The sequence below is a fragment of the Ruegeria sp. F5 genome (assembly GCF_056533845.1).
The window spans coordinates 110,605-165,735 of record NZ_JBQFOU010000006.1 but is presented as its reverse complement, the minus strand read 5'-3'; the positions used below and the strand labels follow the sequence as shown (position 1 = coordinate 165,735).

Below are 55,131 nucleotides of genomic sequence, written 5' to 3'. Positions count from 1 at the left end.
GCTTTCCTGAATTACATGCTGGTCAACGTGATGCGCCCGCAAGGCTCGCAGGACCCGGCCACCGCGCGGTTCCCCGAGGCGGTGCATCTGCCGACCTTCCAGTCGATGTTCTCGACCGCCGAAAACGTGGTGTTCCGGGGCGCGCCTGCGAATATCTCGTTCTTCGTGGCGATCCTGGCCTGTTTCGTGGTCTGGGCGCTGATCTGGCGCACCCGTCTGGGCTATGAAATCCGCGCCTATGGCCATTCGGAAACCGGCGCCGTGTATGCGGGCATCTCACCGGTGCGGATCACCATCATCGCCATGCTGATCTCGGGCGCTCTGGCCGGTCTGATGGCGATCAACAACGTGATGGGTGAGGCAGAGCGGCTGGTCCTGAACTCGACCGAAGGCGCGGGCTTTATCGGGATTGCCGTGGCACTGATGGGCCGGTCGCATCCCTTCGGCGTATTTCTGGCCGCGCTGCTGTTCGGGTTCCTGTATCAGGGCGGTGCCGAACTGGCGCTCTGGACCTCGATCCCGCGCGAGCTGATCGTGGTCATTCAGGCGCTGGTGATCCTGTTCACCGGGGCGCTGGACAATATGGTGCGCATGCCGCTTGAGAAGCTGTTTCTGAGCCTGCGGAAAGGGGCGGAGTGATGGAGTTTTTCTTAACACTCATCCAGATCCTCGATTCGACCATCCGTCTGGCCACGCCGCTGCTGCTGGCCTGTCTGGCGGGGCTCTATTCCGAACGCGCGGGCATTTTCGACATCGGGCTTGAAGGCAAGATGCTGATGTCGGCCTTCTTCTCTGCCGCCGTTGCCGCCGTGACCGGCTCGGTCTGGCTGGGGCTGCTGGCAGGTATCGCGGCCTCGCTGGTTCTGTCCGCGTTGCACGGCTTTGCCTCGATCACGTTCCGGGGCAATCAGTTGATCTCGGGCGTGGCGATCAACTTCCTTGCGTCTGGCCTGACGGTGCTGATTGCCCAAAGCTGGTTCCAGCAGGGCGGCCGCACCCCATCGCTGTTTGGCGGCGGACGCTTTGAATCCGCCGAGTTTCCCTATGCCATCGGTCCCGAAGATGCCGAACTGAGCGGCCGCTCGGTCTCGGACCTGATGTCCGATGCGAATCCGGTGGAGTTGGTTTATTCCGAGCTGCTGTCCGGGCACTCGATCCTCGTTTATGTCGCCTTTCTGATGGTGCCTTTGACATGGTGGATCCTGTTCCGCACCCGGTTCGGTCTGCGCCTGCGGGCGGTGGGCGAAAACCCGGCAGCGGTGGACACCGCCGGTGTGTCCGTGGTCGGCCTGCGCTATGCCGCCGTTGCCATTTGCGGCATTCTGTGCGGTATCGCAGGGGCCTATCTGGCGACGGCCCTGCAAGCCGGGTTCGTCAAGGAAATGACCGCTGGCCGTGGCTTTATCGCGCTGGCAGCGCTGATCTTCGCGAAATGGCGGCCCTGGCATGCCATGTGGGCCTGTCTGCTGTTCGGGCTGCTGCAGGCGGTCGCGCTGCGGTTCCAGAACATCGATCTGGGCGGCGTTATCATTCCGGTGCAGGTCATGGACGCCCTGCCCTACATCCTGACCGTGGTGATTCTGGCCGGTTTCGTCGGCAAGGCCATCCCCCCGCGCGCAGGCGGCGAGCCTTACGTCAAGGAACGGTGATAGGTCCAGTTCCGAACCAAAACTCAGTCCTGTTCGCTGCAGAGCGGCATGCAGTGTTGATTTTGCATGTCGCAACCGTTCTAAAGGGGTATGCGCGTGTACCCTTTGCCATTCGGGTTCAAAAAGCATCTGGGTGAGGCGGGTTGCGCATCACCCGGACTGTGGTGCTACGTGCAAGCCGTTCGTAACAATTTTGGAATCAGCCTGGCCGCGCACCCCGCCGGTCCGGGGCTTGCTTAAGAGACACCATGCAGATTTACCTTCCGATTGCCGAAGTCTCTGTCAACGCCTTCCTGCTGCTGGGGCTTGGCGGTATGGTGGGTATTCTGTCGGGCATGTTCGGGGTTGGCGGCGGCTTTCTGATGACGCCGCTTCTGTTCTTCATCGGCATCCCCCCCGCCGTGGCCGTCGCGACCGAGGCCAACCAGATCGTGGCCTCGTCCTTTTCAGGTGTGCTGGCGCATTTCCGACGAAAAACCGTGGATTTCAGGATGGGGACGGTCCTGCTAACCGGGGGGTTGATCGGGGCCGCGCTGGGGGTGGTTGTGTTCAACTACCTCAAAAGCCTGGGCCAGGTCGATCTGCTGGTGACGCTGTGCTACGTCATCTTCCTTGGGGTCATCGGCAGCCTGATGTTCGTCGAAAGCCTGCGCGCGCTGCGCAAGGCCAAGAAAGGCGGCGGCGCGCCCGCAAAACGGCGGCAGCGGGGCTGGGTGCACGCGATGCCGTTCAAGATGCGGTTTCGCACATCGGGCCTGTATATCTCGGTCATCCCGCCGGTTCTGGTCGGGCTTTGCGTCGGGGTCCTGTCGGCCATCATGGGTGTGGGCGGCGGGTTCATCATGGTGCCTGCGATGATCTATCTGCTGGGCATGCCGACCAAGGTGGTTGTCGGCACCTCGCTGTTTCAGATTATCTTCGTGACCGCCTTCACGACCATGCTGCACGCGACAACGAACTACACTGTCGACGTGGTTCTGGCGGTTCTGCTGCTGATCGGCGGCGTCGTCGGGGCCCAGATCGGCACGGTGATCGGCGCCCGCATGCCCGCAGAACAGCTGCGTGTCTTGCTGGCGGCGCTGGTTCTTGTGGTCTGCGGAAAACTGGCGCTGGACCTGCTGCTGCAACCGTCCGAGCTGTTTTCCCTTGGCGCTGAGGGGGGGCACTGATGGCTCTGCGCGCGCTCATCGCCCTTCTGTGCCTTCTGGGCCAACCCGCCTTCGCCGTGGACGAACAGGTCGTTTTGGGCCTGAGCCAGGACCGCGTGGCCATCACGGCGAATTTCGACGGCTCGGAAATCCTGATCTTCGGTGCCATCAAACGCGAGGCCCCGATCCCCTCCGGACCACCGCTTGAGGTTATCGTGGCTGTCGCCGGGCCGTCCGAGCCGGTGATGGTGCGCCGCAAAGAGCGCAAACTGGGGATATGGGTGAACGTGGACAGCGTTCTGGTCGACTCGGCCCCAAGTTTTTATGCCGTTGCAACCAGCGGCCCGTTCAACCAGATCCTGACCGATACCGAGGACCTGCGCTATCGGATTTCCATTGAACGCGCCATCCGCTCGGTCGGGGCGGCCATGCATATTCGCGGCGCTCAGGACTTCGCCGAGGCGGTGGTGCGCATACGGGAAAGCGAACACTTGTATTCGATCCGGGAAAACACCGTTGCGGTCGATGAACAAACCCTGTTCCGCACCTCAATCGACATGCCGGCCGACCTGACCGAAGGCGACTACAAGGCGCGCATCTTCCTGACCCGGGGCGGCGAGGTTGTGTCGCAATACGAAACCACCATCGATGTCCGCAAGGTCGGGCTGGAGCGTTTCCTGTACAACATGTCCCGCCAGCAACCGGTCTGGTACGGGCTGATGTCGCTGGTCATCGCCATCGCCTCGGGTTGGGGGGCCTCGACCGCGTTCCGCTTGCTGCGCGAGAAGTAGCGCCTAGCCTCTGCCGATATAGGGCATGGTGGTCGCCATCACCGTCAGGAACTGAACATTCGCCTCGGGCGGCAGGTTGGCCATATGCAGGACCGAGCGCGCCGCGTCTTCGACCGCCATAGTGGGATCCGGCGTTCTGCCCTCGGCAATGGCTGTATCCACCAGGTCCTGAACCATCGGCGTGCGGGCGTTGCCGATGTCGATCTGACCGCAGGCGATATTCAGCTCGCGCCCGTCCAGCGACAGGCTGCGGGTCAGCCCGGTGATCGCGTGTTTGGTGGCCGAATAATGCACCGAATTGGGGCGCGGCACATGGGCGGCGATGGAGCCGTTGTTGATGATGCGCCCACCCTGAGGGCTCTGGTCGCGCATGATCCGAAATGCCTCACGCGCGCTCAGGAACATGCCGTTCAGGTTGACGTTGACGCTTTGATACCAATCGTCCAGTGCAATCTCGTCGATCTTGCCGCCGGGCGCGAAGATACCGGCATTGTTGAACAGCACGTCCAGCCTGTCGGCACGGTTGGAAAAGGACCGGAACGCCCGCGCAACCGCAACCGGGTCGGTCACATCCGCGACCAGAGGGATTGCGTTCGCATGCGCCTGCGCCATTTCGGACAGCTTGTCTTCGCTGCGCGCCAGCAGACCAACGGTCCAGCCTTCGGCCAGAAACAGCTCGGCCGTGGCGCGCCCGATACCGGAACTTGCGCCGGTTACGATGATGGTTTTCATGTCTCTTCCGCCTCCAATGTCAGTGACGCCGCAGGGACCGCGCGCAGGTCATCCACACGCAGCGGATGCGTGGGTTTCGCCAACCGGTTGCGCACCACCCAGATCAGGCGTTCCTGCGCGCGGGTGATGGCAACGTAGGCCAGCCGCTTCCACAAGGGCTGCCCGGCCTCGGTCCGCCCCATGCGGGCGGCGGCGTAAATGTCGGGGGCAAAGACCTGCACCGTGTCCCATTGCGACCCCTGCGCCTTGTGGATGGTTACCGCTGCACCGTGCAGAAAGGTGGCCCCCATGCGGGCCGCGTAGGGGATGAACGGCTCTTCCTCATCCGGTTTTTCGATCTTTACGATCGAGGCGGCGCTGACCTGCGGGTCTTCGGCCCCCATCACATGGAGTCGCGAGAATCCGGGCTTCCGGCCCGGCCCCAGATAGATGACCTGAGCACCCTTGATCAGCCCGCGCGCCTCAAGATCAAGGCGCTTTTTGCGGTGTTTCAACGGCAGTTCGATGCCGTCACAGATCAGCGGCTCACCTTCCAGCAATTCCGTATCCGGCGCGCCGTGCACCTGCCGGAACGCCTGTATCAGCCGGATGCGGGTCGCGTTGCGCCAGACCAGAACCGGGCTGCGCGCCATCAGATCGACCTCGACCCGTTGGCCCCAGACCACACGGTCGTCGCGGCGGGCGGTGTCTTCGATCAGACGCTCGAAATCCTCAAACCCCATGGCCGGGTCGGCCAGCGCATGCGCGAGGTCGAGGATGGGGTTGTCCGCGTCCTGCCGGTGCACCCGGTGCAGGGTCAGCTTGCGCGGCTCGGGCAGCCCGTCGAACACCATCGACCCGGACTGGTTGACGGGGGCCAGCTGTGCCGGATCGCCGAACAGCAGCAGGGTGGGAAAGATTTCCTGCAGGTCCTCGAACTGCCGGTCGTCCAGCATCGAGGCCTCATCGACAAAGCCGATATCCAGCGGCTCATCCCGGCGTTTCCAGCCGGTGATGAAGTCCGAGCCGCGCAGGCCAGCAGCGGCCAGAGCCCCCGGAATGGATTTGTTGTTCGCATAAAAGGCGGCAGCACGATCCAGCGCTTCGTCGGTCAGGCCTTCGATCTCGGGCCGGTCGTCATTGCCCGCCAGCCATTCGGCGATGCGTTCATATTCCGGGTCGTAAACCGGCGTATAAAGGATGCGGTGAATGGTCGTCGCGGGCACCCCGCGCAGCCGCAACACGCTGGCGGCCTTGTTGGTCGGGGCCAGAATCGCAAGGCTGCGCTTGTCCCTCGACTTCCGGCTTTCAAAATCACCCGAAACGATCTGCACGCCCGTTTCGGCCAGCGCCTTGTAAAGCTCGGCCAGCAACAGCGTCTTGCCCGAACCGGCCTTGCCGATCACCGCCATTGTGCCCGATGTTCCGCCCCCCGGCAGTTTCAGCAGGGCGTCGTCTTCCAGGTCAACACCGGCCGCGCGCAGCATCTCGGCAATGCTGTCGAAAGCCGCGGCCTGATCGTCAGAGAAAGTCACATTCGGCAAGGACATGGCGCGACCCTACAGGGCCGCGCCAGCCTTCACCAGATGCGGATTTGCGAAATCCAGCCGTTCAAGCAGACAGCGCAAACCGGTGTTGCCGACCGGTGCCAAACGCGGTGTTGAACCACAGACGCGACAGCTCGCGCGGGATGCCCGCACGCTCCGCCACGCGGTTGCAATCGTCCGCAGAATAGGGCCACAGGCCCACCGAAATCTGATCGCGACCGCTGCCTTCGGTGCCCAGAACCTGAGGCGAGGAACCGATCAGGCGGTAGATGCGGATCATGCGCGCGTCGAACACCCCGGCGATGTTGGTCAGGCCGAACCCCTCCATCATCTCACCACCACTCAGCATGATGGCCCCGGCGGTGTGCGGGCTGGCGGTGCGGGACAGGCAGAAGCGCGTCACCTCCCAGATCAGGGGGCTGTGGATCGGTCTGCCGCCGGTCAGATGGCCAAAGACCTCATTCACCATAACCCGTCCGGTCGTCGGCAGAACCCGCATCGAGCCGCCATGGCTGCCATCGGCTTCTTCCCAAATGACGTAAAGCGGATTCAGGTCGTCGTACTGATCCCGCTCTTCCCCCTTGTCATTGACGTGAACATCCCATCCCAGACGGGTTTTGAACTGATCCGCCCGGTCCCTGAACATCCCCTCGGCCAATACCGGAAATTTGTGCAGCTCATCAGCATAGAGATAGCGCAACATGTCTTGTTCCCCTTGTCGTCCTGTGAAGGAACGAAGGGGGTACAAGCACGTGGTTAATTTCCCGTTCGAGGGGCGAGCGCCCGTTAAACGACTATTAATCCGCGGCTGAGGGCCGTTGCGATGGCATGAGTGGTATTCTGCGCGCCCAGCTTCGAGCGCGCGCTTTCGATATAGACCCGCAATGTGTGTTCAGAGATCGACAGGGAATGAGCCACCTGCGCCCGGCTGTAGCCCAGCGCCAGCAGCGTCATCGCGTCAATTTCACGGGGCGACAGGCTGCGCGGGGCGTCGGGTTGCCTGTCCACCTCGAACTCCAGCGCTTTGCGGTTGATGTAATGCGCCACCAGAATCAGCTCGCGCCCATAGGTGGCGATGAAATCGGCCCAGACCGGATCGCTGCAGGAATGATTGACCGTGAACAGGGCAAACTGGCAATTGGGGCCGCGGATCGGGATCGAATATCCCTGATTGCCAACCCCATGGCTGCGCGCATCCTGCAAAAACGCCTTGGCCACCTTTCCCGACCAGTCCAGAGTTTTCCAGTCAACCGGATGAAACCGCTGGAAACAGCCCAGGATAACGGGGTCAATTCTGTGGTAATTCTTGTCCCGATACCGTTCCTCCCAGGCATCGGAATAGGTGGTGCAGCCGTATTGGTCCCCGGCGCCATCCACCCAGTGATATGTCAGATGTTCGACCTTCAGCCGGTTCCGTAGCCGAACGGCGACGCCGGTGAGTTCATCAAGCGTGCTGGTGTTTTCCAAATCCTGCAGGATTTGACTCAAATCGAGTTCTGTTCCCATGCGCGGGCGTCTGTGCCTCATCCTTCATGGACGCGATCTCGGCCGCAGCGATCAACTTGGTGTCATCAAGCTGTTCCGCAAGCGCACTTAACCCATTCGCGACGGCGAAAGCGTTAAGGTCCGACAAAACGTCCAGTATCCAATCATTTTGCGCCATCAGGGTCTCACTGAATTAGTTAACGAAGGGTTAACACAACCATAACATGTGCCATGTTTATTGGCATATTCGCTGGTTTCTACTCCCCAAAAACAGCGGGGCTGAAAATTGTAAGACCTTGAAAACGGGGCGCGGTGAAAATCAAACGCAAAACACCCGCAAACCGGCAGCGCAGTTTGCGGGTGTCAGGGTCAACAACCGATGCGTGTATCTCAGCCTGCGTCCAGAACTTCCTCAAGCGTGCGCAGGCCGGTGCGGGGCGATTGCACCAGAACCGACATGTTGCCCGGCTTGTGCTCGTTGCGCAGCATCTTCATATGCGCCTCGGGCAGGTCGTTCCATGTAAAGACTTCGGACATGCACGGATCCAGGCGACGCTCGACCATCAGCTTGTTCGCGGCCGAGGCCTGTTTCAGATGCGCGAAATGCGATCCCTGCAGGCGTTTCTGATGCATCCACATGTAGCGGACGTCAAAGGTGCAGTTGAACCCCGAGGTTCCGGCGCAGATCACCACCATGCCGCCCTTTTTCACCACGAAGGTCGAGACCGGAAAAGTGCTTTCGCCGGGGTGCTCGAACACCATGTCGACATTGTTGCCCTTGCCGGTGATGTCCCAGATCGCCTTGCCGAACTTGCGGGCCTCTTTGAACCACTCGGCATATTCCGGGGTATTCACCGTGGGCAATTGCCCCCAGCAATTGAAATCCTTGCGGTTCAGAACGCCCTTGGCGCCCAGACCCAAGACAAAGTCACGCTTGCTTTCATCCGAGATCACGCCGATCGCATTGGCACCCGCCGTGTTGATCAACTGGATCGCGTATGAACCCAGCCCGCCCGACGCGCCCCAGACCAGAACGTTCTGGCCGGGCTTCAGGTCATGCGGCTCGTGCCCGAACAGCATGCGATATGCTGTGGCGAGGGTCAGGGTGTAGCACGCGGCCTCTTCCCAGGTCAGGTGCTTGGGGCGCGGCATCAATTGTTGCGCCTGCACGCGGGTGAACTGGCTGAACGAGCCATCCGGCGTCTCGTACCCCCAGATGCGCTGGCTGGTCGAATACATCGGATCGCCGCCGTTGCATTCCTCATCATCGCCATCGTCCTGGTTGCAGTGGATGACAACCTCATCCCCGACCTTCCAGCGTTTCACCTTGTCGCCCACCGCCCAGACAATGCCCGAGGCATCCGAACCGGCAATGTGATACGGGGCCTTGTGGCCGTCAAACGGGCTGATCGGCTGGCCCAGCGCAGCCCAGACGCCGTTATAGTTGACGCCCGCCGCCATCACCAGAACCAGCACCTCGTTGCTGTCCAGCGCCGGAACATCGACAACCTCCTGCTGCATGGCCGTGACCGGCTCGCCGTGGCGTTCCTTGCGGATGGCCCACGCATACATCTGTTTGGGCACAAATCCCATCGGAGGGATTTCACCCATTTCATAGAGGTCTTTCTCGGGTGCCTCGTACGACGCGATACCGCTTTCGGTGTCCAAAGCCATGCTGGCCTCCTTTTTCTTTCATTACTTTTGCCGCGACGCAGAATCGCGTGCTTCATTTGATGGGATATTGGCCGCCACGCAACAATGCAACCGTTTTCCACGCGAATTTGTAATTTTATGACCCAGCAGGTGCAGAATTTTCTTTTGCAGGTGCGGCGTCAGCCAAATTCAGACGGTCCGGGACCGAAGCAGCGTAATATTCCAGCAGGTCCGTGCGCTGTCCCGACAGCGACAGAACATCCCCCTGCCGGCGCAGAATCCGGCGTTCAACCAGAATGTCGAGCGCGGCCGAGACCGCATCGGTATAGGTCGCCGGTTGCGTGTTGTCCTGCTCCAGCATGGCTTCGATCCGCGTCTGTGCCTCGGTTACCGATAGGGTCTGTTTGTCCTGCAGCAACGCGCAGGCCGCGGGTACGGGAACCAAGGGGATGGCCCGCCCGATGCGCCGCATCAGTTCCCTTGCAAGATCCGTCATCACATCTTCGCCATTGCCGCCCCGAAACTCGCGCAGCGAGATCGGCATTCCATAACGGACCGAGGCCACCCCGAACCGCTTGTACCGGCCAATCAGCCGACGCCAGAACTGTTTCAGGATCCAGCCGGTGATCACCCCGATCCGGGCCCGGAACCGCCGTTCTGATCCCAGCGCCGCGCGGGTCAGAATGGTATCTTCCAGCACCCGGTCGTAGTTCAGCGCAACCGGCACAAACACCACATCCCGTCCGTCAGGCGAGGTTCCGTCCATGATGTATTTGAGCAATCCAAGCTTGGGGCGGCCCAGCGCCCCGGTCAGGCTCAGACCACCTTCGGGAAACATGGCTTGCGTCACACCGGCCTCGGTCGCGTGGCGCACATAGCTGGCCAGCACCTGACGATAAAGTTCATTGCCGGACTTGCGGCGGATAAAATAAGCGCCCATGGCCCGGATCAGGCGGCTTAGCGGCCAGACCCGCGCCCATTCCCCCACCGCATAGGACAAGGCCGACTGCTGCGCCGCCAGATAGGTCACCAGCACATAGTCCATATTGCTGCGGTGGTTCATGACAAAGACAACCGTGGCGTCCGGGTCGATGTCTTTCACCGCCGCCTCGTCTTCATAGCTCAGGCGCACGTCATAGAACGTATTGCTCAGCAGACGCGCCAGACGGATGGCAAAACTGAAATAGGCAAAGGCCGAGAATGACGGCACAATCTCGCGCGCATAGCGGCGCGCCTTTTCCGAGGCGACGCTTTCGGGGATGCCCTCTTCACGCGCATGCTGCTGCACTGCCTGCCCCACCTGCGGATCGTAGATCAGCCGCTGGATCATGTCGTGACGGCGCGCAAGCTTGAACGGCTGGATCGGACGTTGCAGGCGTGTGTTCAGGCGCGAGACCGCGCGTTCCAGGCGGCGGCGAAAGAACCAGCGCACCGAGGGAAACAGAAAATGCGACGCGAAGGTGACCGCGGCAAAGATCACGATCAGCACAAAAAGCCAAAGCGGAAGTTCCACGGTCTGCGTCATGACTGCACACTGCCATCAATCGCCAGCGCTCACAATCTGAACAATCCCGGAATGCCGCAACGCAGCGAATTGACATGTCCCGAAAATTGCGCTTTAGAACGTCTGAACGTAATTTTGTTGCTCAACGTGAATCGAGGCCCGCTTATGACGCAGACGCAGAAAGACCGCCCCTGGCTGATCCGGACCTATGCCGGACATTCCACCGCCCAGGCCTCGAACGCGCTGTACCGGGGCAATCTGGCCAAGGGTCAGACCGGGCTGTCGGTGGCTTTCGATCTGCCGACCCAGACCGGGTATGACAGCGATCACACGCTGGCGCGCGGCGAGGTCGGCAAAGTGGGCGTGCCGATCTGCCATCTGGGCGACATGCGGGTTCTGTTCGACCAGATTCCGCTGGAACAGATGAACACCTCGATGACGATCAACGCAACCGCGCCGTGGCTTTTGGCGCTGTATATCGCGGTGGCCGAGGAACAGGGCGCGGATGTGTCTAAACTGCAAGGCACGGTGCAGAACGACCTGATCAAGGAATACCTGAGCCGCGGGACTTATGTGTGCCCGCCCAAACCCTCGCTCAAGATGATCGCGGATGTGGCCGAGTATTGCTATTCCAACGTGCCGAAATGGAACCCGATGAACGTGTGTTCCTATCACCTGCAAGAGGCGGGTGCTACGCCGGAACAGGAACTTGCCTATGCGCTGGCCACCGCAATCGCGGTGCTGGACGAATTGCGCCCCCGTGTGCCTGCCGAGGACTTCCCGGCGCTGTGCGGGCGGATTTCCTTCTTCGTGAATGCCGGCATCCGCTTTGTCACCGAAATGTGCAAAATGCGCGCTTTCGTCGATCTTTGGGATGAGATCCTGCAACAGCGCTACGGCGTCGAGAACCCCAAGTTCCGCCGATTCCGCTATGGCGTACAGGTGAATTCGCTGGGCCTGACCGAGCAGCAGCCGGAAAACAACGTCTACCGCATCCTGATCGAGATGCTGGCCGTCACCCTTTCCAAGAAGGCCCGCGCGCGCGCCGTGCAATTGCCCGCATGGAACGAAGCCCTGGGCCTGCCCCGCCCATGGGATCAGCAATGGTCGATGCGGATGCAGCAGATTCTGGCCTATGAGACCGACCTGCTGGAATATGACGACCTGTTCGATGGCAACCCCGCCGTGGATGCCAAGGTTGAGGAATTGAAAGAGGGCGCGCGGGCCGAACTGGCCAATCTGGACTCGATGGGCGGCGCGGTCGCTTCGATCGAGTACATGAAATCCCGTCTGGTGGATTCAAATGCCGAGCGCCTGAACCGGATCGAGCGCAACGAAACCGTCGTTGTCGGCGTGAACAAATGGATCGACGGCGAACCCTCGCCGCTGCAGACCGAAGATGGCGGCATCATGGTTGTCGATCCGGCGGTCGAGCAGGAACAGATCAACCGCCTGAACGACTGGCGCAGCGAACGCGACGACACAGCGGTTAAGGCGGCTCTGGCGGCGTTGCGCGAGGCGGCGCAGACCGGGGCCAATGTGATGGAGCCGTCCATTGCCGCTGCCAAGGCCGGGGTCACCACCGGCGAATGGGCCGAGGAGATGCGCAAGGTCTACGGCACCTATCGCGGCCCAACGGGCGTTTCGGGGTCGGTGTCGAACAAGACCGAAGGTCTGGACGACCTGCGCGCCGCCGTGGATGCCGCCAGCGACCGGCTGGGCCGCCGCCTGAAATTCCTGGTCGGCAAACCGGGGCTGGACGGACATTCGAACGGGGCCGAACAGATCGCATTCCGCGCCCGCGATTGCGGCATGGATATCAGCTATGAGGGTATCCGCCTGACGCCCGAGGAAATCGTGACCTCAGCCATCGAGGACGACGCCCATGTGATCGGCCTGTCGATCCTGTCCGGCAGCCATCTGCCCCTGGTTCAGGACGTCATGACCCGTATGAAAGACGCAGGTCTGGCGCATATTCCGGTGATTGTCGGCGGTATCATTCCCGATGAAGACGCGGAAAAGTTGAAATCCATGGGGGTGGCGAAAATCTACACGCCCAAGAATTTCGAGTTGAATTCCATCATGGGTGACATCGTGACCCTGGTGGATCCGCAATCGATAGCGGCGGAATAACGACCACTTTATCCCAAACTTCCCAATACCTATTTCCGATCAAACGGGAATGGAATATACCGGCATTTGCAATTCATACGGATACGTATGTTTGCCGTGATTCAATACAGGTACGGAGAAGAATGATGGGGATCAATCTTGAAAGCATGTCGCGAAAAGAGCTGCTGAACTTACGCGATAATGTCGAAAAGGCGCTTGTGAACGCCGAGAAACGCGAGCGTCAGGAAGCGCTGAAAGCCGCGGAAAAGGCAGCCGCCGAATTCGGATTCTCGCTGTCCGAATTGTCGGGCGATGCACCGCGCGGCGCTAAGGGGCCGAAAGCAAAGGCAAAATACCGCAACCCGGCCGCGCCGGATCAGACCTGGACCGGTCGGGGCCGCAAACCGCAATGGGTTCATGACGCATTGAAATCGGGTGCGGATATTTCCGAGTTGGAAATCTAAAACAGGGCGTGTTTCGGAATGACAATTCATATCGGCGCTGAAAAAGGTGAAATTGCGGAAACCGTTCTTTTGCCCGGTGATCCGTATCGGGCGAAATGGGCGGCGGAAACATTTCTGCAAGATGTTAAACAAGTCAATAACGTCCGCGGAATGCTCGGGTTCACCGGAAATTGGAAGGGAAACCCTGTTACCATTCAGGGCAGTGGCATGGGGATGCCGTCCCTTTCGATCTACGTAAATGAACTGATCCGCGATTACGGGGCCAAAACGCTGATCCGGATCGGCTCGTGCGGCGGCATGCAGGAAAGTGTCAATGTGCGCGACGTCATTCTTGCGATGACCTCAACCACGCTCAGCACCCCGTCGCGCGGCATCATGAAGGAGTTGAACTTCGCCCCCTGCGCCGATTGGGACCTGTTGCAGGCCGCCGCCGCAGCAGCGCAGGCCAAGGGCACACCGACCCATGTTGGCGGCATCTATTCGTCTGACGTGTTCTATGACGAACGCCCCGATCTGAATGAACAGATGGTCCGGCATGGCATTCTGGGCGTCGAAATGGAGGCCGCCGAGCTTTATATCCTCGCCGCGCGCCACAAGTGCCGGGCTTTGGCGGTTTTGACGGTCTCAGATCATCTGCTGACCGGCGAGGCGCTGCCCTCATCCGACCGCGAAAGCAGTTTTGGCGATATGGTCGAAATCGCACTGCAGACCGCCTTTCCCGAGGCGACCTGACACTCGTCGGGCAGGGCTTGCCCCTGCCCGCTCACTCTCGCTCAACAGAGTTCCGCAAACATTGCGTCGGGCTGTCCGCCCCCTCATGCTCTGCCCCGCAAAAGGTGCAGACCCACAGACCCTCTTTGCGGTGTTGCCGCCAGCGGCAATCGCGGCTGAGAGATGAGGATCGCGCGCGCCAGATAAAATAGGCGAACACTCCGGCGGCAAGAAGAAGAAGCAGAACGGGCATTTCATTTCAATGCCCATTCCAACCGGTGTTGGCAAGTTCGATATATTTCGGCTCAGGCCGCGTTTGCGTATTCAAACAGGTCCGGCTGGTCCGCCGTTTTGACCGGAACGGGCTGTGGAGTGTAATAGGCCCAGGCCTGCTCGAGCAGTTCCAGTGCCTCTTCTGCCTGCGATTTTTGTTTTGGCTGTGTTTGTCCTCATCGGAGTGATCCTGACTTGATCTCATCACTCCTCCCTGCGCTCGGATTAGGGCGTGCTTACGGGCAGCGCCTCGCATAATTTTGCAATCTGGGCATGCGCTTGCCGCAATCCGGCAAGCGCAGGGCGCGCATCAGATGGCGCGTTCGACCATCATCTTCTTGATCTCGGCAATCGCCTTGGCCGGGTTCAGACCCTTGGGGCAGGTCTTGGCGCAGTTCATGATGGTGTGGCAGCGATACAGCTTGAACGGGTCTTCCAGTTCATCCAGACGCTCGCCCGTGGCCTCATCCCTGCTGTCGATGATCCAACGATAGGCATGCAGCAGCGCGGCGGGGCCAAGATAGCGGTCACCGTTCCACCAGTAGCTGGGGCACGAAGTCGAACAGCTTGCGCACATCACGCATTCATACAGGCCATCCAGCTTGCGGCGGTCCTCGATGGATTGCTTCCATTCTTTCGCCGGACGGTTGGTCTTGGTTTCCAGCCACGGCATGATGCTGGCATGTTGGGCATAGAAATGGGTCAGGTCGGGGATCAAATCTTTGACCACCGGCATATGCGGCAGCGGATAGATTTTCACGTCGCCCTTGATCTCATCCATGCCGTAGATACAGGCCAGCGTGTTGATCCCGTCGATATTCATCGCACAGGAGCCGCAGATGCCCTCGCGGCAGGACCGGCGGAAGGTCAGGGTCGGATCGACCTCGTTCTTGATCTTGATCAGCGCGTCCAGAACCATTGGGCCGCAGGTGTCCATATCGACAAAATATGTATCCACGCGCGGGTTCTGCCCATCGTCGGGGTTCCAGCGGTAAATCTGAAATTTGCGCACATTGGTTGCGCCTTCGGGCTTGGGCCAGGTCTTACCGGTGGTGATCCGGGAATTCTTGGGCAGGGTCAGTTGAACCATCTCAATTCTCCATTCAGCCTGTCCGGGCGCGTTTTGACGCGCCGCGATTGTAGTGCCCCCAATGGGCAATGTTCACATCAAAATCGGATGAGAGCCAGTCCGCGATTGCCTGCGGCGTGTCCTCATCGATGTCAAAGCGCAGGAACCGGGGGTTGCCGTCGAAATAGGCTTCGACCTCGGCGTGGTGCACGTCGTACATGTGCGCCCAGCCCCGTTTCACTTCATCCGCCGTCTGGCCGTTGGCCTTGCAGCAGCGTTCGAGATAGCCGCCATTGGCGTGATGCGCGCGGGACGCGATCCAGTCGTCGCGGTTGCGTGTGTTCAGCAGGAAATAGGCATCCGGATAGGCCTCGAGCAATTCGCGAAAGAACCGCGCGCCATCGACCATGAAGCGGCCGTTGACAAAGGCCAGATCGGCAAAGGCACGGGTCGCGCCGAACCCGTCCAGCGGTTTGCGGCCCATGGCGATATTCGTCATCATCCGCTGCGCCAGGTTATCGCCCTTGTCATCCACCCAATGCACCGACGGGATGCCGTTGGCCTGAAACAGCTTGTGGAACGAGGTCGTCGCACAGCGATTCAGACCGATCAGCAGGATCTTCGGATCGCTTCCGGTGGGTTGCAGAACCTGAACCGTCATGAGGCGCACCCGGCAGGGCGCTGCGCGCAAAGGCCGCACGCTGTACCCGCTTGGTTATGACGCCTGCGCCCCACTGCGTCGCCCCTTAGAACGTCCGCGCCTTGGGCGCGATTTTCTTGAGGCTGATGCCGCCCTGATCCTCGGTGGTCAGCGGATCGACAATCACCGGGCGATAGCTGAGCTCGACCTTGTTGCCATCGACCCGGGACACGGTATGGACACGCCAGTTCTCATCATCCCGCTCGGTGAAATCCTCATGCGCATGGGCACCACGGGATTCCTTGCGCGCCTCGGCCCCGACGATGGTGGCCAACGCGCTTGGCATCAGGTTGGTCAGTTCCAGCGATTCCATCAGGTCGCTGTTCCAGACCAGCGAGCGGTCCGAAACCTTCAGATCGTCCATCTTGGCGGCAATCTCGGTCATCTTCTCGACCCCTTCCGCCATGGTTTTGGCGGTGCGGAACACGGCTGCGTCCTGCTGCATGGTCTTCTGCATCTCAAGCCGCAGATCGGCGGTCGGAACCGCCCCACTGGCATTGCGCACCGCGTCGAACCGATCAAAGGCCATGTCGACCGAGGCCTGATTCAGTTCCGGGTTCGGCGCGGCGGCATCAACCACCTTGCCAGCCCGGATCGCCGCCGCGCGGCCAAAGACCACAAGGTCGATCAGCGAGTTCGACCCCAGACGGTTCGCCCCATGGACCGAGGCACAACCGGCCTCACCCACAGCCATCAGGCCGGGGACCACGGCGGTCGGATCATCGGCGGTCGGGTTCAGAACCTCGCCCCAATAGTTGGTCGGGATACCGCCCATATTGTAGTGCACGGTCGGCAGAACCGGGATCGGTTCCTTGGTGACATCCACACCGGCAAACACACGGGCGGATTCCGAGATGCCCGGCAGGCGCTCGGCCAAGGCCTCGGCGGGCAGGTGGCTGAGGTTCAGGTGGATGTGATCGCCGTCGTCGCCGTGCCCACGGCCTTCGCGGATTTCCATGGTCATGGAACGCGAGACATAGTCGCGCGGCGCAAGGTCCTTGTACTGGGGCGCATAACGCTCCATGAACCGTTCGCCTTCTGCGTTGGTCAAGTATCCGCCCTCACCCCGCGCGCCTTCGGTGATCAGGCAGCCCGAGCCGTAGATGCCGGTCGGGTGGAACTGCACGAACTCCATATCCTGCAGCGCCAGTCCCGCGCGGGCCACCATGCCGCCGCCGTCGCCGGTGCAGGTATGGGCTGAGGTCGCGCTGAAATAGGCCCGGCCATAACCGCCGGTCGCCAGCACCACCATCTTGGCGTTGAAGACATGCATCGTGCCGTCGTCCAGCTTCCAGCAGACAACGCCCTGACACTGCCCGTCCTCGGACATGATCAGGTCGATGGCGAAATATTCGATATAGAACTCAGCATTGTTCTTCAGCGACTGACCATAAAGCGTGTGCAGGATCGCGTGGCCGGTCCGGTCGGCGGCGGCACAGGTACGCTGCACGGCGGGGCCTTCGCCAAACTCGGTGGTGTGGCCACCGAAGGGGCGCTGATAAATCTTGCCCTCTTCGGTCCGGCTGAACGGCACGCCATAGTGCTCCAGCTCGTAGACCGCCTTGGGGGCTTCACGCGCCAGATATTCCATCGCGTCGGTGTCACCCAGCCAGTCCGAGCCCTTGACGGTGTCATACATATGCCACTGCCAGTGATCAGGCCCCATGTTCGACAGCGACGCCGCGATGCCGCCTTGTGCGGCAACCGTGTGCGAGCGGGTCGGGAACACCTTGGTCACGCAGGCCGTGCGCAGGCCCTGTTCGGCCATGCCCAGCGTCGCCCGCAGACCGGCCCCACCGGCGCCGACCACGACCACGTCATATTCGTGTGTTTCGTATTCGTATGCAGCCATTTCTTTCAGCTCCGGGATTTAAAGGGCAATACGCGCGATGGCGAAGATGCCAGCGGCAGCCGCGCCGTAGGACAGGCAGGTGGTCAGGATGATCAGCACCTTCTCCATGGTGCCGTGCACATAATCCTCGAGCATCACCTGCGCGCCTTCGGCAAAATGTTTGAACCCGACCGCCAGCGTCAGCGCCGCGACAATCGCCGGGAAGGGGCGCGAGTAATAATCCAGCACCACGTCATAGGGCTGACCCAGAACCGGGCCGAATGTGAAGATGAACAGCGGGACAAGGATCAGCAAAGCCACCGAGCTGACCTTCATCCGCCAGAAATGAGCCGTACCCGCCTTGGCCGATCCCAGGCCCATCGCGCGTTTGCGGTCCGTCAGATAACGCATGTCAGGCCTCCTTTACGCGACGATCAGCAGGGTGAGCAGGGTCAGCACGACCGAGCCGATGACAACCGCCCAGCCCAGCTTGGTTGCTGTGGGCAGGTCCAGCCCCAAAGCGTTGTCCCAGATCAGATGACGGACGCCCGCCAGCGCGTGATACCAGATGCCCCAGACCGACAGCGCCATGACCAGATCGCCCAGAACCGAGGTGATCACCCCATTTGCAACCGCAAAGGCCTCGGGCGAGGTCGCCGCAGCGAGGAACCACCAGACGATCAGCAGCCCGGCGATGATCAGGGCGTTTCCGGTGATGCGCGTCAGGATAGATGTGACCGACGTCAGCTGTGGACGATAGATCGACAGATGCGGCGATAACGGGCGGTTGCCCCGATTGACATCGGCCATGGCGGCTCCTTTTCGGTTGGCTTCCGATGGTTTTACCGTTTTTTCCACGTCTGTCACGTGCTGCAGCTGCAAAAAGGGTTAATTTTGCCTCAAAATGGCGGAATGTCGCGCTATGTGATCACACAAAATAATCTCGTGATCACAAAACCTATTCCACCCTTTCAATGTTAGCGATTTCAACGGCGAAGCGTTGTGATCACGAATCTGCACGGCCTCATTTCAGGGCCGCGGTTTGCTGCGTCACTTCGCGCAGAAGCTTTTTTCGAATTCGCTCGGGGTAATCGTCGAATCCGGCGGCTGAAACGACAAACGCACCTTCGCCGACGATCACGTTTTCAAAGAAATAGGCGGTCAGGTCGGGCTCGCTTTCTTCGATGGCGATGGCGTTCACCGTCACGCCCCGGCTGCGCAGAAGGCTGTGAACCTGTGTTGGCTCGACCCCCTCGTTCGATATTCCGTCGCCCGAGATGTCGATCAGCAGGCGCTTGCAATCCGACACGGTGTCGAAACTGGCAATCGTGGCTTCAAGCGCTTCGCCGATCGCGGTCGAGAAATTGCGCCAGACCCTTGGGTCGGCGGCCACCTGATCCGCGAAGCTGTCCAGCGCATCGAAACTGTCGATCCGGGTCCAGGGGATCGTGATCCGCTGGCGTGACGCGCCGGTCCACTGGACCAGCATCAACCGCGCCTGCCCCCTCACCAGCGCCTCGGAAACCACCGGATCGCGCAACCCGGTGGCAAGCCCGTCCATCTGAATGCGGTACTCGTTGCTGTCGACCGAGCCCGACACATCCACCGCCAGCGCCAGTGCAAGGTCGCAGGCCCAGACGGGCGGGGCCAGAAACAAACAAACAGCAAGGGACCGAAGCAAAACCATGGGCGCAGGTTAGCACGGATGGCGCGCCCTGCCTTCCTCAGAATGTCGTGACAAGAGCGGCGAAGGTCAGAGCGGCATCAACGCCCAATAATCCAGATCCAGCAACACGTCGGGCAGGTATTTGCCATCGGCATTGCGCAGTTCAAACGGCGCTCCGCCCTTGGTCGCTACCAGCCGCAGGCGCAGCGCGCCCACGCCCGGCACATCTGTTTCGGCCTTGTCCAGAACCTCGGACCACGCCTTGATCGTATTGCCCGCAAAACACGGGTTGGCATGCGCGCCACCGTTCAGGCCCACGATCATCTGCGCATTGGCCAGACCGTTGAACGACAAGGCCCGCGCCATCGAGATCACGTGACCGCCATAGATCAACCGTCCCTCGGGGCGGAAGGTCAGGTCGAAATGCACCTTGGCGGTGTTCTGCCACAGGCGGGTGGCCAGCATATGCTCGGCCTCTTCCACGGTCACGCCATCCACATGGTCGATGGTTTCTCCGACTGCGTAATCGCTCCAGCGATGCGGCTCGCCGGACCGGGCAAAGTCGTAGGTCGTGAAATCGAGGCCCTGCGGAATGACAAGATCACTGGGGTCCAAGACCTTTTTCAACTCGGGCACCAACGTCTCGGGCGCAGGCACATCGAGGTTCGATTTGCGCACCATCACCCAGCGGACATATTCGATGACCACCTCGTCATGCTGGTTCAGCCCGCGTGTCCGCACCCAGACAACACCGGTCTTGCCATTTGAATTCTGCTTGAGGCCGATCACCTCGGAATCCGACCGCAGCGTGTCGCCTGGATAGACCGGCTTCAACCAGCGCCCCTCGGCATAGCCCAGATTGGCAACCGCATTCAGCGAGATATCGGGGACCGTTTTGCCAAATACCACATGGAACGCCGCCAGATCGTCGATGGGGCTTTGCGGCAGGCCAGAGGTCCGCGCGAACTCATCCGAGGAATAGAGTGCATGGCGCGCGGGGTAGAGCGCATTATAGAGCGCCCGTTCCCCATCGGTCACGGTGCGCGGCACCGCATGATGCAGCACCTGCCCGACAGAATAATCCTCGAAAAAGTTACCCGGATTGGTTTTTGCCATTATTGCTGTCCCAGTTTCATTTCGGGGGAATAGTCGGCTTCGACCTCTTTGGTGACAGCCTGCGCACAGCGCATCACGTTGTTGGCCGCGTCAAAGGCGTAGTCCGGGTCGCCATGAAGCTCCCATCCCTTTGCCAGCGCATCGGACACTTTGTGGCAGAAGGCCGAGGTGTCTTCCTCGGTCAGCAGACGGTAGAGTTTTGCCATGTGATTAACCCCTTACGATCCGAACGGAGACGGGCCGACCAGCCCGTGGATATAGCCGATGATGCCCAGCAGCACGATCGAGGCGACAAAGAACATCGCATCCTTGCCATAGGTGCCGGGCTCGCCGGGGGTCCAGTCGGGTTCGGATTTGTTGATTGTAACTATCTCGACGATAGCCCAGGCCAGCAGGCCGCCGAACAAGATCAACGACGCAGGATCATAGTTGACCAGCAGATGCGCAAACGCCCAGAGCGAAAACCCGAGCAACATCGGGTGTCGAAGCCCAGAAAACAGACGGCCTTTGGTGCCGGCCGGACTCATCATCCAGATCCCGATCAGGACCAGCAGATTGTTCACGTGCTTCAATCCGGGCGGAGTAACGATTGTGTCGAAAGAATCGGCAGTCCGATAACCGAAGACCATCAGCAATATCGCCGCCACCAGCGCCAGCGCGACAGCACCCTTGCCCGCATCGCCCATCGCCGCGCGGCGCTCGGGCATCACGCGTTTGAACAGATGCGCGGCCCACCAAAGCGCCACGCCAAGGATCAGAAGAACAAAGCCCATGCTGGCTTACCCCGCTTGCAAAGCTGAAATCGCCTCTGCTTTTGCCAGAATTTCGCGGGCGGTTGCAACGTGCAGGTTTTCCACGATCTTGCCATCGACAACGGCGACGCCCTGCCCCTGTGCCTCGGTCTCTTCGAAGGCGGTGATCTGACGACGGGCCAGATCGATCTCGACCTCCGAGGGGGCAAAGGCCGTGTTGGCGACATCCACCTGCGCCGGGTGGATCAGTGTCTTGCCGTCAAAGCCCATGTCGCGCCCCTGCTCACATTCGGCGGCCAGACCTTCGGCATCCTTGAAAGCGTTGTAGACCCCATCCACGATGATCAGCCCCTCGGCCTTGGCGGCCAGCAGGCACAGGCCCAGCGAGGTCATCAGCGGCAGGCGATCCGGGCGAAAGCGGGTTTGCAATTCCTTGGCCAGATCATTGGTTCCCATGACAAAGCCGGCCATCAGCGGATGCGCCGCGATCTGGGGCGCGTTCAGCATCCCGCGCGGGGTCTCCATCATCGCCCAGATCGGCAGATCACCGGTGATCGCGGCCAGTGCTTCCACATCCGCCGCCGAATTCACCTTGGGCAGCAGCACGGCATCGGCATCCATCCCGCGCACCGCTTCGGCATCCGCACGGCCCCATTCGGTGTCCAGCCCGTTGATGCGCACGATCTTGACCCGCGCTCCGTAGCCTCCGGCAGCCAGCGCCGACTTCAGCGTTTCCCGCGCATTGGCCTTTTCATCGACGGCGACGGCGTCTTCCAGATCGAAGATGATCGCATCAACCGGCAGGCTGCGGGCCTTGTCCAGCGCGCGATCTCGCGAGCCAGGGATGTAAAGAACAGAGCGATAGGGGCGTTGACGCGAGTCCACTGGCCTCTCCCATTGAAATAATGTTGCGCGAAATGGGGCATTTTTTGGCGGAAAGTTCAAGGGCAAAATCGCCGCAGCGCAGCATTTCCGGCAATTGACGCAACGTGCGCTGCCTTAACGCGATTTCGGCCTGCGGATTGCACCCTGACTGGCAGATGGAATCGAATAGGGGTGAGCGATGAAGAACACGCTTCTGAACATGACGATCGGGCTGGGTATCATGGTGCTGGCGGCGCAACTGGTCAGCGCACAGAACTGCGCGCCACGGGCAGATGTGGTGCAGCGGCTGGCCGAGACCTATGGCGAAACGCGCCTCAGCATCGGCATCGCGCGGCAGGGCGCGGTGATGGAGGTCTATGCCTCGGACAAAACCGGCAGCTGGACCATCACCGTGACTTTGCCTGAAGGTGTGACCTGCCTGATCGCCTCGGGCCAGTCGTTTGAGGCCTTGGCCGACGCTCTGCCGCCCAACGCCTAGGTCAGCGCATCCCAGATCAGTTTGCTGCCCGTCAGGGTCAGCAGCACGTAGGCGATGCCAAAGAACAGGCGTTCGGACAGCATGAAGTGTGCCCGAACGCCAAGCCATGCCCCCAGGATGGCGAACGGGGTCAACAGCAGATCGGCCAGCGCCGTGTGCCATGTGAACAGGCCCAGATAGGCGAAGGGCACGAATTTCACCGCGTTGATCACCCAGAAGACCAGCACTGTGCTGGCCTGGTATTCCGTCTTCGACAGGCGCTGCGACAGCAGATAGACGGCGGCAGGTGGCCCGCCCGCATGGCTGACGAAGCTGGTAAACCCGGCGATCAGCCCTGCAAACAGCCCCGCCGAGGGCGGCAGACGATTGGCGAACCCGCGAATCCAACCCTTGGACTGAGCGACGTGCCAGATCACGAATCCAACCGAAATGCCTCCGATCAGCAAACGCAGCAGATCGTCATCGGTCGCGCGATACAGCCACGCGCCCAACGCCACACCGGGCACTGCACCCAGGATCAAAAGGCGTGCATCCGGCCAGCTCCAGCGTTTCCAGTAAGGCCGCAGCGTTGCCACGTCGATCACCATCAGGATCGGCAACATCAGCGCCAGCGCCTGTCCGGGCGTCAGGATCAGCGCCAGAATCGACGAGGACGCAAAGGCGACACCGGACCCGAAACCGCCCTTGGATATCCCCGCAAAAATCACCGCCGGGATCGCCACGGCAAAAAACATCAGGTTCAGTTCGAACATCGGGCGTCCCGTCAATCGGCGTGTGTCACAGGCGGTTTAGCGCAATCAGCGCGGGTCGCGCAAACGGTATGCGGTTGTATGCCACGCCGCAGCAGGCTTGCGCGGCGCCCGATTTACGACTAGCAAAACCGCGATTTCAAAACCCATCGGAGATATTCCAAATGGCCAGACCCAAGATCGCGCTGATCGGCGCAGGTCAGATCGGCGGCACGCTCGCCCACCTCGCAGCAATGAAAGAACTTGGTGACGTTGTCCTGTTCGACATCGCCGAAGGCACCCCGGAAGGCAAGGCGCTGGACATTGCGGAATCCGGTCCGTCAGAGGGCTTTGACGCCAAGCTGAAGGGCACCCAGTCCTATGAGGATATCGCCGGGGCCGATGTCTGCATCGTGACCGCCGGTGTGCCGCGCAAACCGGGCATGAGCCGCGACGACCTGCTGGGCATCAACCTGAAGGTCATGAAATCGGTCGGCGAAGGCATCGCCGCCAACGCACCCGACGCCTTTGTCATCTGCATTACCAACCCGCTGGACGCGATGGTCTGGGCCCTGCGCGAATTCTCGGGTCTGCCGCACAACAAGGTCTGCGGCATGGCGGGCGTTCTGGACTCGGGCCGTTTTGCGCATTTCCTGTCGGAAGAGTTCAACGTCTCGATGCGCGATGTCACCGCCTTTGTTCTGGGCGGCCATGGCGACACGATGGTACCGTCGGTGCGCTATTCGACCGTTGCAGGCATCCCGCTGCCAGATCTGGTCGAGATGGGCTGGACCACGCAGGAGAAACTGGACGCCATCGTTCAGCGCACCCGCGACGGCGGTGCCGAGATCGTCGGTCTGCTGAAAACCGGTTCTGCCTTTTATGCGCCTGCCACTTCGGCGATCGAAATGGCCGAGGCTTATCTGAAAGACCAGAAGCGCGTTCTGCCCTGCGCCGCCTATTGCGATGGAGAGCTGGGGGTTGAGGGCATGTATGTCGGTGTCCCCACTGTCATCGGCGCTGGCGGTGTCGAGCGGGTCGTCAACATCAAGCTGAACGAAGAAGAGCAGGCCGGTTTCGACAACTCGGTCAACGCTGTCAAAGGCCTGATCGAGGCGTGCAAGGGCATCGACAGCTCGCTGGGCTGAGGCACTCAGTCATGGATTTTCAAACCGGCCCAAACCTGGGCCGGTTTTCTTTTGCGGCCACCGGATCGGGTCACAAATGTTGGCGCAAACGTCGCAAACGCCTTTATTGAATGTGTTTTCCGGCAGGGCCAGCCAGAGCACGAATCATTTCAAGCACTGCATTTTCTTTTGTGATCACACCCAAAAAACCTGTGATCACAAATATGGAAAATCTTCGCGAAAAACCTCTTCCCTGTCAAAAAACCCTTTAAACTTGATCCTTAGACACGCCTATAACGGATCAATCGTAGTCAGACGGGACATATTTCGATGAACATTCACGAATATCAGGCCAAAGCGCTTCTTCGCAGCTATGGCGCTCCGGTCTCCGACGGCCGCGCCGTGTTGCGCGCCGAGGAAGCCAAAACCGCAGCCGGTGAACTGGACGGGCCCCTGTGGGTCGTCAAGGCGCAAATCCACGCAGGTGGGCGCGGCAAGGGGTCGTTCAAGGAAAGCGATGCCGGTGAAAAGGGCGGTGTCCGTCTGACCAAATCGGTGGAAGAAGCCGCCGAGGAAGCCAAGAAGATGCTGGGCCGCACGCTGGTCACCCATCAGACCGGCCCGGCGGGCAAGCAGGTCAACCGCATCTATATCGAGGCCGGTTCGGGCATCGAGACCGAGATGTATCTGGCCCTGCTGGTGGATCGCCAGACCAGCCGGATTTCCTTTGTCTGCTCGACCGAAGGCGGCATGGATATCGAAGAGGTGGCCGCCGCCACGCCCGAGAAAATCCTGTCCTTCTCGGTGGACCCCGCCACCGGCTATCAGCCCTATCACGGCCGCCGCATCGCCTTTTCGCTGGGTCTGCAGGGTGCGCAGGTCAAGCAATGCGTCAAGCTGATGAACCAGCTCTACAACGCCTTCGTCGAGAAGGATATGGAGATGCTGGAAATCAACCCGCTGATCGTATCGGACAGCGGCGACTTGAAAGTGCTGGACGCCAAGGTCGGCTTTGACGGCAACGCGGTCTACCGCCACCCCGATATCGCCGAACTGCGCGACACGACCGAGGAAGACCCCAAGGAACTGGAAGCCAGCAAATACGACCTCAACTACATCGCGCTGGATGGTGAGATCGGCTGTATGGTGAACGGCGCCGGTCTGGCGATGGCGACGATGGACATCATCAAGCTCTATGGGGCCGAGCCCGCCAACTTCCTCGACGTGGGCGGCGGCGCCACCAAAGAGAAAGTGACCGAGGCGTTCAAGATCATCACCTCGGACCCCAACGTCAAAGGCATTCTGGTCAACATCTTCGGCGGCATCATGCGCTGTGACGTCATCGCCGAGGGCGTCGTCGCCGCTGTGAAAGAGGTCGGCCTGCAGGTTCCGCTGGTCGTGCGTCTGGAAGGTACCAATGTCGAGAAGGGCAAAGAGATCATCAACACCTCGGGCCTGGACGTGATCGCAGCGGACAACCTGAAAGACGGTGCGGAGAAGATCGTGAAGGCGGTTAAGGGATGATCTCGCCCGGAATTCCAGGCGACCGAGAGTGCAGTCGTTACAAGGCGTCGCGCCTGACGTCTTGGGCGTTCGCAATCGGAATGGGTTTCACCATTTCACTGCCACACCCGGCAAACGCACAATCAGTCGCCCAGAATTTCGTTGTCGAAGAATGGAGCCGTTTTCTGCAGGAATGCGGCCCCTATTTTGCGCTAACTCGGGTGGAGTACAAAAAGCTGATCGATACGATCAGCCAGACGTATCAGACGACCGACGACGGTAGCCTTCTGCACTGGGTGTATGAAGACCCGGCTTTGTCTCTGTGGAAAGCGGTTCAAATAACCTACGGTCCTTCAGGGTATCAAATCGACTGCGAGATGAATCAATTCCGATCTCCTCCAACCAATCCGGGAGAGATTGGCGTCGCTTTGACGGCCATGGTGGAACAAACACCCGAACTTAACATGGTTGGTGGCAAACAGGTCGAAAAGTCAGGTGGAAACACGCTGAGCGAAAACGGTGTCCACTATTCGGTCTTCGGAGCGCTCCCCGGATTGCCCTATCCGATCGATATCAACGTCACGGACGAAGTGTTCAGCTTCTACACTGCCGCATTCATTCCAGAGACCGAGTGATGATACGGTTGGCACTCATATCTCTTCTGGCTCTGGCACAACCCGTCCTCGCGCAGCAAAACGACCCCATGCGCGATGCGGCGCGGGCCAATGTTCTGGGCCTGACCTACTGGTGCGTCGAGGTGATGTTTCGCAGGGCCAGCGCGGCGCAGGCTTTTCCCGCCGCCGGTTTCACTTATCGCGTGGTCGACCGCGGGGTGAATCAATCCGGCCTTCGTCGGGGCCAGTCGCACTACTTTGACGCCCCTGCGAATACCGCCCATGCCGAGGTTGACGCGACGAACCGGCCTGCGGGGCTGTGCACGGTCTACACCCGGCTGCTGAACCAGCCCGAGGTCGAAGCGACCGTGGGCAGCACGCTCCGTCAGTACTATCCAACAGTTGAACAGCGCGGTCCGGGAAGCTGGTCCGTCCGCTCAGGCGGCAGTCTGCCGCTGCTCATCGATATCTACACCATTGGCAATAATCACCGATATGAATCACCGGGCACAGTTCAGGTCTCGATGACCTATCCCGGCTAGCAGGAAAGAAGGAATTCCAGATGGCAGTCCTCATCGACGAAAATACCAAAGTGATCTGTCAGGGCTTTACCGGCTCGCAGGGCACATTTCACAGCGAACAGGCCATCGCCTATGGCACCAAGATGGTCGGCGGCGTGACCCCCGGCAAAGGCGGGATGACCCATCTTGACCTGCCCGTGTTCAACTCGGTCCACGAGGCCAAGCATGTGACCGAAGCCAACGCCAGCGTGATCTATGTTCCGCCGCCCTTCGCGGCGGACTCGATCCTCGAAGCAATCGATGCCGAGATGGAGGTGATCGTCTGCATCACCGAAGGCATCCCGGTTCTGGACATGATGAAGGTGAAGCGCGCGCTGGAAGGCTCGAACTCGCGCCTGATCGGCCCGAACTGCCCCGGTGTTATCACGCCCGATGCCTGCAAGATCGGCATCATGCCCGGCCATATCCACAAACGCGGCTCGGTCGGTGTTGTGTCCCGTTCGGGCACGCTGACCTATGAGGCCGTCAAGCAGACCACCGATGTGGGTCTGGGCCAGTCCACCTGCGTCGGCATCGGCGGCGACCCGATCAAAGGGACCGAGCATATCGACGTGCTGGAATGGTTCCTGGCCGATGACGAGACCCACTCGATCATCATGATCGGTGAGATCGGTGGCTCAGCCGAAGAAGAAGCCGCGCAGTTCCTGGCGGATGAGGCCAAGAAGGGCCGCAAGAAGCCGACCGCCGGCTTCATCGCAGGCCGCACCGCCCCTCCGGGCCGCCGCATGGGCCACGCGGGCGCGATTGTCGCTGGCGGTAAGGGCGGTGCCGAGGACAAGATCGAAGCCATGCGCAGTGCCGGTATCGTCGTGGCCGAAAGCCCGGCGCAGCTGGGTGAGGCTGTGCTGGAAGCGATTGGGTAAGATGTTCAAGGACCGGGACATAGCTCTGAGGGCAGCGCCCGGCCGCGGGTGGGCGCAAAGCGCCCGCCCATGGGGGCGGCCGGGCGCTGCCCGGCGGTGCCGCCGGACGGGTGCAGTATTCGTCGCGCTAAGTACTCTGTACAGCTCCGTATATGCATCCGGTGAACCGGAAACCGTCCGCGATGTATTGAGCCTGTGTTCTGACCTCGGAAACAACGTTGCGGCGGTTGATGACGAGTTGAAAAATCTCGGCTGGCAGGCTGGTGATGCACCGCAAACGAGTTTGAACGTGCTGTTCTGGTCGTTGTTTGCGCGGGACTTCACTGTCTTTGGCGATGAAGCCCTCGAGCTAATGGCAAATAGCGACGACCTTGGCACGCAGCTTGGTTATTTGATTGTAAATGCTGACTTCATGGCCGCCTCAATTCTGGGCAACTCTGCGCTGCCTCCGAACCAGCCCGCATATAGCAAAGGCGAGTACCAACTGGCAGTTCTCGGCGTAAGCCTAGGTAATGGTAATTGTATCATGGCGGGACCCAGCACCATCCTTGACGCCGTAACACAGTTCGACAGTTTTGCAGAAAAATGGCCCGAGGACATGCCAAAGAGTAATCGGGACGGCGTGACAGCCTTGTTTGGAACGGCGGGCAACGCAAAGATCTTTGCCGCCAATATGGACGAACCGACACTCAGAACGCTCTATTCGTCGACGACAATCGAGCTCCCCGAATCCAGAAGAACATTCGATCCGCAAATCTTCGATGCTCTGCCACCGGCAGTCATCAGTATCTCTCCCACTAAGCCTCAGTGAGGTATCCCCATGACCTTCTCTGACGCCATCCGCACCTGTTTCTCGAAATTCTTCACCTTCTCAGGGAGAGCCTCGCGGCCGGAATACTGGTTCTTTTTCCTGTTCATCGTGATCTGGAACATCATCGCCGGGATCATCGATGCGCAGTTCTTTACGCAGGTCTCTGAGACGCAAACCGATGAGGTCAAGTCCGTCACCGCCACGTCCCGCCAACCGGTGCAAAGCATCGTGACCCTAATCGTGTTCATCCCGCATCTGGCCGTCGCGTGGCGGCGGATGCATGATACCGGGCGCAGCGGGCTTTACGCCTTGCTGCCGATCCTGCTGATCGTCGGGGCCGCTGCCGTGCTGGTCTTTGGCATCGGCCTTGCGTCCAGCTTCCAGCATGGCGGCAGTTTGGACATTCTGTTCACCCGTGCCACTCTGCTCATTGTCATTCCGACACTGCTTGTCTTGTTTGTGTCGCCCCTCCTGGTTCTGTGGTGGCTTGCCCGCCCCAGCCAGCCAGGCACCAACCAATACGGTCCCAACCCATATGAGGTAGCCCAATGACCGAACACTCGCCCAACTCTGCCTTTCATGCCTCAAGCTTCATGCAGGGGCACAATGCCGAATATCTGGAACAGCTTTATGCCCAATACACGCGGGATCCGGGCGCGGTCGATGCCGCCTGGGGTGAGTTCTTCCGGGCCATGGGCGACGCCGTGCCGGATATCCAGCGCGAGGCGGACGGGCCATCCTGGGCGCGCACCGACTGGCCGCCAATGCCGGCAGATGATCTGACCGGCGCGCTGACCGGCGAATGGGCCGAGATCGACGCCAAGGCGGCAGGCAAGAAGATCAAGGAAAAGGCCGTGGATACCGGCGTGAAGGTCAGCGAAGACCAGATCAAGCGCGCTGTGCTTGACAGTCTGCGGGCGCTCATGCTGATCCGGGCCTATCGCATCCGGGGCCATCTGGCCGCCAATCTGGACCCGCTGGGCATGCGCGCGGCCAGCACCAGCCCCGAGTTGGACCCCAGAACCTACGGGTTCACCGATGCCGACATGGATCGCCCGATCTTCATCGACAACGTGCTGGGGCTGCAGGTCGCCAGCATGCGGCAGATCGTCGAGATCGTGAAACGGACCTATTGCGGCACCTTTGCGCTGCAATACATGCATATCTCGGACCCGGAACAGGCCGCCTGGCTGAAGGAACGGATCGAAGGTTACGGCAAGGAAATCGCCTTTACCAAGGAAGGCCGCAAAGCGATCCTGAACAAGATGGTCGAGGCCGAGGGATTCGAGAAATTCCTGCATGTCAAATACATGGGCACCAAGCGCTTCGGTCTGGACGGCGGCGAAAGCCTGATCCCGGCGATGGAGCAGATCATCAAGCGCGGCGGCGCTTTGGGGATCAGGGATATCGTGATCGGCATGCCGCACCGGGGGCGTCTGAACATCCTCGCCAACGTGATGCGCAAGCCTTACCGCGCCATCTTCAACGAGTTTCAGGGCGGCAGCTTCAAGCCCGAGGATGTGGATGGCTCAGGCGATGTGAAGTATCACCTGGGCGCGTCCAGTGACCGCGAGTTCGACGGCAACGCGGTCCACCTGTCGCTGACCGCGAACCCCAGCCACCTCGAGGCGGTGAACCCGGTCGTGCTGGGCAAGGTCCGCGCCAAGCAGGATCAGTTGAAGGATGATGACCGCACTGCCGTGATGGGCATCCTGCTGCATGGCGACGCGGCGTTTGCCGGTCAGGGCGTTGTGGCCGAAGGCTTCGGCCTGTCCGGCCTGCGCGGCCACAAGACCGGCGGCACCATGCATATCGTGGTCAACAACCAGATCGGCTTTACCACCGCGCCGCATTTCAGCCGCTCAAGCCCCTATCCCACCGATATCGCGCTGATGGTCGAAGCGCCGATCTTCCACGTCAACGGCGACGACCCCGAGGCGGTGGTCCACGCCGCCAAGGTGGCGACCGAGTTCCGCCAGAAGTTCCACAAGGACGTGGTCATCGACATCTTCTGCTATCGCCGGTTTGGCCATAACGAGGGCGATGAGCCCATGTTCACCAACCCGATCATGTACAAGAAGATCAAGACCCATAAGACCACGCTGAGCCTCTATACCGAGCGGCTGGTCAAGGACGGTCTGATCCCCGAGGGCGAAATCGAAGACATGAAAGCCGCCTTCCAGGCCCATCTGAACGATGAGTTCGAGGCCGGGAAGGACTTCAAGCCCAACAAGGCCGACTGGCTGGACGGGCGCTGGTCGCACATGGACAAGAGCAAAGAGGAATATGTGCGCGGCGAAACCGCCATCTCGCCGGATACCATGGCCGAGGTCGGCAACGCCCTGACCCATGCGCCCGACGACATCGCGGTGCACAAGACGGTGGCCCGCCTGCTGGACCACAAGAAGCAGATGTTCGACTCCGGCAAAGGCTTCGACTGGGCAACGGGTGAGGCGCTGGCCTTTGGCTCGCTGCTGACCGAGGGCTATCCGGTGCGCCTGTCCGGTCAGGACGCAACGCGCGGGACATTCTCGCAGCGCCACTCGGGGTTTGTGCATCAGGACACCGAGGATCGCTACTACCCGCTGAACAACATCCGCAAGGGCCAGTCGAAATACGAAGTGATCGACTCGATGCTGTCGGAATATGCGGTGCTGGGGTTCGAATATGGCTACTCGCTGGCGGAACCAAACGCCCTGACCCTGTGGGAGGCGCAGTTCGGCGATTTTGCCAATGGCGCGCAGATCATGTTCGACCAGTTCATCAGCTCGGGCGAAAGCAAATGGCTGCGCATGTCCGGTCTGGTCTGCCTGCTGCCGCACGGGTTCGAAGGGCAGGGCCCGGAACACTCATCCGCGCGGCTGGAACGGTTCCTGCAGATGTGCGGTCAGGACAACTGGATCGTGGCGAACTGCACGACGCCTGCGAACTATTTCCACATCCTGCGCCGCCAGTTGCACCGCACCTTCCGCAAGCCGCTGATCCTGGTGACGCCGAAATCGCTGTTGCGGCACAAGCTGGCGGTCAGCACGGCGGATCAGTTCACCACCGGCTCCAGCTTCCACCGGGTGCTGTGGGATGACGCGCAGCACGGAAACTCGGACACCAAACTGGTCAAGGACGACAAGATCAAGCGGGTCGTCCTGTGCTCGGGCAAGGTCTATTACGACCTGCTGGAAGAACGCGACGCGCGCGGGATTGATGACGTCTACCTGATGCGAATCGAGCAATACTACCCCTTCCCCGCGCATTCGCTGATCAACGAGCTTGAGCGCTTCAAAGGGGCCGAGATTGTCTGGTGTCAGGAAGAGCCCAAGAACCAGGGGGCCTGGACCTTTATCGAGCCGAATATCGAATGGGTCCTGACCCGCATCAAGGCCAAACACACAAGGCCCGTTTATGTCGGCCGCGCCACCTCGGCCTCGCCCGCGACGGGTCTGGCCAGCCAACACAAAGCCCAACAAGAAGCGCTGGTGAACGAAGCGCTGAGCATTGAAGGAAAGTAATGATGTCCATTGAAGTTCGTGTTCCCACGCTGGGCGAATCCGTCACCGAAGCCACGGTTGCAACCTGGTTCAAGAAACCCGGTGACGCCGTGGCAGTGGATGAAATGCTCTGTGAGTTGGAGACTGACAAGGTCACGGTCGAGGTTCCCTCTCCGGCGGCTGGCGTGATGGGTGAGATCGTGGCCGCCGAAGGTGAGACAGTTGGCGTCGACGCGCTGCTGGCGACCATCGCGGCAGGCGAAGGCGCAGCCCCCGCGCCCGCAGCGGCCCCAGCCCCTGCGGCGGCTCCGGCGGCATCCGGCGGCAGCGTTGACGTGATGGTCCCAACGCTGGGCGAATCCGTCACCGAAGCCACCGTTTCCACATGGTTCAAACAGGTCGGCGATGCCGTCGCGCAGGACGAGATGCTGTGTGAGTTGGAAACCGACAAGGTCTCGGTCGAGGTTCCTTCCCCGGCAGCGGGAGTTCTGGCCGAGATCGTCGCCCCGGAAGGCGCAACCGTGGAGGCAACGGCCAAGCTGGCGGTGATATCCGGTTCGGCGGCAGGTGCGGCAGCAGCGCCGGCGGCAGCCCCTGCGGCGGCTCCGGCAGCAGCCACAAGCGGCAAGGATATCGCAAATGCGCCCTCGGCTGATAAGGCAATGGCCGAGGCAGGTTTGTCCGCCGATCAGGTCACCGGCACAGGCCGCGATGGCCGCATCATGAAAGAAGACGTGGCGAATGCCGTTGCGGCAGCGGCTTCTGCCGCACCTGTTTCTTCTGGGCCTGCGGCGGCTGCGCCCGCCCCCGCTGCCCAAACCCCACGCGCACCTGTTGCCGCCGAGGATGCCTCGCGCGAGGAACGCGTGCGCATGACCCGTCTGCGCCAGACCATCGCCAAGCGCCTGAAGGATGCGCAGAACACCGCCGCGATCCTGACCACCTTCAACGAGGTGGACATGACCGAGGTGATGGCCCTGCGCAACCAGTACAAGGACCAGTTCGAGAAGAAGCATGGCGTGCGTCTGGGCTTCATGTCCTTCTTCACCAAAGCCTGCTGCCACGCGCTGAAAGAGGTTCCCGAAGTCAATGCCGAGATCGACGGCACCGACATCGTCTACAAGAATTTCGTCCATATGGGCGTGGCCGCCGGTACGCCTCAGGGTCTGGTGGTGCCGGTGATCCGCGATGCGGATTCGATGTCCTTCGCCGCCATCGAAAAAGCCATTGCCGAGAAAGGCAAACGCGCCCGCGACGGCAAGCTGTCGATGGCAGAAATGCAAGGCGGCACCTTCACCATTTCGAACGGCGGCGTCTATGGCTCGCTGATGTCCTCGCCGATTCTGAACCCGCCGCAATCGGGCATTCTGGGCATGCACAAGATTCAGGACCGCCCGATGGTCATCAATGGTGAGATCAAGATCCGCCCAATGATGTATCTGGCGCTGTCCTATGACCACCGGATCGTCGACGGCAAAGGCGCGGTGACGTTCCTTGTCCGCGTGAAAGAGGCGCTGGAAGACCCGCGCCGCCTGCTGATGGATTTGTAATCATGGCGACTCATGTACTCTGGCAGGCCGATGTGGCCGATTTCGACGCCTGGCTGAAAGTGTTCCGCGAGGACCAACCGATGCGCAAGGCCGCGGGCATCCGCGACCTGCATGTGTGGCGCGACCCCGATCAGCGCGACCATGCGATTGCGATGTTCGAGGTTGTCGATCTGGATAAGGCCCGGGCCTTTTTCGGCTCCGAGGAGCTGGCGATGCACCACGAACGCGGCGGCATCGCCCATATCTCGATCAAGCTGCTGGAGCCGGTTTGACAAAACATATTCCTGACCTGCCAAATCGGGTCGGGGAAGCGCCGGGTCACCCGGTCGATTTAGGAGAATGTAATGGCAAACTATGACGTCATCGTAATCGGCGCCGGACCCGGCGGCTATGTCTGCGCGATCCGCTGCGCTCAACTGGGTCTGAAGACCGCCGTGGTCGAAGGGCGCGAGACGCTGGGCGGCACCTGCCTGAACGTGGGCTGCATCCCGTCCAAGGCGCTGCTGCACGCCAGCCATCAGTTGCACGAGGCCGAGCATAACTTTGCCAAGATGGGCCTGAAGGGCAAAAGCCCTTCGGTCGATTGGAAGCAGATGCAGGCCTACAAGGACGAGGTCATTGAGGGCAACACCAAGGGCATCGAGTTCCTGTTCAAGAAGAACAAGATCGACTGGCTGAAAGGCTGGGGCTCGATCCCCGCCGCCGGTCAGGTCAAGGTGGGCGATGAGGTGCACGAGGCCAAGAACATCATCATCGCATCGGGGTCCGAGCCGTCGGCGCTGCCGGGCGTGACCGTGGATGAAAAGGTCGTTGTGACCTCGACCGGCGCGCTGTCACTGGGCAAGATCCCGAAGAAGATGGTGGTGATCGGCGCCGGGGTAATCGGGCTGGAACTTGGCTCGGTCTACAGCCGTTTGGGGGCCGAGGTGACGGTGATCGAATTCCTCAAGGAAATCACGCCGGGCATGGACCCCGAGGTGCAGAAAACCTTCCAGCGCATCCTGAAGAAACAGGGCCTGAGCTTTGTCATGGGCGCGGCGGTGCAAAAGACTGAAGCCACCAAGACCAAGGCCAAGGTCACCTACAAGCTGCTCAAGGACGACAGCGAGCATGTGATCGACGCTGATACGGTACTGGTCGCCACCGGTCGCAAACCGTATTCCAATGGTCTGGGGCTCGAAGCACTGGGGGTCGAGATGACCCCGCGCGGCCAGATCAAGGTCGGGGCAGACTGGCAGACCAATGTGCCAGGCATCTATGCCATCGGCGACGTGACCGAAGGCCCGATGCTGGCCCACAAGGCCGAAGACGAAGGCATGGCCGCCGCCGAACAGGTCGCAGGCAAGCATGGCCATGTGAACTACGGCGTTATCCCCGGCGTGATATACACCTGGCCCGAAGTCGCAAATGTCGGCGAAACCGAGGCCACGCTGAAGGAACAGGGCCGCGCCTATAAAGTCGGCAAATTCATGTTCATGGGCAATGGCCGCGCCAAGGCGAATTTCGCAGCCGACGGTTTTGTTAAAGTCCTGGCTGACAAGGAAACCGACCGCATCCTCGGCGCCCACATCATCGGCCCCGCCGCTGGCGACCTGATCCACGAGGTCTGCGTTGCGATGGAATTCGGTGCCTCAGCCGAGGATCTGGCCCTGACCTGCCACGCCCACCCGACCTATTCCGAAGCCGTGCGCGAAGCGGCGCTTGCTTGCGGCGACGGTCCGATCCACTCGTAAACCTGCAACGGTTGAGAGTTCGGGATGCGAGGCTCTGCCTCGCGCTCCGGGATATTTGGAGCCAGATGAAGAGCGGATTCCCTGCTTCATCTGTCCCAAAAGTATCCCGGGGGAGTCGCGGCTTGCCGCGGCGGGGGCAGAGCCCCCTTTTCTACCACATCGTCTTTGCGACGCGCGGGCCCCATTCCTGATCGTAGCGGGCTCCGCCTTCCTCGCCAGAGGTCATCTCGGCCAGAATTTCCCCGGCGCTTGGCAGCCCCTCGGCATCATGTGCACCGTTCCACATCTGCGCGCGCATCAGGGCGCGGGCGCATTGGGTGTAAACCTCGGCGACCTGGATAACGATCACCGTGGCCGGGCGTTTGCCGTGTTTTTCGAACCGGGTACGCAGGGTTTCATCCGCCGTCAGGCGCGCCGCGCCGTTGACGCGCACCACATTGTTCGAGCCGGGCACAAGAAACATCAGCGACACGCGCGGGTCGCGCACGATGTTGCGCAGGCTGTCCAGGCGGTTGTTGCCGCGCCAGTCCGGCATCGCCAGCGTTCCGGGATCAAGCTCCAGCACTGCCGGGCCATCATCTCCGCGCGGACTTCCGTCAACGCCTTCCGGTCCGACGGTGCTGAGAATGCACAGGCGCGAGGTCATGATCCATTTGCGATAAAGCGGCGTCAGCCGGTGGGCCACTTTGCGCAGGGATGGTGCGCCGGGCGTGCCATACAAAGCCTCAAGCGTTGCGATGTCTTCAATGAACTCCATCCGGATCAAACCCCACTTCGCGCATCAATTCGTTTGAACGTGTCTCGATAACCGTCTCAAGCCGCCCGAGGAACGCGTCCCGCCCCACGCCCGGCTCGATCGGGCCGAGGAAATCGACAATCGCCAGCCCCGGCTTCCGCAGGATACCGGTGCGCGGCCAGAAAACGCCCGCATTCGTGGCGACCGGCACGCAGGGAAAGCCGAGGCCTTCGTACAGAACCGCAGTGCCGACCTTGTAGGGTTTCTGCGCCCCCGGCGCGACCCGCGTGCCTTGCGGGTAGATCACCAGTTGCCCGGGCTCGGTGAACTCTTTGGCCACGTCCTTGACCATCTTGGCCACCGCCGCGCCCTTTTTGCCGCGATTGACCGGGATACAGCCCAGACGGCGGGCATACATGCCGATGACCGGGGTCCAAAGCAATTCCCGTTTCATGATGAACTTGCCGTGCGGAATCGCGTCGAAAATGATGATGATATCCAGAAAGGACTGGTGTTTTGCCCCGACCACAACCTCGGTTGTGGGAACGGTTCCACGGACCTCGCAGCGGATCCCGACCATCCAGCGCGCCAGCCAGATCGTGGTGCGCGCATAGGTCTTGCAGGCCGCCAGAGCGCCGCGTTTGGAAAACACCGCATAGGGCAGGAACACGATACCAAGGATCAGCATCCAGACATAGATCGTGATCATGAAGATCAGCGAGCGCACCCATTGAACCGCCATAAGCATCACGAAAGCTCCTTCAGTTTCCGGCGCGCGGCGTTCCATGTGGCGAAGAACGCGACGAATGCACCCAGCAAGGGGATGAAGACCGGCAAGGCCCAGTCACCGCCCTGAAAGCCGACCCCCGACAGGAAGCCGCCAGCGTCCGAGGCTTCGGGCAGCAGCAGAACCCCGGTCATGCCCAACAGCGTCCCCACGGCGGCCCCAAACAAGGCCCTGTAGGTAAAGCGCCGGACAAAGGCCCCGGCTATGAACCGGTCCCGCGCGCCGACCTGACGCAGCACCTCGATAATCTGGGCGTTGGCGGCAAGCGAGGCATTGGCGGCAAGCGTGATCATCGCCGCCGTGGCGCCGCCGATCAGCAGAATCGAAATCCAGCCCAGCCGTCGCAGCGACATGGCGGCCTCGACCAAGGGTTCGCGCCAGCGGGTGTGATCATCCAGCACCGCGCCCGGCACCTCGGCCCCCAGACGCAGGCGCAGACCGGCGGCGTCCAGACCTGGCTCGCCTTCGACAATCTCGATCAGTTGCGGGATGGGCAGCGTGTCCAGCGGCAGGTCCGGCCCGAACCATGGCGACAGCAGCGCCGCCTGTTCGTCGGCTGTCAGGGCGCGGGCGGATGCGACGCCCGGTGTCTGGCCCAGCACCGTCAGCGCGGCCTCGGTCTGGGCGGCAAGCTGTTCGGCGGGGGCGTTGATCCGCAAGGTCGCGGCCCCGGCCAATTCGGTCGCCCACCTGTCTGCTATCCGGCCTGACGCAAGGGACAAGGCCAGCGCGAAAACGGCCAGAAATGCCATCGCGCCGGACACGAACAGGGTCAGATGCGCGGTGTACCCGGTAGGTGGCACCACCCGGTCGGCGCGCTTGTCGCGGTGCAGCAGGTTGCGGATGTCGCCCTTGCTCATAAATCAGCCCCCGCCAGTTGCAGCCTCCGCTGCGAGATGCGCAGGACGCGGGCCTGAACCTGGCTTTTGGCCGCCCGGATCAGGCTCAGGTCATGGGTCGCGATCAAAACCGTCTTGCCCATCCGGTTGAGCTCGATCAGCAGGCGCAGCAGGCGTTGCGACATCTCCCAATCCACGTTGCCGGTGGGTTCATCCGCCAGCACCACATCGGGCGACAGGATCACCGCCCGCGCCAGCGCCGCGCGCTGACGTTCACCGCCTGACAGTTCCGGCGGGCGGGCCTCCAGACGCGCGCCCAGCCCGACCCAGTTCAGCAATTCGGTCAGGTTGTCCTGTTCGGTGGATTCGGCACGGCCCGACACCATCAGCGGCAGGGCGACGTTTTCCGCCAGCGTCATGTGATCCAGAAACTGGCAATCCTGATGCACCACGCCGATCCGGCGGCGCAGCAGCGCCATCTGATCCCGATCCAGCGCCGAGATATCCTGATCAAACGCGCTCAGCCGCCCCGAGGTCGGCAACAACGCGCCGTAGCACAGTTTCAGCAGCGTCGTTTTGCCCGCCCCCGACGGCCCGGTCAGAAAATGGAAAGATCCGGGCTGCAAATGCACCGAGACATCGCTCAGCAATTCGCCACCGCCATAGGTGTAGCTGACATTTTCCAGCTCGATCACAGGTACCCCCAGGTTCTTTTGCCGCTCTTCTTGCCCGAGCGCGATTGTGGTTTCAATGCCTGCACCGGGTCGAATTGGTGACAGTTGGCCCGTGAAACCGAAAACGCCCTTTGCTGTTGGGTCTTAACGGAATATCATTCCTGAAAAAACAACTATCGTGCCGACTATTTCGTTCGGCCGGGGAGGCAGCATGCGTTTAACATGTCCGAATTGCAGTGCCCAATATGAGGTCCCGGACGAGGTCATCCCGGAAGAAGGCCGCGACGTTCAGTGTTCCAATTGCGATCAGACCTGGTTTCAGGCCAAGTATCCGGCTGAACCGGCCCCTGCAGCGGAAGAAACGCCCGAAGCTGACGTCCCTGCCGAAGAACCACAGGTTGATGAGGCCGCAGAAGCCGCGCCGACAGAGCCGGAAAAACCCGCAGCCGCTTCGAATGGCAATGTCGATCCGGCTGTCGCCAATATCCTGCAGGAAGAGGCCGCGCGCGAGGCCGAGTTGCGCGCGCAGGAAGGCGCGCCGCTGGAAACCCAGCCCGATCTGGCGCTGGACACCCCGCCCGAGCCGGTTGAACCCAAGCGCCCGGCCCTGTCCGAGACCGCCGAGGATGCCGGTCAAAAGGACGACTTGCCGGATGTCGAGGCGATCAATTCCAGCCTGCTCAGCGATGACGGTGCCACGGCGGCGGAACAACCTGCCCGCAAATCCGGCGGGTTTCTGCGCGGGTTTGCCCTGATCCTGATTATCGGCGTGGTTCTGTACCTGATCTACGGCAACGCCCAGCAGATCAGCGAAGCCGTGCCGCAGGCCGATCCGGTGCTGAATTCTTACGTGTCACTGGTGGATCAGGCGCGCCTCTGGCTCGAGGCGCAGGCCGGGTCCGGCGCGCAGTAAGGCCTCAAATCCGGGGTCAGAACCGTTCCAGCAGACGCTTGAGGTATTCCAGCTCGATCCTGGGCCGGTCGGATTCACCAGTCCGGCGGCGGATTTCATCCAGAAGCTCGCGCGCGCGGCGATAGACGTCTTCGCCCTGCAACAGGTTTTCATCGGTTGAGATCGACCCGGTTGCGCCGGGATTCCGCCCCAGCGGGTCCCGGTTATTGGCCTGCATATCGCCGTCTTGCGTGCCCTGTCCCGGCTGGTTCTGCTGGTTCTGGGCCATTGCCTCGCCAAGCGACCGCATGCCTTCCCGCAGCGCTTCCATTGCTTCGGACTGGCGGTCGATGGCCTGGGCCAGATCGTCGCTGCGCAGCGCCTCCTCGGCCCCCTCCATCGCGCGTCCGGCGCGATCCAGCGCTTCCCGCGCGGCTTCGCCTTCGGGCGTGCCGCCCCCCGGCAGGCCCTGTTGCTGCCGGTTCAACTCGTCACGCAGGGCCTGCTGCCGGTCCGCCAACGAGGGCTGGCCCGACTGCCCATCGCCCGGCTGGTCCGAGCCCTGCCCCTGACCATCATGGCTCTGACCGCGGCCCTGACCGCCGCTTTGACCTTCGTTGCCCTGACTGTCGCCCGCCTGCGCGCCGGGGTTGAACTGCTCCTGCAGGTCCCGGAACGCCTGATCGCTGAGGCCTTGCTGTTCGCGCAGCGTTTCCGCCAGCCCTTCCATCGCCTGCTGGCCTTCGGACTGACCACCCTGACCCTGGCCCTGGGTGACGCGCATGTTCTCCATCATCTGCTGGAACTCTTCCAGCGCCTGCTGCGCCTCGGCCATGCGGCCCTGTTCCATCAGTTCCTGAATGCGGTCCATCATGCGCTGCAGGTCGTCCTGCGTCATCTGCATGGTCTCGCCGTTCTGGCCCTGCTGGTTCTGTTGACCCTCGCCGTTTTCCTGCGCCAGACGCTGCAATTGCCGCAGATAATCCTGCGTGGCCTCGCGCAGTTCCTGCATCAGCTCGGCGATCTCTTCATCGCTGGCGCCGTTCTGCATCGCCTCGGTCAAACGCTCCTGCGCCCGGCGCATCCGTTCCAGCGCATCGGCCAGCGTGCCTTCCTCGATCAGCACGGCCAGATCCCACAACGCCTGCGCGATCTCTTCCTGCTGTTCGGATTTCAGACCGAATTCGGTGAATGTCTCTAACCGGCGCAGGGTGACGCGCAGGCGGAGATAGGCCGTGTCCGAGCGGAACACGTCTTCGGGGCGGTGGGACACGGCCCGCAGCACCTGCGACACGCGCGGTGCGTTGGTGCGGGACCACAGCAGGTCGCGCCGCTGTTCGATCACCGCCGCCGCCAGCGGATCAAAGAACCGGCGGGCGGGCAAGGCGGTGGCATAGGCTTCGGATTCCGCCACCTGATCGGCGGCATCTCGCGCCATCAGCGTGATTTTGACCGGCAGATGCGCCCATGGATGTTCTGAGAAATCTTCGATCAGGTCTTCGGTGAAATCCGCGCGATCGCCGGTGATCGGCATCGGCAACTGAACCTCGATCACCTCGCGCGGTTCGGGGTCCGATGTCAGGCCATAGCGGCGGTCCACCGCCGCCAGATCCAGTTCGATCCGGGCCGAACCGGACACCACGCCATAATCATCACTGGCGGCAAAGGGCAGTTTCATCTGACCGCCCGCCTCGGCCTCGGCCCGGCCATCCACGGCGATCCATGGGGTTGCATCGGCAATGATATTCAGCGCCCAGTCCCGGCCTGCGGGGCCTTCAATGCGCAGCTGCCCGGACCGGTCCGCCACGAAATCCTGTTCCGGGTCCGTCACCGCCTCGGCCCCGGTGGCCGAGGTTGTTTCGGTCAGGGTATGGGCACCGACCTCACCGTAAAACCGCAGCGTGATGCGGCTGCCCTTGGGAATGGACAGGTCCGGGTCGGACTGATCCGCCAGATAGAGCGTGGGCAAACCGGTATAGCGGGGCGGTTCCACCCAGCCTTCCCATGTCGGTCCCTGCCCGGCGGCTGCCGATCCCGGCGTCATTTCAGCCACGGAACCGATCCGCCAGAACGACCCGAACAGGGCCGCAACAACCAACGCCAGAAGCGCCGCATAGCGCAGGGCAAAGGGATCGCGCGAGGCCAGCCGCAGGTCGGGCTTGACCGCACCGGCCCCCGCCGCGCGCTGTGCCATGCGGTGTTTATGCGCCTGCCACAGCGCCACCGAATCCGCATCCGTCGCGCCGATGGCCTGATCGTCCATCAGCGCCTGAATCGGCCTGCCCGGAAGCGTTTCGTCTAACCGCGCCAGCGCCGCCAAACGGGACGGGAAATGGAATCGCCTGACCCCGACAACAGCCGCGACAATCAGCGCGACTATCGCGGCGACACCGATGCCCCAGACCATCTCGACAGCGATGTGATCATGCAGGCCCATCATCAAAGCGGCCAAAAGCACCATCAGAACCGAGAAAAACGGCCAGAATGCTCGCAAAACCTGCTCGGCCAGCATGCCCCCATGGGTCAGCCACAGGGACAGTCTTGGGATCGGCAGGTTCGATTTGTCGCGCAAGGCGGGCCTCCGGGATCGGGCCTGCGCGCCTATCGCGTCAGAGCCACGAGGGTATGGTATCGCGGTTTATGATTTCGTCAAAGCTTGGCCGTTCACGAATGACTGCAAATTGATCGCCATGTACCAGAACCTCGGGGATCAGGGGCCGGGTGTTGTATTCGCTGGACATCACTGCGCCATAGGCCCCGGCACTGCGGAAGGCGACCAGATCACCAGCGCCCAGCGGCGGCATGTTGCGTTCTTTCGCAAAGGTATCGCCGGATTCGCACACCGGCCCCACGATGTCATAGGGTTGCTGTTCCACGCCTGGCGCGGGTTCCTGCACGGCAACGATATCGTGATGCGCCTCGTACATGGCCGGGCGGATCAGATCGTTCATGGCCCCGTCGAGGATCAGGAAATCGCGACCCTCGCCCGATTTCACATAGATCACCTTGCTGACCATCAGGCCCGCATTGCCCGCGATCAGGCGGCCGGGTTCGATTTCAATCTCGCAGTCCAGATGGCCCAGCGTTTTCTGGATCAGCGCGCCATATTCCACCGGCAGCGGCGGCGCGTCATTGGCGCGGGTATAGGGAATGCCCAGACCCCCGCCCAGATCGAGGCGGCGGATATCATGCCCCTCGGCCCGCAATTGTTCCGTCAGTTCGGCGACCTTGGTGTAGGCCAGTTCGAACGGCTCCAACTCGGTCAGTTGCGAGCCGATATGAACGTCGATCCCGATCACCTCTAGCCCCGGCAGGCTGGCGGCGTGGGCATAGACCTCGGACGCGCGGGCGATGGGGATGCCGAACTTGTTTTCCGACTTACCGGTGGCGATCTTGGCGTGGGTCTTGGCGTCCACATCCGGGTTCACCCGCACGGTGATCGGCGCGATCACGCCCAGTTCCAGCGCGATGGCGTTGATCACTTCCATCTCGGGCTCGGATTCGACGTTGAACTGGCGGATACCGCCGCTCAGCGCGGTGCGAATTTCATCCGCCGTTTTGCCGACGCCCGAGAACACGATCCTGTCGCCCGGAACCCCCGCCGCTTTGGCCCGCAGGTATTCCCCGCCCGAGACCACATCCATCCCCGCGCCCGCCTGTGCCAGCGTTTTCAGAATCGCCTGATTGCTGGCCGCCTTCATCGCATAGCAGACAAGGTGATCCATGCCGTCCAGCGCATCATCGAACAGCTTGAAATGCCGCAGCAGCGTCGCTGTCGAGTAGACATAAAACGGGGTTCCGACCGCGGCAGCGATCTCGGCAATCGGGACATCCTCGGCGTACAGCGCGCCGTCGCGGTAGAGAAAGTGATCCATGACAGCGCGCTTAGACCAAAAACGCCCCGTGGATCAATGGATTCGACACAAGGCTAGGCCCGCATCACTTTCTGGTGGACACGCCAACCCGGCCATAGCCCGAGATCGAAATGCCCGTGCCGCTGGCTTGGGGCGCGGGTTCGGGGCGTGGGCTGCTGGTCGGCTCGCAGGCCGCAAGGATAGCGAGGGACAGGATCAGGCCAATTAGTCTCATTGCGTTCGTCTTTTCACTGGCTTCGGCGCAGGGCCGGTCATGCCCTTCACATGGGCGCGACTGCATTGAAATGCAATCGCTTTTTGTTACACGCCAAGATAGATGCCGAACCCACCGCGCCGCAGTCCAACGCCGCCGCCGACATAGGTGCCGCTGCTGCCGACGCCGACACTTGCGCTGGCGGTCGGCTGAACCGGCTCGCCATCCGCGCCGCAGCTCGCCAGCACGAGGCCAGCGGACAGGAACAGGATCACACGCAAAACAGCCCTCATATCTTCGCCTTCCATCTCTCGATCTGGGCGCGCACCTGATCCGGTGCCGTGCCGCCGTAAGACTGGCGCGAGTTTACCGAATTTTCCACGGTAAGGACAGAATAGACGTCGTCGGTGATGTCGGCATGGACCGATTGCATATCCTCGAGCGTCAGGTCGGGCAAGTCGCAGCCCTTGGCCTCGGCCATCGCGACCAGCGATCCGGTGACGTGATGTGCATCGCGGAAGGGCAGGCCCAGCACCCGCACCAGCCAGTCGGCCAGATCGGTCGCGGTGGAAAAGCCCGAGCCCGCAGCGGCGGCAAGGCTGTCGCGGTTGGCGGTCATGTCCTTGACCATGCCCTCCATCGCCGCCAGCGCCAGCATCCAGTTGTCGGCGGCGTCAAAGACCTGTTCCTTGTCTTCCTGCATGTCCTTGGAATAGGCCAGCGGCAGGCCCTTCATCACTATCATCAGCGCCGTGTTGGCCCCATAGATACGCCCCACCTTGGCGCGGATCAGTTCTGCGGCGTCGGGGTTCTTCTTCTGCGGCATGATCGACGAGCCGGTCGAGAACCGGTCCGACAAGGTCACAAAACGGAACTGGGCCGAGGACCAGATCACCAGTTCTTCGGCAAAGCGCGACAGGTGCACGGCGCAGATCGAGGCGGTGGACAGGAATTCCAGCGCGAAATCCCGGTCACTAACGGCATCCAGCGAGTTCGCGGCGGGGCGGTCAAAGCCCAGGGCTTCCGCCGTCATGTCCCGGTCGATGGGAAAGGACGTCCCGGCCAGAGCCGCCGCCCCCAGCGGGGATTCGTTCATCCGGGCGCGGGCGTCGCGGACACGGGACAGATCGCGGCCAAACATCTCGACATAGGCCATCATGTGATGGCCCCATGTCACCGGCTGCGCGGTTTGCAGATGGGTAAAGCCAGGCATCACCCAATCCGCCCCGGCCTCAGCCTGCGCCAAAAGCGCACGGATCAGGGCCAGCAGGCCGGTTTCCGCCGCGTCCAGCTGATCACGGACCCAGAGTTTGAAATCGGTCGCCACCTGATCGTTGCGCGAACGCCCGGTGTGCAGACGGCCCGCCGGCTCTCCGATCACCTCTTTCAGCCGCGCCTCGACATTCATGTGAATGTCTTCCAGCGCGGTCGAGAACTGAAATTCCCCGCTCTGGATTTCTGACAAAACGGTGAGCAGCCCTTTCCGAATGGCCTGCGCGTCATTATCAGTAATAACGCCTGTGGCCGCCAGCATGGCGGCATGGGCGCGCGAGCCTGCGATGTCCTGGGCTGCCATCCGCTGATCGAACCCGATCGAGGCGTTGATCGCCTCCATGATCGCGTCTGGACCGGCGGCAAAGCGGCCGCCCCACATCTGGTTCGAGGATTGATCGGTCATGTAAGAAAACCCGGAGTTGATATGCGCCTGTTACGTCTGATCCCCCTTTATATGGCCCTTGCGCTGGGTGCAAACGCCGCCTTGGCGACCGATGCCGAAACTCTGGCCCCGCTGCGCGAGGACAGCCTGAAGCGGCTGATCCTGCATAAAGAACCGAAACCCGCCAAAACCATCGAGTTTCAGCTTGAAGATGACGGCGGCACCGGCACGCTTGACGATTACGCCGGCAAATACGTGCTGCTGAACTTCTGGGCCACATGGTGCGCCCCCTGCCGCAAGGAAATGCCGCAGATCGCCGAGTTGCAGGAGGAGTTCGGCGGCGACAAGTTTCAGGTCCTGACGCTGGCCACCGGGCGCAACACGCCCACCGGGATCAAGAAATTCTTCGGCGACAACGGCATCGAGAACCTGCCCCGCCATCAGGACCCAAGCTCGGCCGCGGCGCGCGAATTTGGTGTCATCGCCCTGCCGATCACCGTCATTCTGAACCCCGAAGGTCAGGAAATCGCCCGCCTGATCGGCGATGCCGAGTGGAATTCGGACAGCGCCAAAGCGATTGTCGGGGCGCTTGTGGGCGGCGAAAGCTGACGGCCCGCGCGTCTTCTGCGCTTTTGTGTTAGACTGGACCCGGCCCCTTTGGGCCGGTTTTTCGTTTCTTGATCTGCGGGAAGGGAGACAGCGATGAAACCGGTGGTTCTGCTGATCGGAAAGCTGCCAAACGTGATCGGCGATGCAGCGCAACAGCTCGATCATTTGCCAATCCAGTGGCTCGGCGCACATGACACCGATGAGGTTCGCAGGCAACTGGACGCCGAACCCCGGATCGCCTGCGCCATCATGGGGGCCGGTCTGGACGACACCGTGCGCGGCGAGATGGTCGGCATCATCGCCGCCCGCCGCCCCGATATCTGCATGCACCTCAAGGACCGGGCCTCGGGGCCGGATGGTCTGGTGCCGTTTGTCGAACGGGTGGTGCAGCACGAAATCCTCGACCGTCCCGACGCCACTTGACGCAACGCCACCTTTGACAGGTTCCGGCCCGCTCTGCACTCTGACGCGGGGAGGACGGAATGCCGCTTGAAATTCTGCTAATTCTGGTGGTCGCAGGCATTGCCGGAATAACCCTGCTGTTGCACCTGACCGGAAAGTCCGAACTGCGCATCCTGACGCACGAGACGGCGCGGGCGGATTGGCAGCGCCATTTTCCCGAGGATGTGGTGATCGATGTCACGGTGTCGCAGGACGGCCATGCGGCGCTGGTTCGTACGGCGACCGGTCCGGGCCTGTTGTGGGCTTTCGGGGCCGACACCGTGGCGCGGCACCTGCAGGATTTCGACTGGATCGAACAGCCCGACGGGTTCGAGTTTCAGTTTCACGACTTCGCCACCCCCCGCACCCTCATCCGCCTGGACGACATTGAACGCCAGCACTGGCGGAACCTGATGGACCCGGAATGACTGATCAGATTACCTTTCCCGACGCCGTGCAATGGGCCGTGCCATTCTTCATCGCCGCGATTCTGGCCGAGTTTTTCTGGATCGCCGTCAAAGGCAAAGGTGGCCGGTATGAGACGCGGGACGCCGTGACGTCTTTGATCATGGGCGCGGGCAACATTGCGTCCGGGTTTCTGCTGGGCTTCATCGCCTATGCGTTCTTCATGTGGCTGTGGCAGATCACGCCGCTGAATCTGGGCACCTCGATCCCGGTAATCATCCTGTGCTTTGTGCTGGACGATTTCCGTTATTACTGGGTGCACCGGTTCGGCCACCGCATCCGCTGGGTCTGGGCCAGCCATGTGAACCACCACAGCTCGCAGCATTACAACCTGACCACGGCGCTGCGGCAGACCTGGACCTATACGTTCACCTTCATGATGGTGGTGCGCGCGCCATTGATCCTGCTGGGGTTCCATCCGGCGATGGTGCTGTTCGTCGGCGGGCTGAACCTGATCTACCAGTTCTGGATCCATACCGAGGCCATCGGCAAGATGCCCCGCTGGTTCGAGGCGGTGATGAACACGCCCAGCCACCACCGCGCCCATCACGGTCGCAACGCGCGCTATCTGGATTGCAACTACGCAGGCGTTTTCATCATCTGGGACAAGCTGTTCGGCACTTTTGTACCGGAACAAGAGGATGACAGGGTCGATTACGGGCTGGTCCACAATATCGGCACTTTCAACCCGCTGCGCGTGGCTTTCCATGAATGGGTCGGCATCTGGCGCGATGCGACCCAGCCGGGGCTGAGCCTGCGCCAGCGACTGGCCTATTGCTTTGCACCGCCGGGTTACAGCCATGATGGCAGCCGGGACAGCTCGGACCAGATCAAAGCCAAGCACATCGCCCGCCATCCGGAGGATCGCGGAACGCCCGGATTCGAGCGATTCACCGAAAACGCGCCCAATACGCAGGCAGAACGCGCCTGAATTCCGGCGGAAATCCGCGTATCAGTTTGAAATCACGCCGGGCCAGTCCATATCGAGCAGGTATTTGATGTGCGAGTGATCGGAGACCAACATGAACCGCGTGACAACAACTGCAACCGCGATCGGGCTTGTGGGTCTTGCAATGGCGATGCTCGCAGCGCTGAGCACCAGCCCAAGCCCCGTCTTTCTGGCACTGGGTTTCGTGATGATGATCATCGGCCTGTTCGGGGCTGTGATCGGCGCGGCGGCCTCTCTGGCCCGCGCCTGACTGGCTTGCCAGCCTCCAATCGGATGTTTTTCCCCCGTCTTTAACTGCGGATTCATACATTTGCCGTGAAACTGTGGCCGAACCCCTGATCGGCAACAGACCGGACACTGGCAATCATGCGGCAGAAGACACGCGCGGACATTCCTGAAGGGTCCGAAAGCCCCCTAAACTCGGCCCTGTCCAGCCGGGACCGCTCGGTTTTGCAGATGGCGACCGAAGCGGTGAAGCACAAGCAATGCAAACTGGCCTTTCAGCCGGTGGTGCAGGCGCAGGACCCGTATGGCGTAGCCTTCTATGAAGGGTTCATCCGGGTGCTGGACGAGACCGGCCGGGTGATCCCTGCGCGCGAGTTCATGCCGCAGGTGGAAAACACCCCCATCGGGCGCGAACTGGATTGTGTCGCGCTGGAACTGGGCCTGCGGACGCTGATCCGGAACCCCGGCATCCGGCTGTCGATCAACATGTCCGCGCGGTCCATCGGCTATGCCCGCTGGTCCCGTGTTCTGGACCGGTTTCTGAAAAAAGAGCCCGGGTTGGGCGACCGGCTGATCCTTGAAATCTCCGAGGATTCGGCCATGCAGGTGCCCGAACTGGTGGTCGATTTCATGGACCGTCTGCAAGACCGGGGGATCGCCTTTGCGCTGGACGATTTCGGGGCCAGCAATTTCAGTTTCCGCCATTTCCGCGAGTTTCTGTTCGACGCCGCCAAGATTGACGGCCAGTTCGTGCGGGGCGTCAGCACCAATCCGGACAATCAGGCCCTGGTCCGCGCCCTGATCGCCGTGGCTCGCGAATTCGAGATTCTGGTGACCGCCGAATCGGTCGAAACAAGGCAGGATGCAGAGTTTCTTGTCGCCAGCGGCGTCGACTGCCTGCAGGGCTTCCTGTTCGGTGCGCCAACCGTCAGCCAACCGTGGCGCGATGAAAAGAACGCTCAGGCAAGGGCTTAGTCGGGCGTTTCGGTCGCAAGTTCTTGCCCGCCTGCGTCATGAGACAAGCTGTCCGTTGCTGCAATTGCAGCATTACGTTAAGGCAGGTGGTGCTGGAGCGGGGGATCGCCAGGCGCTCTTGTTATCGGCGGGATTGCATTCTGCTGCCGGTGCCGTCAGATTTCCCACAGGACCATGACGGTAAAGGACTGATTATATGACCAACGTAGTTATCGCATCCGCCGCACGCACCGGTGTCGGCAGTTTTGGCGGCTCGTTTGCGAACACCCCTGCACATGATCTGGGCGCTGCCGTCCTGGAAGCAGTGGTCGAACGCGCCGGTGTCGACAAAGGCGAAGTAAGTGAAACCATCATGGGTCAGGTTCTGACCGCGGCTCAGGGTCAGAACCCTGCACGTCAGGCCCATATCAACGCCGGCCTGCCACAGGAAAGCGCGGCCTGGGGCATCAACCAGGTTTGCGGCTCGGGCCTGCGTGCCGTGGCGCTGGGTGCCCAGCACATCCAACTGGGTGATGCCGAGATTGTCGCCGCCGGTGGTCAGGAAAACATGACCCTGTCGCCCCACGCCGCCGCTCTGCGCGCCGGTCAGAAAATGGGCGACATGAAATATATCGACACGATGATCCGCGACGGTCTGTGGGATGCGTTCAACGGCTATCACATGGGTCAGACCGCGGAAAACGTCGCCGAGAAATGGCAGATCAGCCGCGACATGCAGGACGAGTTTGCCGTCGCCAGCCAGAACAAGGCGGAAGCCGCGCAAAAGGCCGGCAAATTCGCCGATGAAATCGTGCCTTTCACCATCAAGACCCGCAAGGGCGATATCGTGATGGACAGCGACGAATACATCCGCCACGGCGCAACGATGGAGGCAATGGCCAAGCTGCGCCCCGCCTTCACCAAGGACGGCTCGGTCACGGCGGCAAACGCCTCGGGCCTGAATGACGGCGCGGCGGCGACCCTGCTGATGTCGGCCGAGAACGCCGAGAAGCGCGGAATCGAACCGCTGGCCCGTATCGCATCTTACGCCACCGCCGGTCTGGACCCGTCGATCATGGGCGTCGGTCCGATCTACGCCTCGCGCAAGGCGCTGGAAAAAGCGGGCTGGTCGGTTGACGATCTGGATCTGGTCGAGGCCAACGAAGCCTTTGCCGCGCAGGCCTGCGCCGTGAACAAGGACATGGGCTGGGACCCGTCGATCGTGAACGTGAACGGTGGCGCCATCGCCATCGGCCACCCGATCGGTGCCTCGGGCTGCCGCGTCCTGAACACGCTGCTGTTCGAAATGAAGCGCCGCGACGCGAAAAAGGGTCTGGCGACCCTGTGCATCGGCGGCGGCATGGGCGTCGCCCTGTGCGTGGAGCGCGACTAAGTGCTTTGACAAGCAAATAGAAAAGGGCGTCCGCGGGCGCCCTTTTTTGTTACATTGGGGCGCTACCCCAACAGATGCGACGATATTGCCACGCGGAAATCTCAAAATTCATGACGAAACAATATTGCGCACGATCACCTCTCAAAGTAACAGCATTACCAAGACGACTAAAATTGGAGGATTCCTAAATGGCACGTACAGCACTCGTTACCGGCGGTTCTCGCGGCATCGGCGCAGCAATTTCCAAGGCGCTCAAGGCCGAAGGGTACAATGTTGCGGCCACCTATGCAGGCAATGACGAAGCCGCCGCGAAGTTCAGCGAAGAAACCGGCATCAACACCTATAAATGGAACGTCGCCGATTACGGTGAATCCAAAGCGGGCATCGAAAAGGTCGAGGCCGAGGTCGGCCCGATTGACGTGGTGGTGGCCAATGCAGGCATCACCCGCGACGCGCCGTTCCACAAGATGACCCCGGAACAGTGGCAGCAGGTGATCGACACCAACCTGACCGGCGTGTTCAACACGGTTCACCCGGTCTGGCCCGGTATGCGCGAGCGCAAGTTCGGCCGCGTGATCGTCATCAGTTCGATCAACGGGCAAAAGGGCCAGTTCGCGCAGGTCAACTATGCCGCCACCAAAGCCGGTGATCTGGGCATCATCAAATCGCTGGCGCAGGAAGGCGCGCGGGCCGGAATCACAGCCAACGCGATCTGCCCGGGCTACATCGCCACCGAGATGGTGATGGCGGTGCCGGAAAAGGTCCGGGAAGCCATCATCGGCCAGATCCCCGCAGGCCGCCTTGGCGAAGCGGATGAGATTGCGCGCTGCGTGACCTTCCTGGCGTCGGACGATTCTCAGTTCATCAACGGCTCGACCATTTCGGCCAACGGGGCGCAGTTCTTCTCCTGATCCCTGGTGCAGACACAAATGGGGCCGGTCCAATTGGGCCGGCCTTTTTGCGTGCCGCCACACAGGGTTTGTGACAGGCCGGAAAAGTCAGCGTATACGGCTGTCAGAGTCGAATCGATCCCAGCAGGCCTTTCACCCCATGACCAGAAACCGCGCCACCGCCATCGGATTTATTGCCGTTCTTCTCTGGTCGCTGCTGGCCCTGTTTACGGTCGGCTCGGCCCCGACCCCGCCGTTGCTGCTGAACGCGATCTGCTTCAGCATCGGCGGCACGCTGGGTCTGATCTGGACATGGCAAACCGGCGGTTTGGGGCAGCTGCGCGCGGTCAGCTGGAAGGTCTATGCGTTCGGAACGGTCGGTCTGTTCGGCTATCACGCGCTGTATTTCTCGGCCCTGCGCATGGCTCCCGCCGCCGAGGCCGGTCTGATCGCCTATCTCTGGCCCCTTTTGATCGTGCTGTTTTCCGGCCTGCTGCCGGGAGAGCAGCTGCGCCCCGGCCATCTGATCGGGGCCAGCCTGGGGTTTGCAGGGGCGGCGCTGATCATCACCGGCGGCGGCAGCGCCGGGTTCCAGATCGACCACCTGCCGGGCTATGCGCTGGCGCTGCTCTGTGCGGTCACATGGTCGGGCTATTCCGTCCTGTCCCGGCGGCTGGGCGAGACACCGACAAGCTCGGTCGCGGTGTTCTGTGTGCTGACGGCCATTGCCTCATGGCTGCTGCATTTCGGGCTGGAGGAAACGGTCTTTCCCGACACCGCGCTCAGCTGGGCGTCCACGCTTGCGCTGGGGCTGGGGCCCGTTGGACTGGCGTTTTATGTGTGGGATATTGGGGTCAAACAGGGCGACATCCAGATGCTCGGCACCAGTTCCTATGCGGCACCGCTGTTGTCTACCCTTGTTCTGGTTGTAGCCGGGATCGCCATGCCGTCATGGGTTCTGGCGATCGCGGCCCTGCTGATCACCGGCGGGGCCGCCCTTGCGGCGCGCGCCAGCCTGACTCGTTAACTGGACAGGCGTTCGATTTCTTCTTTCAGCTTCAGTTTTTGCTTTTTGAGTTGAGCGATATGGAGATCATCGATGCCTGGAGAGCGTTGGGCTTCTTCTACCTCAAGACCGAGACTTTCGTGCTTTTTCTTCAGTTCGGTCAGATGTGCGCTCACGCTCATGGCGATCCTCCTTCTGTCTGTTTCTGAGTGTTACGTAAGAAGTTGATCATATCGTTTCCAGTCTGTCACGCCGCAGACGCACAGAATCTGTCATAAATCCGACAATTTCGGCTGGTCATTGCCGATGAACGCTAAAACCCCGGCAGCGCGGCCCCGTCGCGCAGCACCAGCGACACCTCGGGCGTATAGCTGTCGCCATCCCGTTCGTGCCGGTCGCCCCGATGTAAAATGAGCGGCGCATGCAGGCGAAATGCCGTACGCCCGCCTTTGCGTGCGCGCAGGATCACCAGCTCGGCCGCGCGGCCCGTTCGGGCGCTCAGGGGCAGTATCTCGACCGATCCCAGCCTTTGGTCGCAGGCCGAAAGCATATCCGGCAGGCGATCAGCCTTTTGGATCATGTGCAGATATCCGCGCGGCCCAAGGCGCTTGGCTGCCACGTCGATCCAGTCCGCTAACGCGGTCTGTTCGCCCAACGCAATGCTGCGCCCCTTGTCTTCGGCTGGGCTGTGTGCGCCGGCGCGGTAATAGGGCGGGTTGGCGATGACGTGATCGAACTGGCGTTGTTTCAGATCGGTCGGCAGTGCGGTCAGATCGGCCTGCACAACCTCAAGGTCCACGTTGTTTTCACTGGCATTCCGCCGCGCCAGATCGGCATAGGCGGGCTGCAACTCAACCCCCGATAGCCGCAGGCCCGGAACCCGCGCGGCAAGGCACAGAATCGCAGGCCCTGCCCCGCAGCCCAGTTCCAGCACGTGCTGCCCCGAAGTCGCAGGGACCGATGCGGCCAGAAACACAGGATCGACCCCGGCGCGGTATCCTGTGACAGGTTGCCACAACCGAACGCGCCCGCCCAGAAAGTCGTTGCAGGTCAGATCGCTGTCCGGAAACCGGTTCATCGCCCCAATGGAATCTCGTTGTCGCGCATCACGCGTTCTGCGCGGGTCAGGTCCTCGGACCGGACCATCAGGCGGCGGGGGAAGATTCCGATGCCGCCTTCGAGGATGCTCATATTTACGTCCATCTGAAAGCAGTCTATATCCTCGCCTTCAAGAAGAGCGGATGCAAAGGCCAGGATTGTCGGATCGGTGCTGCGCAAAAGTTCTTTCATGGGGATGGATGTAAGGGCAAGGATAGGCAGAAGTCGAGCCTTGTATCAGGAGTGTGATGGACGTCGACGCGATCTCGAAACCGCATGAGCGGCTCGCCGAAATTCTGACCGGCGAAATGGAGGCGGTGAACAGCCTGATCCGCACGCGGATGGCGTCGGAACATGCGCCTAGAATCCCCGAGGTGACGGCCCATCTGGTCGAGGCCGGCGGCAAGCGCCTGCGCCCGATGCTGACACTGGCTGCCGCGCGGCTGTTCGGCTATGCGGGCGACCATCACGTGCGTCTGGCGGCCACGGTCGAGTTCATCCATACTGCGACCCTGCTGCATGACGACGTGGTCGATGAAAGCGGCCAGCGGCGCGGGCGGCCCACGGCGAACCTGCTGTGGGACAACAAATCCAGCGTTCTGGTCGGCGACTACCTGTTTTCCCGCAGCTTCCAGCTGATGGTCGAAACCGGCTCGCTGCGCGTTCTGGACATTCTGGCCAACGCCTCGGCCACAATTGCCGAAGGCGAAGTACTGCAGATGACCGCAGCCACCGACCTGCGCACGGATGAAAGCGTGTACCTGCAAGTTGTGCGCGGCAAGACGGCGGCCCTGTTTTCGGCCGCAACCGAAGTGGGTGGCGTGATCGCCGGGGCGTCCGAAGCGCAGGTCAAGGCGCTTTATGACTATGGCGATGCGCTGGGGATTGCGTTTCAGATTGCCGATGACCTTCTGGATTATCAGGGCGACAGCAGCGCCACAGGCAAGAATGTGGGCGACGATTTCCGCGAACGCAAGCTGACGCTGCCGGTTATCAAAGCCGTCGCGCAGGCCACACCGGAAGAGCGCGCATTTTGGGAACGTACCATCGAGAAAGGCCGCCAGCAGGATGGCGATCTGGATCAGGCGCTGGCCCTGATGAACAAGTACAAGACGCTGGAGGCCACCCGGTCAGACGCCCGCAGCTGGGCGGCGAAGGCAAAAACAGCACTCGAAGCGTTGCCGGATCACGAGATTCGGACCCTGCTGCGCGATCTGGCGGATTACGTGGTCTCGCGGCTCAATTAAGCTGCGTAGCGCGGCACCACCATTCGGGATGCGCCGCGCCGATCTCGTAAGCCGCGAAATGCGCCGCCTTCATCGACGGGTAGAGCGCGAAACAGGTTGAGCCTGACCCCGACATGCGGGCCAGCAACACGTCCCGCGTTCCGCCCAGTTCATCAAGAACCCGTGCGATTGCCGGGGCGATTTCCATGGCGGGCCGTTCCAGATCATTGCGCTGGCCTGCAAGCCAATGGGCGCACTCGTCCGGTCCGTCAAAGGACGGAACCACCGCTGGCATCGCCGGATTGTTGCGCGTTTTCATCGCGTTGAACACCGCGCCCGTGGGCACTTCGACGCCGGGATTGACCAGCAATGCGTAGAGCAGCGGCAAGGTCACGGGCGAAATCTGTTCACCTATACCCTGCATCCGTGCGGCCTTTGCCACCATGCAAACCGGCACATCCGCGCCCAGAGACACCAACGCATCCGGCGACAGGTTGAAACCCTGATCGGAAAACGCGCGCAACGCCGCCGCCGCATCGGATGACCCGCCACCGATCCCGCCGCCATGGGGCAGCACTTTGTTCAAAGCGATGTGGCCAGCCCAACCCGCCGCTTCGGCGGCTTGCCAGACCAGATTGCGATGATCGTCAGGCACACCGGGCGCATGTTCGCCGGTGATGGA

At 61.6% G+C, this 55,131-nt stretch carries 60 protein-coding genes (2 of these 60 cut by a window edge); 30 read left to right on the top strand and 30 right to left on the bottom strand.

The window, feature by feature from the left end; genetic code table 11:
- The 4 genes from ACR0K1_RS11490 to ACR0K1_RS11475 all read left to right on the top strand — a co-directional run.
- A protein-coding gene (locus tag ACR0K1_RS11490) for an ABC transporter permease (protein WP_480850669.1) crosses the window boundary here: on the top strand, positions 1-639 show its 3' portion. It extends 456 nt beyond the left edge of the window; only the last 639 of its 1,095 coding nucleotides appear in the window; its start codon lies beyond the left edge, outside the window; it ends in the stop codon at positions 637-639.
- Positions 639-1,649, top strand: coding sequence for an ABC transporter permease (locus ACR0K1_RS11485; RefSeq protein ID WP_480614255.1), 1,011 nt, complete (start codon positions 639-641; stop codon positions 1,647-1,649). The genes ACR0K1_RS11490 and ACR0K1_RS11485 overlap by 1 nt, the downstream gene beginning before the upstream one ends.
- Before the next feature lie 248 nt (positions 1,650-1,897).
- Positions 1,898-2,818, top strand: coding sequence for a sulfite exporter TauE/SafE family protein (locus ACR0K1_RS11480; RefSeq protein WP_480614253.1), 921 nt, complete (start codon positions 1,898-1,900; stop codon positions 2,816-2,818).
- Positions 2,818-3,588: a TIGR02186 family protein gene (locus ACR0K1_RS11475; RefSeq protein WP_480614251.1), complete on the top strand. Its 771-nt coding sequence runs from the start codon at positions 2,818-2,820 to the stop codon at positions 3,586-3,588. The genes ACR0K1_RS11480 and ACR0K1_RS11475 overlap by 1 nt, the downstream gene beginning before the upstream one ends.
- A gap of 3 nt (positions 3,589-3,591) precedes the next feature.
- Here the strand turns inward: ACR0K1_RS11475 and ACR0K1_RS11470 are convergent, their stop codons facing one another.
- The 6 genes from ACR0K1_RS11470 to ACR0K1_RS11445 form a co-directional block, all read right to left on the bottom strand.
- Positions 3,592-4,320, bottom strand: a complete 729-nt coding sequence (locus ACR0K1_RS11470; protein ID WP_480614249.1) for an SDR family oxidoreductase — start codon at positions 4,318-4,320, stop codon at positions 3,592-3,594.
- Positions 4,317-5,849, bottom strand: coding sequence for an ATP-dependent DNA helicase (locus ACR0K1_RS11465; RefSeq protein ID WP_480614247.1), 1,533 nt, complete (start codon positions 5,847-5,849; stop codon positions 4,317-4,319). The genes ACR0K1_RS11470 and ACR0K1_RS11465 overlap by 4 nt, the downstream gene beginning before the upstream one ends.
- Before the next feature lie 61 nt (positions 5,850-5,910).
- Complete coding sequence (locus ACR0K1_RS11460) at positions 5,911-6,549, bottom strand: acyl-homoserine-lactone synthase (RefSeq protein WP_480614245.1); 639 nt, start codon at positions 6,547-6,549, stop codon at positions 5,911-5,913.
- An 83-nt stretch (positions 6,550-6,632) separates the two neighbouring features.
- Positions 6,633-7,352, bottom strand: coding sequence for a helix-turn-helix transcriptional regulator (locus tag ACR0K1_RS11455; RefSeq protein WP_480850665.1), 720 nt, complete (start codon positions 7,350-7,352; stop codon positions 6,633-6,635).
- A gap of 369 nt (positions 7,353-7,721) precedes the next feature.
- A complete protein-coding gene (gene ccrA, locus ACR0K1_RS11450; RefSeq protein WP_480850663.1) occupies positions 7,722-9,005 on the bottom strand; it encodes a crotonyl-CoA carboxylase/reductase in 1,284 nt (427 codons plus the stop codon).
- Positions 9,006-9,120: 115 nt separating this feature from the next.
- A complete protein-coding gene (locus tag ACR0K1_RS11445) occupies positions 9,121-10,509 on the bottom strand; it encodes a 1-acyl-sn-glycerol-3-phosphate acyltransferase (protein ID WP_480614239.1) in 1,389 nt (462 codons plus the stop codon).
- Between the two features lie 144 nt (positions 10,510-10,653).
- Here ACR0K1_RS11445 and ACR0K1_RS11440 point away from each other — a divergent pair, with 144 nt between their 5' ends.
- From ACR0K1_RS11440 to deoD, 3 genes are all read left to right on the top strand, one after another.
- The gene (locus ACR0K1_RS11440) at positions 10,654-12,621 is read left to right on the top strand and encodes a protein meaA (RefSeq protein ID WP_480850661.1); all 1,968 of its coding nucleotides are present in this window, start codon (positions 10,654-10,656) and stop codon (positions 12,619-12,621) included.
- 125 nt (positions 12,622-12,746) lie between these two features.
- Positions 12,747-13,064 carry an H-NS histone family protein gene (locus ACR0K1_RS11435; RefSeq protein ID WP_480614236.1) on the top strand — a complete coding sequence of 106 codons (318 nt, stop codon included), beginning with the start codon at positions 12,747-12,749 and terminating at the stop codon, positions 13,062-13,064.
- Between the two features lie 18 nt (positions 13,065-13,082).
- On the top strand, positions 13,083-13,796 hold the full coding sequence (gene deoD, locus ACR0K1_RS11430; protein WP_480614234.1) for a purine-nucleoside phosphorylase: 714 nt from the start codon (positions 13,083-13,085) through the stop codon (positions 13,794-13,796).
- A 562-nt stretch (positions 13,797-14,358) separates the two neighbouring features.
- Here the strand turns inward: deoD and ACR0K1_RS11425 are convergent.
- The 10 genes from ACR0K1_RS11425 to ACR0K1_RS11380 all read right to left on the bottom strand — a co-directional run bounded on the left by ACR0K1_RS11425 (position 14,359) and on the right by ACR0K1_RS11380 (position 22,067).
- Entirely contained in the window at positions 14,359-15,138 is a 780-nt protein-coding gene (locus tag ACR0K1_RS11425; RefSeq protein WP_480850658.1) for a succinate dehydrogenase iron-sulfur subunit, read from the bottom strand.
- Positions 15,139-15,151: 13 nt separating this feature from the next.
- Positions 15,152-15,778, bottom strand: a complete 627-nt coding sequence (locus ACR0K1_RS11420) for a sulfotransferase (RefSeq protein WP_480614230.1) — start codon at positions 15,776-15,778, stop codon at positions 15,152-15,154.
- A gap of 85 nt (positions 15,779-15,863) precedes the next feature.
- A complete protein-coding gene (gene sdhA / locus ACR0K1_RS11415; RefSeq protein ID WP_480614227.1) occupies positions 15,864-17,669 on the bottom strand; it encodes a succinate dehydrogenase flavoprotein subunit in 1,806 nt (601 codons plus the stop codon).
- A gap of 18 nt (positions 17,670-17,687) precedes the next feature.
- Positions 17,688-18,059 carry a succinate dehydrogenase, hydrophobic membrane anchor protein gene (gene sdhD, locus ACR0K1_RS11410; RefSeq protein WP_480850655.1) on the bottom strand — a complete coding sequence of 124 codons (372 nt, stop codon included), beginning with the start codon at positions 18,057-18,059 and terminating at the stop codon, positions 17,688-17,690.
- Positions 18,060-18,071: 12 nt separating this feature from the next.
- Complete coding sequence (sdhC, locus tag ACR0K1_RS11405) at positions 18,072-18,458, bottom strand: succinate dehydrogenase, cytochrome b556 subunit (RefSeq protein WP_480614223.1); 387 nt, start codon at positions 18,456-18,458, stop codon at positions 18,072-18,074.
- 214 nt (positions 18,459-18,672) lie between these two features.
- A complete protein-coding gene (locus tag ACR0K1_RS11400; RefSeq protein WP_480614221.1) occupies positions 18,673-19,335 on the bottom strand; it encodes a DUF1194 domain-containing protein in 663 nt (220 codons plus the stop codon).
- 66 nt (positions 19,336-19,401) lie between these two features.
- A complete protein-coding gene (locus ACR0K1_RS11395; protein ID WP_480614219.1) occupies positions 19,402-20,430 on the bottom strand; it encodes a MaoC family dehydratase in 1,029 nt (342 codons plus the stop codon).
- Positions 20,430-20,636: a DUF1737 domain-containing protein gene (locus ACR0K1_RS11390; RefSeq protein WP_480614217.1), complete on the bottom strand. Its 207-nt coding sequence runs from the start codon at positions 20,634-20,636 to the stop codon at positions 20,430-20,432. The genes ACR0K1_RS11395 and ACR0K1_RS11390 overlap by 1 nt, the downstream gene beginning before the upstream one ends.
- Positions 20,637-20,648: 12 nt before the next feature.
- On the bottom strand, positions 20,649-21,203 hold the full coding sequence (locus ACR0K1_RS11385) for an NnrU family protein (protein ID WP_480614215.1): 555 nt from the start codon (positions 21,201-21,203) through the stop codon (positions 20,649-20,651).
- Positions 21,204-21,209: 6 nt separating this feature from the next.
- The gene (locus ACR0K1_RS11380) at positions 21,210-22,067 is read right to left on the bottom strand and encodes an HpcH/HpaI aldolase/citrate lyase family protein (RefSeq protein WP_480614213.1); all 858 of its coding nucleotides are present in this window, start codon (positions 22,065-22,067) and stop codon (positions 21,210-21,212) included.
- Between the two features lie 178 nt (positions 22,068-22,245).
- Between ACR0K1_RS11380 and ACR0K1_RS11375 the strand changes: the two genes are divergently transcribed.
- The gene (locus tag ACR0K1_RS11375) at positions 22,246-22,545 is read left to right on the top strand and encodes a hypothetical protein (protein ID WP_480850652.1); all 300 of its coding nucleotides are present in this window, start codon (positions 22,246-22,248) and stop codon (positions 22,543-22,545) included.
- Here the strand turns inward: ACR0K1_RS11375 and ACR0K1_RS11370 are convergent.
- Positions 22,542-23,297 (bottom strand): sulfite exporter TauE/SafE family protein, encoded by a 756-nt coding sequence (locus ACR0K1_RS11370; RefSeq protein ID WP_480614209.1) that lies wholly within the window; start codon positions 23,295-23,297, stop codon positions 22,542-22,544. The two genes, ACR0K1_RS11375 and ACR0K1_RS11370, sit on opposite strands and share 4 nt — an antisense overlap.
- Before the next feature lie 161 nt (positions 23,298-23,458).
- Here ACR0K1_RS11370 and mdh point away from each other — a divergent pair, with 161 nt between their 5' ends.
- The 11 genes from mdh to lpdA all read left to right on the top strand — a co-directional run bounded on the left by mdh (position 23,459) and on the right by lpdA (position 35,540).
- Positions 23,459-24,421, top strand: coding sequence for a malate dehydrogenase (gene mdh, locus ACR0K1_RS11365; RefSeq protein ID WP_480614207.1), 963 nt, complete (start codon positions 23,459-23,461; stop codon positions 24,419-24,421).
- A gap of 309 nt (positions 24,422-24,730) precedes the next feature.
- Entirely contained in the window at positions 24,731-25,924 is a 1,194-nt protein-coding gene (gene sucC, locus ACR0K1_RS11360; RefSeq protein WP_480614205.1) for an ADP-forming succinate--CoA ligase subunit beta, read from the top strand.
- Between the two features lie 80 nt (positions 25,925-26,004).
- Positions 26,005-26,538: a hypothetical protein gene (locus tag ACR0K1_RS11355; protein ID WP_480850649.1), complete on the top strand. Its 534-nt coding sequence runs from the start codon at positions 26,005-26,007 to the stop codon at positions 26,536-26,538.
- Entirely contained in the window at positions 26,538-27,059 is a 522-nt protein-coding gene (locus ACR0K1_RS11350; RefSeq protein ID WP_480614201.1) for a hypothetical protein, read from the top strand. The genes ACR0K1_RS11355 and ACR0K1_RS11350 overlap by 1 nt, the downstream gene beginning before the upstream one ends.
- A gap of 20 nt (positions 27,060-27,079) precedes the next feature.
- Positions 27,080-27,961, top strand: coding sequence for a succinate--CoA ligase subunit alpha (gene sucD / locus ACR0K1_RS11345; protein WP_170544616.1), 882 nt, complete (start codon positions 27,080-27,082; stop codon positions 27,959-27,961).
- Positions 27,962-28,148: 187 nt separating this feature from the next.
- Complete coding sequence (locus ACR0K1_RS11340; protein WP_480850647.1) at positions 28,149-28,772, top strand: hypothetical protein; 624 nt, start codon at positions 28,149-28,151, stop codon at positions 28,770-28,772.
- Between the two features lie 9 nt (positions 28,773-28,781).
- A complete protein-coding gene (locus tag ACR0K1_RS11335; RefSeq protein ID WP_480614197.1) occupies positions 28,782-29,324 on the top strand; it encodes a DUF805 domain-containing protein in 543 nt (180 codons plus the stop codon).
- A complete protein-coding gene (locus ACR0K1_RS11330) occupies positions 29,321-32,278 on the top strand; it encodes a 2-oxoglutarate dehydrogenase E1 component (protein ID WP_480614195.1) in 2,958 nt (985 codons plus the stop codon). Before ACR0K1_RS11335 ends, ACR0K1_RS11330 begins: the two co-directional genes overlap by 4 nt.
- A gap of 2 nt (positions 32,279-32,280) precedes the next feature.
- Complete coding sequence (odhB, locus tag ACR0K1_RS11325) at positions 32,281-33,807, top strand: 2-oxoglutarate dehydrogenase complex dihydrolipoyllysine-residue succinyltransferase (protein WP_480614193.1); 1,527 nt, start codon at positions 32,281-32,283, stop codon at positions 33,805-33,807.
- Between the two features lie 2 nt (positions 33,808-33,809).
- Positions 33,810-34,079 (top strand): hypothetical protein, encoded by a 270-nt coding sequence (locus ACR0K1_RS11320; protein ID WP_480614191.1) that lies wholly within the window; start codon positions 33,810-33,812, stop codon positions 34,077-34,079.
- Positions 34,080-34,151: 72 nt separating this feature from the next.
- Positions 34,152-35,540: a dihydrolipoyl dehydrogenase gene (gene lpdA, locus ACR0K1_RS11315; RefSeq protein WP_480614189.1), complete on the top strand. Its 1,389-nt coding sequence runs from the start codon at positions 34,152-34,154 to the stop codon at positions 35,538-35,540.
- Between the two features lie 151 nt (positions 35,541-35,691).
- Here the strand turns inward: lpdA and ACR0K1_RS11310 are convergent, their stop codons facing one another.
- Genes ACR0K1_RS11310 through ACR0K1_RS11295 form a run of 4 tightly spaced genes read right to left on the bottom strand, consistent with a single transcriptional unit; the run spans position 35,692 to position 38,597 of the window.
- Complete coding sequence (locus tag ACR0K1_RS11310; protein ID WP_480614187.1) at positions 35,692-36,297, bottom strand: pyridoxamine 5'-phosphate oxidase family protein; 606 nt, start codon at positions 36,295-36,297, stop codon at positions 35,692-35,694.
- Positions 36,284-37,024 (bottom strand): lysophospholipid acyltransferase family protein, encoded by a 741-nt coding sequence (locus ACR0K1_RS11305; protein ID WP_480614185.1) that lies wholly within the window; start codon positions 37,022-37,024, stop codon positions 36,284-36,286. The genes ACR0K1_RS11310 and ACR0K1_RS11305 overlap by 14 nt, the downstream gene beginning before the upstream one ends.
- Positions 37,024-37,923 (bottom strand): cell division protein FtsX, encoded by a 900-nt coding sequence (locus ACR0K1_RS11300; protein WP_480614183.1) that lies wholly within the window; start codon positions 37,921-37,923, stop codon positions 37,024-37,026. Before ACR0K1_RS11300 ends, ACR0K1_RS11305 begins: the two co-directional genes overlap by 1 nt.
- The gene (locus ACR0K1_RS11295; protein WP_480614181.1) at positions 37,920-38,597 is read right to left on the bottom strand and encodes a cell division ATP-binding protein FtsE; all 678 of its coding nucleotides are present in this window, start codon (positions 38,595-38,597) and stop codon (positions 37,920-37,922) included. The genes ACR0K1_RS11300 and ACR0K1_RS11295 overlap by 4 nt, the downstream gene beginning before the upstream one ends.
- Before the next feature lie 190 nt (positions 38,598-38,787).
- Between ACR0K1_RS11295 and ACR0K1_RS11290 the strand changes: the two genes are divergently transcribed.
- Complete coding sequence (locus tag ACR0K1_RS11290; RefSeq protein ID WP_480850642.1) at positions 38,788-39,489, top strand: zinc-ribbon domain-containing protein; 702 nt, start codon at positions 38,788-38,790, stop codon at positions 39,487-39,489.
- 16 nt (positions 39,490-39,505) lie between these two features.
- Here ACR0K1_RS11290 and ACR0K1_RS11285 read toward each other — a convergent pair whose 3' ends face one another.
- From ACR0K1_RS11285 to argH, 5 genes are all read right to left on the bottom strand, one after another.
- On the bottom strand, positions 39,506-42,040 hold the full coding sequence (locus ACR0K1_RS11285) for a TIGR02302 family protein (RefSeq protein WP_480850640.1): 2,535 nt from the start codon (positions 42,038-42,040) through the stop codon (positions 39,506-39,508).
- A gap of 37 nt (positions 42,041-42,077) precedes the next feature.
- Positions 42,078-43,343, bottom strand: a complete 1,266-nt coding sequence (lysA, locus tag ACR0K1_RS11280; RefSeq protein ID WP_480614175.1) for a diaminopimelate decarboxylase — start codon at positions 43,341-43,343, stop codon at positions 42,078-42,080.
- A 64-nt stretch (positions 43,344-43,407) separates the two neighbouring features.
- Complete coding sequence (locus ACR0K1_RS11275) at positions 43,408-43,557, bottom strand: hypothetical protein (RefSeq protein ID WP_480614173.1); 150 nt, start codon at positions 43,555-43,557, stop codon at positions 43,408-43,410.
- 86 nt (positions 43,558-43,643) lie between these two features.
- Positions 43,644-43,829, bottom strand: coding sequence for an argininosuccinate lyase (locus tag ACR0K1_RS11270; protein WP_480614171.1), 186 nt, complete (start codon positions 43,827-43,829; stop codon positions 43,644-43,646).
- On the bottom strand, positions 43,826-45,214 hold the full coding sequence (gene argH / locus ACR0K1_RS11265) for an argininosuccinate lyase (RefSeq protein ID WP_480614169.1): 1,389 nt from the start codon (positions 45,212-45,214) through the stop codon (positions 43,826-43,828). The genes ACR0K1_RS11270 and argH overlap by 4 nt, the downstream gene beginning before the upstream one ends.
- Before the next feature lie 21 nt (positions 45,215-45,235).
- On the opposite strand from argH, the gene ACR0K1_RS11260 reads away from it, so the two are divergent.
- From ACR0K1_RS11260 to yddG, 9 genes are all read left to right on the top strand, one after another.
- The gene (locus tag ACR0K1_RS11260; protein WP_480850638.1) at positions 45,236-45,802 is read left to right on the top strand and encodes a TlpA disulfide reductase family protein; all 567 of its coding nucleotides are present in this window, start codon (positions 45,236-45,238) and stop codon (positions 45,800-45,802) included.
- Positions 45,803-45,895: 93 nt separating this feature from the next.
- Positions 45,896-46,225, top strand: coding sequence for a hypothetical protein (locus tag ACR0K1_RS11255; protein WP_480614165.1), 330 nt, complete (start codon positions 45,896-45,898; stop codon positions 46,223-46,225).
- A gap of 59 nt (positions 46,226-46,284) precedes the next feature.
- A complete protein-coding gene (locus ACR0K1_RS11250) occupies positions 46,285-46,671 on the top strand; it encodes a hypothetical protein (RefSeq protein ID WP_480614163.1) in 387 nt (128 codons plus the stop codon).
- The gene (locus ACR0K1_RS11245; protein WP_480614161.1) at positions 46,668-47,639 is read left to right on the top strand and encodes a sterol desaturase family protein; all 972 of its coding nucleotides are present in this window, start codon (positions 46,668-46,670) and stop codon (positions 47,637-47,639) included. The genes ACR0K1_RS11250 and ACR0K1_RS11245 overlap by 4 nt, the downstream gene beginning before the upstream one ends.
- 91 nt (positions 47,640-47,730) lie before the next feature.
- Positions 47,731-47,907 carry a hypothetical protein gene (locus ACR0K1_RS11240; RefSeq protein WP_480850635.1) on the top strand — a complete coding sequence of 59 codons (177 nt, stop codon included), beginning with the start codon at positions 47,731-47,733 and terminating at the stop codon, positions 47,905-47,907.
- Between the two features lie 116 nt (positions 47,908-48,023).
- Positions 48,024-48,857: an EAL domain-containing protein gene (locus tag ACR0K1_RS11235; RefSeq protein WP_480614157.1), complete on the top strand. Its 834-nt coding sequence runs from the start codon at positions 48,024-48,026 to the stop codon at positions 48,855-48,857.
- A gap of 196 nt (positions 48,858-49,053) precedes the next feature.
- A complete protein-coding gene (locus ACR0K1_RS11230) occupies positions 49,054-50,229 on the top strand; it encodes an acetyl-CoA C-acetyltransferase (protein ID WP_480614155.1) in 1,176 nt (391 codons plus the stop codon).
- A gap of 188 nt (positions 50,230-50,417) precedes the next feature.
- Positions 50,418-51,140 carry an acetoacetyl-CoA reductase gene (phbB, locus tag ACR0K1_RS11225; RefSeq protein WP_480614153.1) on the top strand — a complete coding sequence of 241 codons (723 nt, stop codon included), beginning with the start codon at positions 50,418-50,420 and terminating at the stop codon, positions 51,138-51,140.
- Positions 51,141-51,279: 139 nt separating this feature from the next.
- On the top strand, positions 51,280-52,146 hold the full coding sequence (yddG, locus tag ACR0K1_RS11220) for an aromatic amino acid exporter YddG (RefSeq protein WP_480850632.1): 867 nt from the start codon (positions 51,280-51,282) through the stop codon (positions 52,144-52,146).
- Here yddG and ACR0K1_RS11215 read toward each other — a convergent pair.
- From ACR0K1_RS11215 to ACR0K1_RS11205, 3 genes are all read right to left on the bottom strand, one after another.
- Positions 52,143-52,307 carry a YdcH family protein gene (locus tag ACR0K1_RS11215; RefSeq protein ID WP_480614149.1) on the bottom strand — a complete coding sequence of 55 codons (165 nt, stop codon included), beginning with the start codon at positions 52,305-52,307 and terminating at the stop codon, positions 52,143-52,145. The genes yddG and ACR0K1_RS11215 overlap by 4 nt on opposite strands.
- Positions 52,308-52,438: 131 nt before the next feature.
- Complete coding sequence (locus tag ACR0K1_RS11210) at positions 52,439-53,203, bottom strand: tRNA1(Val) (adenine(37)-N6)-methyltransferase (RefSeq protein ID WP_480614147.1); 765 nt, start codon at positions 53,201-53,203, stop codon at positions 52,439-52,441.
- The gene (locus ACR0K1_RS11205; protein WP_152456800.1) at positions 53,200-53,415 is read right to left on the bottom strand and encodes a putative signal transducing protein; all 216 of its coding nucleotides are present in this window, start codon (positions 53,413-53,415) and stop codon (positions 53,200-53,202) included. Before ACR0K1_RS11205 ends, ACR0K1_RS11210 begins: the two co-directional genes overlap by 4 nt.
- Positions 53,416-53,471: 56 nt before the next feature.
- Here ACR0K1_RS11205 and ACR0K1_RS11200 point away from each other — a divergent pair, with 56 nt between their 5' ends.
- Positions 53,472-54,470 carry a polyprenyl synthetase family protein gene (locus tag ACR0K1_RS11200; protein ID WP_480614145.1) on the top strand — a complete coding sequence of 333 codons (999 nt, stop codon included), beginning with the start codon at positions 53,472-53,474 and terminating at the stop codon, positions 54,468-54,470.
- Here ACR0K1_RS11200 and ACR0K1_RS11195 read toward each other — a convergent pair.
- Positions 54,463-55,131, bottom strand: the 3' portion of a protein-coding gene (locus ACR0K1_RS11195) for a 4-(cytidine 5'-diphospho)-2-C-methyl-D-erythritol kinase (RefSeq protein ID WP_480614143.1). The gene runs 153 nt beyond the window's last position; the window shows 669 of its 822 coding nt (coding positions 154-822); its start codon lies off the right edge, out of view; its stop codon occupies positions 54,463-54,465. The genes ACR0K1_RS11200 and ACR0K1_RS11195 overlap by 8 nt on opposite strands.

Bases quoted from the DNA above. Each gene is read 5' to 3' on its own strand.
- ACR0K1_RS11485 (WP_480614255.1), top strand. From the start codon at position 639: ATGGAGTTTTTCTTAACACTCATCCAGATCCTCGATTCGACCATCCGT.
- ACR0K1_RS11480 (WP_480614253.1), top strand. From the start codon at position 1,898: ATGCAGATTTACCTTCCGATTGCCGAAGTCTCTGTCAACGCCTTCCTG.
- ACR0K1_RS11475 (WP_480614251.1), top strand. From the start codon at position 2,818: ATGGCTCTGCGCGCGCTCATCGCCCTTCTGTGCCTTCTGGGCCAACCC.
- ACR0K1_RS11470 (WP_480614249.1), bottom strand. From the start codon at position 4,320: ATGAAAACCATCATCGTAACCGGCGCAAGTTCCGGTATCGGGCGCGCC.
- ACR0K1_RS11465 (WP_480614247.1), bottom strand. From the start codon at position 5,849: ATGTCCTTGCCGAATGTGACTTTCTCTGACGATCAGGCCGCGGCTTTC.
- ACR0K1_RS11460 (WP_480614245.1), bottom strand. From the start codon at position 6,549: ATGTTGCGCTATCTCTATGCTGATGAGCTGCACAAATTTCCGGTATTG.
- ACR0K1_RS11455 (WP_480850665.1), bottom strand. From the start codon at position 7,352: ATGGGAACAGAACTCGATTTGAGTCAAATCCTGCAGGATTTGGAAAAC.
- ccrA (WP_480850663.1), bottom strand. From the start codon at position 9,005: ATGGCTTTGGACACCGAAAGCGGTATCGCGTCGTACGAGGCACCCGAG.
- ACR0K1_RS11445 (WP_480614239.1), bottom strand. From the start codon at position 10,509: ATGACGCAGACCGTGGAACTTCCGCTTTGGCTTTTTGTGCTGATCGTG.
- ACR0K1_RS11440 (WP_480850661.1), top strand. From the start codon at position 10,654: ATGACGCAGACGCAGAAAGACCGCCCCTGGCTGATCCGGACCTATGCC.
- ACR0K1_RS11435 (WP_480614236.1), top strand. From the start codon at position 12,747: ATGGGGATCAATCTTGAAAGCATGTCGCGAAAAGAGCTGCTGAACTTA.
- deoD (WP_480614234.1), top strand. From the start codon at position 13,083: ATGACAATTCATATCGGCGCTGAAAAAGGTGAAATTGCGGAAACCGTT.
- ACR0K1_RS11425 (WP_480850658.1), bottom strand. From the start codon at position 15,138: ATGGTTCAACTGACCCTGCCCAAGAATTCCCGGATCACCACCGGTAAG.
- ACR0K1_RS11420 (WP_480614230.1), bottom strand. From the start codon at position 15,778: ATGACGGTTCAGGTTCTGCAACCCACCGGAAGCGATCCGAAGATCCTG.
- sdhA (WP_480614227.1), bottom strand. From the start codon at position 17,669: ATGGCTGCATACGAATACGAAACACACGAATATGACGTGGTCGTGGTC.
- sdhD (WP_480850655.1), bottom strand. From the start codon at position 18,059: ATGCGTTATCTGACGGACCGCAAACGCGCGATGGGCCTGGGATCGGCC.
- sdhC (WP_480614223.1), bottom strand. From the start codon at position 18,458: ATGGCCGATGTCAATCGGGGCAACCGCCCGTTATCGCCGCATCTGTCG.
- ACR0K1_RS11400 (WP_480614221.1), bottom strand. From the start codon at position 19,335: ATGGTTTTGCTTCGGTCCCTTGCTGTTTGTTTGTTTCTGGCCCCGCCC.
- ACR0K1_RS11395 (WP_480614219.1), bottom strand. From the start codon at position 20,430: ATGGCAAAAACCAATCCGGGTAACTTTTTCGAGGATTATTCTGTCGGG.
- ACR0K1_RS11390 (WP_480614217.1), bottom strand. From the start codon at position 20,636: ATGGCAAAACTCTACCGTCTGCTGACCGAGGAAGACACCTCGGCCTTC.
- ACR0K1_RS11385 (WP_480614215.1), bottom strand. From the start codon at position 21,203: ATGGGCTTTGTTCTTCTGATCCTTGGCGTGGCGCTTTGGTGGGCCGCG.
- ACR0K1_RS11375 (WP_480850652.1), top strand. From the start codon at position 22,246: ATGAAGAACACGCTTCTGAACATGACGATCGGGCTGGGTATCATGGTG.
- ACR0K1_RS11370 (WP_480614209.1), bottom strand. From the start codon at position 23,297: ATGTTCGAACTGAACCTGATGTTTTTTGCCGTGGCGATCCCGGCGGTG.
- mdh (WP_480614207.1), top strand. From the start codon at position 23,459: ATGGCCAGACCCAAGATCGCGCTGATCGGCGCAGGTCAGATCGGCGGC.
- sucC (WP_480614205.1), top strand. From the start codon at position 24,731: ATGAACATTCACGAATATCAGGCCAAAGCGCTTCTTCGCAGCTATGGC.
- ACR0K1_RS11355 (WP_480850649.1), top strand. From the start codon at position 26,005: ATGGGTTTCACCATTTCACTGCCACACCCGGCAAACGCACAATCAGTC.
- ACR0K1_RS11350 (WP_480614201.1), top strand. From the start codon at position 26,538: ATGATACGGTTGGCACTCATATCTCTTCTGGCTCTGGCACAACCCGTC.
- sucD (WP_170544616.1), top strand. From the start codon at position 27,080: ATGGCAGTCCTCATCGACGAAAATACCAAAGTGATCTGTCAGGGCTTT.
- ACR0K1_RS11335 (WP_480614197.1), top strand. From the start codon at position 28,782: ATGACCTTCTCTGACGCCATCCGCACCTGTTTCTCGAAATTCTTCACC.
- ACR0K1_RS11330 (WP_480614195.1), top strand. From the start codon at position 29,321: ATGACCGAACACTCGCCCAACTCTGCCTTTCATGCCTCAAGCTTCATG.
- odhB (WP_480614193.1), top strand. From the start codon at position 32,281: ATGTCCATTGAAGTTCGTGTTCCCACGCTGGGCGAATCCGTCACCGAA.
- ACR0K1_RS11320 (WP_480614191.1), top strand. From the start codon at position 33,810: ATGGCGACTCATGTACTCTGGCAGGCCGATGTGGCCGATTTCGACGCC.
- lpdA (WP_480614189.1), top strand. From the start codon at position 34,152: ATGGCAAACTATGACGTCATCGTAATCGGCGCCGGACCCGGCGGCTAT.
- ACR0K1_RS11310 (WP_480614187.1), bottom strand. From the start codon at position 36,297: ATGGAGTTCATTGAAGACATCGCAACGCTTGAGGCTTTGTATGGCACG.
- ACR0K1_RS11305 (WP_480614185.1), bottom strand. From the start codon at position 37,024: ATGCTTATGGCGGTTCAATGGGTGCGCTCGCTGATCTTCATGATCACG.
- ACR0K1_RS11300 (WP_480614183.1), bottom strand. From the start codon at position 37,923: ATGAGCAAGGGCGACATCCGCAACCTGCTGCACCGCGACAAGCGCGCC.
- ACR0K1_RS11290 (WP_480850642.1), top strand. From the start codon at position 38,788: ATGCGTTTAACATGTCCGAATTGCAGTGCCCAATATGAGGTCCCGGAC.
- lysA (WP_480614175.1), bottom strand. From the start codon at position 43,343: ATGGATCACTTTCTCTACCGCGACGGCGCGCTGTACGCCGAGGATGTC.
- ACR0K1_RS11275 (WP_480614173.1), bottom strand. From the start codon at position 43,557: ATGAGACTAATTGGCCTGATCCTGTCCCTCGCTATCCTTGCGGCCTGC.
- ACR0K1_RS11270 (WP_480614171.1), bottom strand. From the start codon at position 43,829: ATGAGGGCTGTTTTGCGTGTGATCCTGTTCCTGTCCGCTGGCCTCGTG.
- argH (WP_480614169.1), bottom strand. From the start codon at position 45,214: ATGACCGATCAATCCTCGAACCAGATGTGGGGCGGCCGCTTTGCCGCC.
- ACR0K1_RS11260 (WP_480850638.1), top strand. From the start codon at position 45,236: ATGCGCCTGTTACGTCTGATCCCCCTTTATATGGCCCTTGCGCTGGGT.
- ACR0K1_RS11255 (WP_480614165.1), top strand. From the start codon at position 45,896: ATGAAACCGGTGGTTCTGCTGATCGGAAAGCTGCCAAACGTGATCGGC.
- ACR0K1_RS11250 (WP_480614163.1), top strand. From the start codon at position 46,285: ATGCCGCTTGAAATTCTGCTAATTCTGGTGGTCGCAGGCATTGCCGGA.
- ACR0K1_RS11245 (WP_480614161.1), top strand. From the start codon at position 46,668: ATGACTGATCAGATTACCTTTCCCGACGCCGTGCAATGGGCCGTGCCA.
- ACR0K1_RS11240 (WP_480850635.1), top strand. From the start codon at position 47,731: ATGAACCGCGTGACAACAACTGCAACCGCGATCGGGCTTGTGGGTCTT.
- ACR0K1_RS11235 (WP_480614157.1), top strand. From the start codon at position 48,024: ATGCGGCAGAAGACACGCGCGGACATTCCTGAAGGGTCCGAAAGCCCC.
- ACR0K1_RS11230 (WP_480614155.1), top strand. From the start codon at position 49,054: ATGACCAACGTAGTTATCGCATCCGCCGCACGCACCGGTGTCGGCAGT.
- phbB (WP_480614153.1), top strand. From the start codon at position 50,418: ATGGCACGTACAGCACTCGTTACCGGCGGTTCTCGCGGCATCGGCGCA.
- yddG (WP_480850632.1), top strand. From the start codon at position 51,280: ATGACCAGAAACCGCGCCACCGCCATCGGATTTATTGCCGTTCTTCTC.
- ACR0K1_RS11215 (WP_480614149.1), bottom strand. From the start codon at position 52,307: ATGAGCGTGAGCGCACATCTGACCGAACTGAAGAAAAAGCACGAAAGT.
- ACR0K1_RS11210 (WP_480614147.1), bottom strand. From the start codon at position 53,203: ATGAACCGGTTTCCGGACAGCGATCTGACCTGCAACGACTTTCTGGGC.
- ACR0K1_RS11205 (WP_152456800.1), bottom strand. From the start codon at position 53,415: ATGAAAGAACTTTTGCGCAGCACCGATCCGACAATCCTGGCCTTTGCA.
- ACR0K1_RS11200 (WP_480614145.1), top strand. From the start codon at position 53,472: ATGGACGTCGACGCGATCTCGAAACCGCATGAGCGGCTCGCCGAAATT.